Below are 52,548 nucleotides of genomic sequence, written 5' to 3' on the forward strand. Positions count from 1 at the left end.
CAAGGCCTGCGCTTCGCCATCCGCGAAGGCGGCCGCACCGTCGGCGCCGGCGTCGTGGCCAAGATCGTCGAGTAATCGACCGGTCTTAGCTTCGGCTGAGAAATGCGAAGGCCCCGGAGAGCAATCTCCGGGGCCTTTTGCTTGGGCCAATGTCTGACTTGGGTGGAAAGCCGTCTTTCGATCCGGTCACAGAAATTTGCCCTGAGCGCCGCTCGCCAATCCCCATAGATACAGCGACACGGACGCATTAGATCGATACGGGCGTGGCGGTTTGTCCACGCTCGCCCCTAGTTAATCCAGATTGAAAGCGGAGCGACGAAGTGATCCGCTGTGACGTGAGCCAAGTAAGAATGAGCGATGGCGATGCCCTTAGCCGTCAGTCCACCTTGGGCAAGTCCGCCGTCAGTGAACGCGGTCCTCAAGCGACCGATGTGGGGCATTACTGATTCGAGCTTCGCGTAAATCTCTTCTTCGCTCCAATATCTGGACCTCGCTAGAGCAAGAAGCTTCTCCCTGATCTCCGGATTATCAACGTGCTGCTCAAGCACCGGCTTGAAATCTGCCTCAGACATGCCGACGAACGTGTAGAGCGCGTTTTGTTTCATCGTAGAATATTGAGGCGCGGAAGAAGTGTAGGTGGAGCGGTCTATTTTCAGGCTCGGTACGTCTAGCGGCCTGGCGAGCTTTTCCCAGAGCCGATCACTTTCATCATCTAGTAGTCCAAAAGCATTTATGAATTCTTCCTTCTTGAATCCACTATTGAATACGTAGCCATAATTTCCAATGAACGGCTCGTTGAAAGTCCTATGCATGATGGACTCAGTTTGCATACAGCCGAGTCCAGTCAGATAACTAGCGGTAGATGCCCCCGGTGGGATATGCTCCAGAATGGGATTTAGCATTAGTGCGAGCGCATCAAGTAGTTCGCTGGTGTAATGCTTTTGTATCTTGACTCTGAGGGTGAGAAATGCCGCAGAGAGATAAGAGAGTTCTGGCTTTGATAGCTTTCCAGAGACTTCAATAGCTTCGTCTAGAATGAGAGCGACAATGCCTCGCTCTTGAGTTTTAGAGCGTTGAGCGAGAATGTTGACAAGGGTCTCCCCAACATCGGGTTCGCCAGATTTCGCAAAAGCCTTCTGGGCATCGTGAACCGCGAATTGAAACGCAGGCTCCTTAAAAGCCTCAGAATCTGCGTCCTTGTTCTCTGCAAACCTATTGAGAATTCGCTCCTCGAATTCCTTAAGCCTCTCGTCAACCGTCTCGCGTGCGCGGAAGCTATATTGCTCGACCACTTGGGCTTGTCGGGCAAGTATCTCTGCAATCTCTATTGCAGACACGCCCTGGTAGATAATGACGTTGTTGCCTGCCTGGATGGCTTGACCACCCTCACCGACGCGCTGGTCCTGACGATCGCCGCTCATTTCTTGATCTTTGTATCTCGCCCGCTCTGGATAGCGATGCCGCCCTTACCGACGACTTGCTTCTGAGATCGGCTCTTATTGATGCGCTTTGCAGCGAATACTAGCCCGGTAACACCAAAGACCACACCTATGACGATGCCGACCAGCCCAAGCCCTGTTCCCACGTCCATCAGGCGGCTCCCCCTATGATTGAGCCGGGTTGGATCGCCTCGGCTTAGTGGTAGGTTAGGTGCCTGAGCATCAATAGCCAAGCTAAAGCGCGGCGATCCGCGCGTTTGGTTCCAGAGCGTTGCCAGCACGAATGCCGTAGCGTGGCCTTACGCTAACCGACGTTGCGAATGTCGCCCATGGGGCGAAGCGGAGTTTCGTAACGTTTGCTGTCGATTGACGGGGATCGCCAACCCCCGTGGATACGCGGGAACTGGGGCGCACGATCCAAGCAAAATCAACACCTTGCCCCCGCCACCCACGAGCCCATCCAAAATCGACGCATCGCCCTGAAAACCTCCCCCATACTTCTCCTCGCCCCGTCGCGGGGGAGGGCGTTCAGCTGGCGACCGAAGGCGCGGCGGGGGTGGTCGAGCGGGAAGCGCTGGTCTTGGCCTTCGGGCCGCCTTCGCGACGGATCCGGACGGGCTCCCTGAAACATCGGGACGAAAGCCGGGCGGCGAAGGGGATCGGCGCGGCAGGCGCGGGCTGAAATCGCTCGCGTGGTCCGGAGGGAACGCATCTTCCTCCGCCCGTCCTGGGCCTCTTTCGGAAGCGGGTTAAGACCCCGCGCGTCGAGGGCTCAGGCGCAACGGTCACGCGGAGCGCTCCGGCCTTGGCCGAAACGGTACTCCTCTACACCTCATCCGGGCCCTGCCCGGACGCTCCGCCACCTCCCCAAACCCGCCGGCCCTCGCCGGCGGAAGGGCGCCGCCGTGCGCGTCCCCAAACGCTTCCTGCACGCGTCCCTTTCGCTTCGTCCGGAAAAGATGGCAGGAGAAGGCCATGGCGATGATCACCGATCCCGATGACTTCTTCACCCTGGGCTGCGGCCGCTGTGATCGGTTCGCGACGCCGGACTGCTCGACCCGGCCGTGGATCGACGGCCTGAACGCCCTGCGCCGGATCTGCCTGGACGTCGGGCTGGAGGAGACGGTGAAGTGGGCCCACCCGTGCTACATGCACGCCGGGCGCAACATCGCGATCTTCGGGGCGTTCCGAGGCGACTTCCGGCTCAGTTTCCTGAACCCTGGCCTGCTGGTCGACAGCGAGGGCGTGCTGGAGCCGCAGGGGCCCAACAGCCAGACGCCGGGCATGATCCGCTTCACCGCCAATGCGCAGGTCGCCGCGCTGGAGCCGGTGATCCGGGCCTATCTGCGCCAGCTGATGGATCACGCCGAGGCGGGAACCAAGCCCGCCAGGACCGAGCGCGAGATCGACGTGCCCGACGAGCTGACCGAGGCGCTGGACGCCGATCCGGAGCTGGCCGAGGCCTTCCACGCGCTGACGCCGGGACGCCAGAAGAGCTATCTGTTCGCGCTGAACCAGGCCAAGCAGTCAGCGACGCGCGTGGCGCGGATCGAGAAGTTCCGAGACAAGATCATCGCGGGCAAGGGCGCGCTCGAGCGCTAGCCTAGCCCTGAACGAAGCGCGGGATCGGCCCGACCTGTGGCGTCTGGTCGGGCAGCTCGACGAATTCCTCGTCGACGAAGCACCAGCCCCAGCCCTCGGGCGGGTCATAGCCCTCGATGATCGGGTGCCTGGTCGCGCGGAAGTGGGCGGTGGCGTGCTTGGACGGGCTGTCGTCGCAGCAGCCGACATGGCCGCAGGTCCGGCACAGGCGCAGGTGCACCCACCAGCCGCCGGCCTTCAGGCACTCCTCGCAGCCCTTCGTGCCGGGCGTGACCATGCGGATCGAGTCGCCGTGCGAGCAGGTCATGGTTCAGGCCTCCGCCAGGTAGGCGTGGATGGCGGCGACAGCCTGGGCGCCTTCGCCGATGGCGGCGCCGACGCGCTTGACCGAACCGGCCCGCACGTCGCCGATCGCGAACACGCCCTTGCGGCTGGTCTGCAGCAGCGGGTGGCCGGGCGCGAGATCCGTCCCGGTGCGGACGAAGCCGTGATTGTCCAGCTCGACATGGCAGTGGGTCAGCCAGGACGTGTTGGGCGCGGCGCCGATGAACAGGAAGAGGTGGCTGATGGCCTGGACGGTCTCGACGCCGCTGGGGCCGCGCCAGCGCACGGCCGACAGCTTGCCCTCGTCGCCTTCCAGGTCGACGATCCGGCTCTCGACCACGACCTCGATATTGGGCGTGCTCTCGATGCGGTCGATCAGGTAGCGCGACATGGTCGCCGCCAGGCTTTCGCCGCGCACGATCATCCAGACCTTCTTGACCTGGCTGGCCAGGTAGACGGCCGCCTGGCCCGCCGAGTTGCCGGCGCCCACCAGCGCGATCTCCTGGCCGGCGCACAGCTTGGCCTCCAGCGGCGAGGCCCAGTAGTGGACACAGGCGCCTTCGAAATTGTCGAGGTTGTCGACGTCCAGCCGGCGGTAACGAGCGCCGCTGGCGATGACCACGGTCTTGGCTTGCGCGGTCTCGCCGCTGGCGAGGGCCAGGCGGTATCGGTGCCGGCCGTCGTCCTCGCAGACCAACGAGGCGACCTCGTCGGGAATGGCCAGCTCGGCCCCGAACTTCTGCGCCTGGCCATAGGCGCGGCCCATCAGGGCCATGCCGGTGATGCCGGTGGGGAAGCCCAGATAGTTCTCGATCCGGGCCGAGGCCCCGGCCTGGCCGCCGAAGGCGCGGGTGTCCAGCACCAGCACCGACAGGCCCTCGGACGCGGCGTAGACGGCGGTGGCCAGGCCGGCCGGTCCCGCGCCGACGATGGCGACGTCATAGAGCTTGTCGGCGTCGATCGGACCGACCAGGCCGATGCAGCGGCCCAGCTGATGGTTGGTCGGCTGGCGCAGGATCTCGCCGTTCGGGCACAGCACGATCGGCAGTTCGCTGTCGTCGACCTGGAAGCGCTGAATCAGCACCTTGGCGCAGTCCATCTGGTCGGGGTCGAGGTTCTGATAGGGGTGGCCGTTGCGGGCCAGGAAGCCCGACAGGCGGATGACCTGGGCGTCGCTTTCGCGGCCGATGATGATCGGGCCGCCGGCGCCGGTCTCGATCAGGCTGACACGGCGCAGGATCAGGGCGCGCATGATCCGCTCGCCCAGCTCGGCCTCGGCGACCAGCACGGCGCGCAGGCGTTCGGGCTCGATCAGCAGGGCCTCGACAGCGGTGATGGCGGTGACGTCGACCAGCGAGGGGCGGCCCGACAGCTGGGCGATCTCGCCGACGAACTGGCCGGCGGCGTGCTCGACGATCGGCTGGCTCTCGTCGTGAGCGTCGCGGCGGCTGATGGCCACGCGGCCGGCCAGCACCACGAACAGGCCGGGCGAGGCGACGCCGGCCGTGGCCAAGGCCGAGCCGGCCTCGGCATGAATCACGCGACCGAAGCGGCGCAGGCGATCGATCTCGTCCGGCTCCAGCCGGGGAAACATCTGGGCGCGTCGGGTGTCGAAGGTAGAGCCTGCCATGGGCTTATGTTTGCTCCAGGATCGGCGTTCGGTCACGCGCCGAACGATGACGGTTTTGAACAAACCCGTCGTGACGTCATCGACTGTACCGCTGGGCGCCTGCGGAGTAGGCTCCGGGGCATGTCGCGTTCCCCATCCTCCCGCCGGCCCGGCGCGCAATGGCGTCCCGGAAAGGCCCTCGAGCCGCTCGCGCGGGTTCTGCCGCAAGAGACCGCCGTCGGCCTGTCGTTCGACGGTCGTCCGCACACGGTGCTGATGGCCACGCCCGAGCAGGTCGAGGAACTGGCCCTGGGCTTCGTGGTCACCGAGGCGATCGCCCGGGCCGAGGACGTGCTCGAGATCATCGCCAAGGAAGAAGAGCAGGGGATCCTGGTCGACGTCCGCCTGGCGCCCGGCGCGCTGATCAAGAAGGCGCGGCCGCGCAACCTGGAGGGCCGTTCCAGCTGCGGGCTGTGCGGTGTGCAGCGCTTGGCCGATGCGGTGCGGCCGCTGCCGGTGCTGGGGCAGGGGGTCGCCATCCGCCACGAGGCGATCCCGCGCGCCCTGGCGGCGCTGGAAGAGCAGCAGGCCCTGGGCCGTTTGACCCGAGCCACCCACGCCGCCGCCTTCTTCGACGTTGACGGTGCGCTGGTTCTGGTCCGCGAGGATGTCGGCCGCCACAACGCCTTGGACAAGCTGGCGGGGGCCATGGCGCGCGGCGGCGTCGATGCGGCGGCAGGCTTCGTGGTCGTCACCAGCCGCTGCTCGTTCGAGATGGTCGAGAAGGTCGCGCGGATCGGTTGCCCGATCCTGGTCGCGGTCTCGGCTCCGACCGAGCTGGCGATCGCCAAGGCCGAGGAGGCCAACCTGACCCTGGTCGCCCTGGCCCGCGCCGACGGCCACGCGGTTTTCGCCGGCGGCGAGCGCCTCCTTGAATCCGAGCTGGAGCCGGCCTGATGTCCGACAAGAAGGTCGATGGCGTCCGCCCGTACCGCCAGCCCGCTGGCGGCTGGGGCGCGCTGAAGGCGGTGGCCGGAGCGCTGGCCGGCCAGGAGACGATCGTCGAGGGTGGCAAGACCCTGATGCGGGCCAACCAGCCCGAGGGTTTCGACTGCCCCGGCTGCGCCTGGCCCGATCCCAAGCACACCTCGTCCTTCGAGTTCTGCGAGAACGGCGCCAAGGCCGTGGCCTGGGAGGCGACGTCCAAGCGGGCCACACCGGAGGTCTTCGCCCAGCACACGGTCAGCGAGCTGCTGACCTGGACCGACCACGCGATCGAGGACCTGGGCCGGCTGACCGAGCCGATGGCCTACGATCCGGCCGACGACCGCTACAAGCCGATCACCTGGGAGGCCGCCTTCGCCCGCACCGCCGAGGGGCTGAAGGCGCTGAAGGATCCGAACGAGGCCGAGTTCTACGCCTCGGGCCGGGCCAGCAACGAGGCGGCGTTCCTGTACCAGCTGATGGTCCGGCGGTTCGGGACCAACAATTTCCCCGACTGCTCGAACATGTGCCACGAGCCGACCAGCGTCGGCCTGCCGGACTCGATCGGCCTGGGCAAGGGCTCGGTGACGCTGGAGGACTTCGACCACGCCGACCTGATCCTGTGCTTTGGCCACAATCCCGGCACCAACCATCCGCGGATGATGACGACCCTGCGCGATGCCAGCCGGCGCGGGGCGACGATCCTGGCCTTCAACCCGCTGAAGGAACGGTCGCTGGAGAAGTTCGCCTCGCCGCAGGATCCGGTCGAGATGGCGACGCTGAGTTCGACCCCGATCGCCTCGGCCTATTTCCAGCTGCAGATCGGCGGCGACGCCTTGCTGGTGCAGGGCATGATGAAGGCGCTGCTGGCCATGGAGGCGCGCGACGGCGGCGTCCTGGATCACGACTTTATAATGGAACACACCGCCGGCTACGAAGCGCTCGTTGCCTCGGTTGAGGCTCAGGACTGGGCGACCATCGAGGCCGGCAGCGGCCTATCGCGCGCTCGAATCGAAGAGGCGGCGGCGATCTACGCCAGGGCGAAGGCGACCATCCTTTGCTACGGCATGGGCCTGACCCAGCACCGCGACAGCTCCGGCACGGTGCAGCAACTGGTCAACCTGCTGCTGCTGAAGGGCAATATCGGACGGGAAGGGGCGGGGATCTGTCCGCTTCGCGGCCACTCCAACGTCCAGGGCAATCGCACGGTCGGTATCTGGGAAAAGCCGTCGGCGGCGTTCTCGGACGCGATCCGCGACGTCTTCGGTTTCGAGCCGCCGCGCGAGCACGGCCACACCGTCGTGGAGTCAATCGAAGCCATCGAGCGCGGCGAGAGCAAGGTCTTCATCGGCCTGGGCGGCAACTTCGCGGTCGCCGCGCCCGATCCGGTGCGAACCTTCGCGGCCATGCGCAAGCTGGACCTGGCCGTTCACGTCGCCACCAAGCCCAACCGCACGCACCTGTTGATCGGCAAGGAGGCGATCCTGTTGCCGTGCTTGGGCCGCACCGAGCTGGATGTGCGGGCCGGCGTGCGCCAGTCGGTGACGGTCGAGGACTCGATGTCGATGGTCCACGCCTCGCGCGGTCTGAACCCGCCGGCGTCCGAGCACCTGATGTCGGAGCCAGCCATCGTCTGCGGCTTCGCGACGGCGCTGTTCGGCGAGGACCCGCTGGTCGACTGGCCGGGCCTGGCCGACGATTACGACGCCGTCCGCGACCTGATCGCCCGCGTCTTCCCGGCGGCGTTCGAGGACTATAACGACAAGGTCCGTATTCCCGGCGGCTTCCGTCTGCCGGTCGGGCCGTCGAACCGGGTGTGGAAGACGGCGACGGGCAAGGCCAACTTCATGGTCCACGATCCCAAGGGCGGCGATCCGCGCCGGGGCGATCCGGACGTGATGATCCTGACCACCCTGCGCAGCCATGACCAGTACAACACGACGATCTACGGCTATGACGACCGCTATCGCGGGGTGTTCGGCCGACGCGACGTGATCTTCGCCAATCCCGACGACATGGCGCGGCTAGGCCTGGCGCAAGGCGACCTGGTCGACCTGGGCGCGGCTTTCGACGAGACCGGCGAGCGGATCGTGCGGGCCTTCACCGTGGTGGCGCGCGAGATCCCGGCCGGCTGCCTGGCGGCCTATTATCCCGAGACCAATGTCGTGGTGTCGCTGGACGATCACGACCAGCGCTCGGGCACGCCAGCCTACAAGTCCGCGCCGGTCCGCTTGCGCAAACACCAGGCGCCGTGGCCGGCAGACACACTTCGCAACTAAAGCGATTGTTAGGAGCCTTTAGGCTTAATGCCCCAACCCGGACGGGAGTGGGGTTGCGTCGTGCGAGAGGGGATCGTCGTAGAGGCTGTCGAAGCCTCGCAGCTGGGAGCGGCCGAGCTTGAGCTCTGGCGCGCCTTCCGCGCGGCTGACCAGACCCTGGCCAGCCCCTATTTCGATCCCCGTTTCGTCCAGGTCGCCGCCCAGATCGCGCCCGGCGCGCGGGTCGCCGTGATCCGCGAAGGCGGGACGGTGCGGGGCTTCCTGCCGTTCCAGCAGCGGGGCGGGCTGATCCAGCCTCTGGCCGCGCCGCTCAGTGACTTCCATGGCCTGGTCGCCGAGCCCGGCTTCGACATCGCCCATCTGCTGCCCCAGTTGGAAGGCGTGCACCGCGCCCGCTTCAGCGGCCTGGTCGCGGCGGGGGAGGCGGATCGTCCGGACCTGACGCCGCGCCGGACCATGGCGGCCGATCTCTCCCAAGGCTTCGACGCCTATCTGGCTGGCCGCGATGCGCGGTTCCTGAAGGACAAGCGCCGCCGTCGCCGCGCGCTGGAGCGGGATCACGGCGCACTGACCTTCACCTTCGAGCGCCCGACCTTGGCGCAGGTCGACTACGTCATCGACCACAAGCGGGCTCAGATCGTTCGCACCCATCAGTACGATGTGTTCGCCTGCGGCTGGACGGTCGAGCTGATCCGCAAGCTGGCGGAGATCGACGCGCCGGACTTCGGGCTGCGCCTGGCCGTGCTGAAGGCTGGCGACAAGCTGGTCGCCGCCGAGCTGGGCCTGACCTCGGGCGCGCGGCATCACCTGTGGTTCCCGATCTACGACCCCGCCTACGCCAAGTACTCGCCGGGCGGGCTGATGACGCTGGACACGCTGGAGACCGCCGCGGCGCGCGGCATCACTCGTGTGGACTTCGGTGTCGACGCCGACGCCTACAAGCACGACTTCGCCGATCCGGCCGAGGTGGTGTTCGAGGGCCTGATCGAGCGCCGGCTGGGCGCGCGCGGCCATTCCATGCGGATCGCCGGCGCCTCGCGCCTGGCCCGCCGCTTCGACCGCATCGTCGCCTGCGAGCCCAGCCTGGTCGGGCAGCTGCGAGGCGGAGCCAGCTTCATGGCCGCCATGAACCGCCGCCATCCCAAGCTGGGCGCGGGGGTCGGCGTCGGTCTTGGCCTAGGTCTGGGCCTGGTCGCCCTGATGGTCGACTAGCCGACCCGCGTTTTATGACTTCGAGGTCATGACCTCGATTTAAGTCGAAGCGGTGACAAACCCTCGTTAGCTTCCCCTCATCGAATTCAACGCATCCGAGGGGAATGACCGATGCGCGCTCTGACGACCCTGGCCGTACTGGCCGCCGCTGTTTCCGCTGCTGGCGTGGCCCAGGCCCAGCCCTCCATCAAGATCAAGGACGCCGTCGCCCGCGTCGTGGTGATCCCCGAGAACCGCACGGACGTGAAGGTCGAGTTCCTGACCACCAACGCCGCCCTACCGCTGGAAGTCAGCAAGAACGGCGACGAGGTGGTCGTCGACGGCAACCTGCGCATGAACCGGATCAACGGCTGCAACAGCCGCGACGGCAAGGTCTGGGTGAAGGTGCGCGGCGTCGGCCAGGTGTCCTACGACAACTTCCCGCAGATCGCCGTCCGCGTGCCGATGAACGTCAAGGTCCGGGCCGGTGGCGCGGTGTTCGGCAGCATCGGCCGCTCGGACAGCGTCGAGCTGGGCAACGCCGGCTGCGGTGACTGGACGATCGCCAACACCAAGGGCGAACTGAAGCTGGACCAGGCCGGCTCGGGTGACGCCAAGGCCGGTACGGCCAGCTCGGTCGAGATCAACCTGGCGGGTTCGGGCGACATCAGCACCCAGGCCATCGGCGGCGATCTCGAGGTCAACATCGCCGGCTCGGGCAATGTCAGCAGCGCCAGCATCGCCGGCAAGCTGGACGGCAACATCATGGGCTCGGGCAACATCACGGTCGCCGGCGGCCGCGCGCGCTCGGTGGACGTCAATGTCGCCGGCTCGGGCGATGTGGACTTCCGGGGCGAGGCCGACACGGTCGACGTCTCGGTGGCCGGCTCGGGCGACGTGCGCATCGCCAAGGTCAACGGCCCAGTCAAGAAGCACGTGGCCGGTTCGGGCGATGTGATCATCGGGCAATAAGCTGCCCCAAAAACTTTAGAGCACCACACTCTATATATAGCGAAGGCCCCGGGATCGCTCCCGGGGCCTTCTTCATGCACGGTGTGCGGTGTCCTTAGCGGACGCCGAAGCCGAACAGATCGCCAGCCGTGGCCAGGTCGGCGCCGGCGCGGTCACGATCCTTCAGGCTGCCGCCGAAGGTGTAGCGGAAGCCGAACTTGACGGCGTCCGAGTTCAGCTTGGCCAGGTCCTTCGATTCCGCGTGGGTGTACTTGGCGAAGGTCGACCAGCCGGTGTTGGCGAACTTGTATTCGCCGCCGGCATTCACGTCCCACAGGTCGGCGTTGACGTTGGTGTCGATGCGCGACCAGCCAGCGCCCGCGTTCAGACGGAAGTTGTCCGAGACGAAGTAACGGGCTTCACCGCGGACGGTGTACAGGTCGGCGTCCAGGTCGTTCGATTGACCGTAGGCGACCAGGCCCGTCAGCGTGACGTTGTTCAGGTACTTCTGGGCTTCGGCGCCGACGGCCCACAGGGTGTCGTTCGACGGACGCGACAGGGCGGTGAAGCCGCCGACGCGGACGGTGTCGCCCAGCTTGGTGGTCAAGTGCACGGCGCCCGAGGCGACGGTTTCGTCCGACAGGTCGTTGTCCGAGATCGAGACGTCGCCGTTGGCGGTCACGGTCCAGGCGCCTTGCAGCGGGATGGCGACCGAACCGTCGATGACGACCGAGGTGCCGTCATTGCCGCCGAGGCGGGTGTTCAGGTCCGTGTAGTTCACGGCGGCGCCGACCGAGCCGACGTTTTGAGCGAAGGCCGGGGCCGAGACGGCGGCGGCGATCAGGGCGGCGGTGGCGAAAAGCTTCGTATTCATAGTGGGGTATCCCCTTACACAAGAGTGGCTCCCCGACTGGCTGGACGGTCGTTGTTGGGGGGAGGGCCGCCCAGTCCGTCGAGGAGGGCCGGCATCTATGGAGGTTCGGACTCCGCCTCAAGACCACCGGCGGCGCTTGAGGGCCGAATAATGCATTTTTGTGACACTTGCGGAGGTGACCATTTCGCCTACGCGCGAGCGGGCGCACGTTCTTGCTGCCTAGGCCGCTGAAAGCGTTAAATGCGGACCGATGTTATGTTTTCGAGGGGCTTGCGCGGGCAGGGCAGGGCGCCTATCCAGAACCCGCCCGACGACTCGAGTCCTTATCGGACGAGACGAACCGGACAGAGCGCTTGACGAAACCGATTCCGGAACGTACAAGCGCGCCTCTGTTGGACCGGCTGTGAACTTTCGAGTTCAAACGCGGTTCGCGAGACGCCCGGACATAGCGCCCTACAAGGCGCAATTTCGGTCATCACCCCCGGCAGGTAACTGTTGGGGATATTTGTTTTGCGGACGCTGCGTACGGACTCCCATCTGGGGGTTCGGGTTGGTCTTTGAAATGGTTCGAGACGCGGGCGCAGCCCACTAGGAAACCGAGCGATATGGATCGTCAGAACATCCGCATCCGGCTCAAGGCCTTCGATCACCGCGTGTTGGATCATTCCACGCGCGAGATCGTCAATACGGCCAAGCGCACGGGTGCGACGGTGCGGGGCCCCATCCCCCTGCCCACGCTTATCGAGAAATTCACCGTCAACCGTTCGCCGCACGTCGACAAGAAGTCGCGCGAGCAGTTCGAGATCCGTACGCACAAGCGCGTTCTCGATATCGTTGACCCGACTCCGCAGACCGTGGACGCGCTGATGAAGCTCGACCTGTCGGCCGGCGTTGACGTCGAAATCAAGCTGTAAGGAGGGCCGATCCATGACTCTCCCCACCCAACGCACTGGCATCATCGCCAAGAAGCTCGGCATGACCCGCTTCTTCGATGAAGCTGGTCAGCACGTGCCGGTCACCGTCCTGTCGCTCGACGGTTGCCAGGTCACGGGCCAGCGCACGGTTGAGAAGGACGGTTACACCGCCCTGCAACTCGGCGCCGGCGCTAAGAAAGCCAAGAACACCTCGAAGGCCCTGCGCGGCCACTTCGCCAAGGCGGCCGTTGAGCCGAAGCGCGTCGTCGCGGAATTCCGCGTCGAAGAAAGCGCCCTGATCGAAGTTGGCGCCGAGCTGACCGCTGACCACTTCGTTGCCGGCCAGAAGGTCGACATCCAAGGCGTCACCGTCGGTAAGGGTTTCGCCGGCGCCATGAAGCGCTGGAACTTCGGTGGTCTGCGCGCCACCCACGGTGTTTCGGTCTCGCACCGCTCGCACGGTTCGACCGGTAACCGCCAGGACCCGGGTCGTACGTTCCCGGGCAAGAAGATGGCTGGTCACCTGGGTCAAGAAACCGTCACGACGCTGAACGTCACGATCTGGAAGGTCGACGTTGAGCGTGGCCTGCTGCTGGTCAAGGGCGCTGTCCCGGGCCACGAAGGCAGCTACGTGAAGGTTCGCGATGCCGTGAAGAAGGCCATCCCCGCCGACGCTCCGCGTCCGGGCGCCTTCCGCAAGGCTGGTGAGGCTGCTCCGGTGGCCGCTGAAACCCCCGCTGAGGAAGCCCCCGCGGCGACGACCGAAGAGGGCGAAGGCTAATGAAACTCGACGTCATCAAACTGGACGGCGGCAAGGCCGGTTCCGTTGATCTCGACGACGCCATCTTCGGCATCGACGACATCCGCGGCGACATCCTGCAGCGCGTCGTGACCTGGCAGCTGGCCAAGCGCCGCTCGGGTAACCACAAGATTCAGGTTCGTAACGAGGTCTCTCGTACGAGCAAGAAGATGTACAAGCAAAAGGGCACCGGCGGCGCTCGTCACGGCTCGCGTCGTGCGGCTCAGTTCGTCGGCGGCGCCAAGGCTCACGGCCCTGTCGTCCGCAGCCACGCTTTCGACCTGCCGAAGAAGATCCGGGCCCTGGCTCTGCGCCACGCCCTGTCCTCGAAGGCCAAGGCCGGTTCGCTGGTCGTGGTGGACAGTGTCGCTCTGACCGAAGCGAAGACGGCCGCCCTGCGCGCCACCTTCGACAAGATCGGTCTGAAGAACGCCCTGGTCATCGCCGGTCCGGAAGTGGACGCGAACTTCAAGCTCGCCGCCCGCAACATCCCGAACGTGGATGTCCTGCCGAACGCCGGCCTGAACGTCTACGACGTGCTGCGTCGCCAAACCCTCGTCCTGACCAAGGACGCGGTCGAAGCGATCTCGGCCCGTTTCGCTGAGAAGGAAGCCGCCTAATGGCCGCCACCGCTCGCCACTACGACACGATCCTGTCGCCGGTGATCACCGAAAAGACGACCCTGCTCTCGGAGCAGAACAAGGTTGTCTTCAAGGTGGCCAACGATGCGTCGAAGGACGAAATCGCCGCCGCCGTTGAAGAGCTGTTCAAGGTCAAGGTCACGAAGGTCAACACCATCGTCACCAAGGGCAAGACCAAGCGCTTCCGTGGCATCGTCGGGCGTCGCAACGACGTCAAAAAAGCGATCGTGACCCTGGCCGAAGGCCAGTCGATCGACATCACGACGGGGCTCTAAGACATGGCCTTGAAGAAATTTAATCCGACCAGCCCCGGCCAGCGCGGCCTGGTGCTGATCGACCGCAGCGAACTTCACAAGGGCAAGCCCGAGAAGAAGCTCGTTGAAGGTCTGACGAAGTCGGGCGGTCGTGGCGGCAATGGCCGTATCGCGGTCCGTTTCCGCGGCGGCGGCGCCAAGCGCCTGTACCGTCTGGTCGACTTCAAGCGTCGTAAGCAAGGCACGGCCACGGTCGTTCGTCTTGAGTACGATCCGAACCGCACCGCCTTCATCGCCCTGATCAAGTATCAGGCCGACGGCGAGCTGTCGTACATCCTGGCCCCGCAACGCCTGAAGGTCGGCGACGAAGTCGTCACGGCTGAAAAGGTCGACGTGAAGCCGGGCAACGCCTCGCCGCTGCGCACGCTGCCGATCGGTACGATCATCCACAACATCGAGCTGAAGCCCGCCAAGGGTGGTCAGATCGCCCGTTCGGCTGGCGCCTACGCCCAGCTGGTCGGTCGTGACGCCGGCTACGCCCAGATCCGCCTGAACTCGGGCGAACTGCGCATGGTGCTCGACTCGTGCCTGGCCACCGTCGGCGCCGTTTCGAACCCCGACCATATGAACCAGAACCTCGGCAAGGCCGGTCGTTCGCGTCATATGGGCCGTCGCCCGCACGTCCGCGGCGTCGCCATGAACCCGGTCGACCACCCCCACGGTGGTGGTGAAGGTCGTACCTCGGGCGGCCGCCACCCGGTGACCCCGGCTGGTAAGCCGACCAAGGGCGCCAAGACCCGCGTCAACAAGGCGACGGACAAGTTCATCATCCGTTCGCGCCACAAAGCGAAGAAGGGCCGCTAAGCCATGACCCGCTCCGTCTGGAAAGGCCCGTTTGTCGACGGGTACCTCCTGAAGAAGGCCGACGCCGCACTGTCGTCGGGCCGCAAGGACGTCATCAAGACCTGGTCGCGTCGTTCGACCATCATGCCGCAGTTCGTCGGCCTGGTGTTCGGCGTCCACAACGGCCACAAGCACATCCCGGTCTCCGTGTCGGAAGACATGGTCGGCATGAAGTTCGGTGAATTTGCGCCCACGCGCAGCTTCCCCGGCCACGCTGCCGACAAGAAGGCCAAGAGGAAGTAATCATGGCCAAGCAGAAGCAAGAACGCCGCCTGCCGGCCGCCGAAGCGATGTGCAAGGTGCGCACCCTGCGCACCAGCCCGCGCAAGCTGAACCTGGTCGCTCAGTCCATCCGTGGCCTGAACGTCCAACGCGCTCTCAACGAGCTCGAGTTCAGCCACAAGCGCATCGCCCAGGACGTCCGCAAGGCGCTGTACTCGGCGATTTCGAACGCCGAGAACAACCACAACCTCGACATCGACTCCCTGGTCGTCGCCGAGGCCTATGTGGGCAAGAACCTGATCATGAAGCGTTTCTCGCCCCGCGCTCGCGGTCGCGCGACGCGCGTTGAGAAGCCGTTCTCCGAGATCACGATCGTGGTCCGCGAACTGGGTGAGGCCGCCTAATGGGTCAGAAAGTCAATCCGGTCGGGCTGCGGCTCGGCGTAAACCGCACCTGGGACAGCCGTTGGTTCGCCGACGGCGCCCAGTACGGCAAGATGCTGCACCAGGATCTCGCGATCCGCGCCGCCCTGAAGAAGCGCCTGTACCAAGCTGGTGTGTCGCGCATCATCATCGAGCGTCCGCACAAGAAGTGCCGCATCACGATCTATGCCGCTCGTCCGGGCGTCATCATCGGCAAGAAGGGCGCTGACATCGACAAGCTCCGCAAGGACCTGTCGATCAAGACCGAAGGCGAAGTTCACCTGAACATCGTCGAGATCCGCAAGCCGGAGACCGACGCTCAGCTGGTGGCCGAGTCGATCGCTCAACAACTCGAGCGTCGTATCGCTTTCCGTCGCGCCATGAAGCGTTCGATCCAGTCGGCCGTGCGTCTCGGCGCCAAGGGCATCCGGATCAACGTCTCGGGCCGTCTGGGCGGTGCTGAAATCGCTCGTATGGAGTGGTATCGCGAAGGCCGCGTGCCGCTGCACACCCTCCGTGCGGACATTGACTTCGGTTTCGCCGAAGCCAAGACCACCTACGGCATCATCGGCGTGAAGACCTGGATCTTCAAGGGCGAGGTGCTGGAGCATGATCCGATGGCGCTCGACAAGCGTCTCGCCACTGAGTCCGGCCCGGCCGGCGAAGGTGGTGGCCGTGAGCGCGGCGACCGTCCCGACCGGGGCGACCGTCGTGACCGTCGCGATCGCGCCTAAGGATTAGATCGCCATGCTGTCTCCGAAAAAGACCAAATTCCGCAAGCAGTTCAAGGGCCGCATCCACGGCACTTCGAAGGGCGGCACCTTGCTGAACTTCGGTTCGTACGGCCTGAAGGCCGTCGAGCCGGAGCGCATCACGGCCCGTCAGATCGAAGCCGCCCGTCGCGCCATCACCCGCCAGATGAAGCGTCAAGGCCGCGTCTGGATCCGTATCTTCCCGGACGTGCCGGTCACCGGCAAGCCGGCGGAAGTCCGGATGGGTAAGGGTAAGGGCGCCGTGGATTACTGGGCCGCTCGCGTGGCTCCGGGCCGCATCATGTTCGAAATCGACGGCGTGCCGGACGATGTCGCGCGTGAAGCTCTCCGCCTGGGCGCCGCCAAGCTGCCGATCCGCACCCGTGTTGTCACCCGCATCGATGCGGGCGTGGCTCAGGAAGCATGATCATGAAAATCGCTGACATCCGGGGCCTGACCCCCGACCAGCTGGCCGACACCCTGATCAGCCTGAAGAAAGAGCAGTTCAACCTGCGCTTCCAGGCCGCCACGGGCCAGGTCGAGAAGACCCACCGCGTCAACGAGATCCGCAAGGATATCGCGCGGATCAAGACCGTGCTGCGCGCCAAGGCCGCGGCTTAAGGAGAACGATATGCCCAAGCGTATCCTCGAAGGGGTCGTCGTCTCCGACAAGGGCGATAAGACCGTCGTGGTGAAGGTTGAACGTACCATCGTTCACCCGATCCTGAAGAAGATCGTGCGTCAGTCGAAGAAGTACCACGCGCACGACGAATCCAACGCGTACAAGGCCGGCGAAGCAATTCGCATCGTCGAATGCGCTCCGAAGTCCAAGCTGAAGACCTGGGAAGCACTTCCCAAGGCTTCCGCTTAATCTGGAAGGTTTAGACCATGATCCAGATGCAAACTAACCTGGAAGTCGCCGACAACTCTGGCGCTCGCCGGGTCATGTGCATCAAGGTGTTGGGCGGCGCAGGCCGTCGCTACGCCAGCGTTGGCGACGTTATTGTCGTCTCCGTGAAGGAAGCCATCCCGCGTGGTCGCGTGAAGAAGGGTGACGTGCTTCGCGCCGTCGTCGTTCGCGTGAACCAAAACCTGAAGCGCAAGGATGGCTCGGTCATCCGCTTCGACAAGAACGCCGCGGTGATCGTGAACAAAGCCAGCGAGCCGGTCGGCACGCGGATCTTCGGCCCGGTTCCTCGTGAACTGCGCGCCAAGAACCACATGAAGATCATCTCCCTCGCTCCGGAGGTGCTGTAATGGCCGCTAAGATCAAGAAGGGCGACCGCGTCGTCGTTCTGGCCGGCAAGGACAAGGGCAAGCAAGGCGCTGTGACCCAAGTCCTTCCGAAGGACAACCGCGTTGTCGTGGAAGGCGTGAACATGGTTTCGCGTCACACCAAGGCCACGCAAGCCGACCCGCAAGGCGGCATCAAGCACAAGGAAGCCGCGCTGCACGTCTCGAACGTCGCCATCGTGGACTCCAACGGCAAGCCCACCCGCGTCGGCTTCAAGATCGAAGGCGACAAGAAGGTGCGCGTCGCCAAGACGACCGGCGAGGTGATCAATGGCTGATCAAGCTTACGAGCCCCGGCTGAAGACCGTTTATCGCGAGCGCATCCGCGCCGCGCTGAAGGAACAGTTCGGCTACACCAACGAGATGCAGATCCCCAAGCTGGACAAGATCGTCCTGAACATGGGTATCGGCGAGGCCGTGGCCGACTCCAAGAAGGCCCAGACCGCTCTGAAGGACCTGCAGGCGATCGCCGGCCAAAAGCCCGTCGCCACCAAGGCCCGCAAGTCGATCGCCGGCTTCAAGCTGCGCGAAGGCATGGTGGTCGGTGGTAAGGTCACCCTGCGCAAGGACCGGATGTACGAATTCCTGGACCGCCTGGTCACGATCGCGCTGCCGCGCGTGAAGGACTTCCGTGGTCTGAACGGCAAGAGCTTCGACGGCCGTGGCAACTACGCCATGGGCCTGAAGGAGCACCTGGTGTTCCCGGAAATCAACTATGACCAGATCGAGCAGATCTGGGGCATGGACATCATCGTCTGCACCACTGCGAATACCGATCAGGAAGCCAAGGCTCTCCTGAAGGAATTCCAGTTCCCGTTCACGAATTAAGAGCGGGCAGGGAAAAGAACCATGGCAAAGAAAAGCGCCGTCAACCGCAACGAGGCCGTCAAGGCCCTCGTCAAGAAGTTCGCCGAGAAGCGCGCGTCGCTGAAGGCGATCGCCAACGACGAAAGCCTGCCGCTCGAGGAGCGTTTCGACGCCCGCCTCAAGCTCGCCAAGCTGCCGCGTAACAGCGCCGCGATCCGCATCCGCAATCGCTGCGAAGTCACGGGCCGTCCGCGCGCCTACTACCGCAAGCTGAAGATGAGCCGGATTGCGCTCCGCGAACTGGGTTCGCAGGGTCAGATCCCCGGCCTCGTCAAGTCGAGCTGGTAAGGACGATCAGATGTCGATGAACGATCCCCTGAGCGACCTGATCGCTCGCATCAAGAACGCCGCCACGCGCAAGCGCAACAAGGTCTCGACGCCGGCTTCCAAGCTGCGCGCCCGCGTCCTCGACGTGCTGGCCGATGAAGGCTACATCCGTGGCTACTCGCTGATCGAGAAGCCCGGTGCGTTCCCCGAATTCGAGATCGAGCTCAAGTACTTTGACGGTGAGCCCGTGATCGCCGAAATCAGCCGCGTGTCCAAGCCTGGCCGTCGCGTCTATTCGTCGATCAAGGACCTGAAGCCGATCAAGAACGGCCTGGGCATCTCGATCCTTTCGACGCCGAAGGGCGTCATGTCGGACACCGCTGCACGCGACGCTAACGTCGGCGGCGAAGTCCTCTGCCGCGTCTACTAGGCGCGGGAGGGAAAGAGCATGTCACGTATCGGTAAGAAAGCCGTCGCAATCCCCTCGGGCGTGCAAGTCACGCTCGCGGGTCAGACGGTCACGGTGAAGGGCCCCAAGGGTCAGTTGTCGTGGACCATCGCCGACGAAGTCGAAGTCAAGCAAGAGGGCGCTGAGCTCCTTCTGACTCCGCGCGTCGACACGAAGCGCGCCAAGGGCATGTGGGGCCTGTCCCGCACGCTGGTGGCCAACATGGTGCACGGTGTCACCGCCGGGTTCGAGGAAAGCCTCGAACTGGTCGGCGTTGGTTACCGCGCGGCCCTGAAGGGCACCGCCCTGAGCCTCCAGCTCGGTTTCAGCCACGATGTGGACGTTGAGGCTCCGGCCGGCGTCACCTTCGCTGTGCCGAAGCAGACCGAAATCAAGATCGCCGGCATTGATAAGCAGGTGGTCGGCGAGATTGCCGCGAAGATCCGCCGCATTCGTCCGCCCGAGCCGTACAAAGGCAAGGGTGTGCGTTATGCTGGCGAGAAGGTTCGCCGCAAGGAAGGCAAGAAGAAGTAAGCCATGGCGCTCTCTCCTCGTGAATCCGCGGCCAAGCGCGCGCAACGCACGCGTACCCGCCTCAAGAGCCTCGCCAATGGGCGTCCGCGCCTGTCGGTCTTCCGCTCGTCCAAGAACATCTACGCCCAGGTCATCGATGATGAACGCGGCGTGACCCTGGCGTCGGCTTCCACTCTGGAAGCCGAAGGCAAGGGCGCGGACAAGGATGCCGCTGCCGCTGTCGGCAAGCTCGTCGCCGAGCGCGCCATCGAAAAGGGCGTCAAGGACGTCGTCTTCGATCGTGGTGGTTACATCTTCCACGGCCGGGTGAAAGCCCTGGCCGACGCCGCGCGCGAAGCCGGCCTGAACTTCTAAGGGAACAGAAATGGCTCGTGGTGAACAACAGCGCGGTGAAGGCGGTCAACGCCGTGACCGTCGCGACCGCAACGCCCCCGAAGAGCGGGTCGACAGCGACATCGTCGAAAAGCTCGTCCACATCAACCGCGTCGCCGCCACCGTGAAGGGTGGCCGTCGCTTCAGCTTCGCTGCTCTGATGGTCGTTGGCGACCAAAAGGGCCGCGTCGGCTTCGGTCATGGCAAGGCGCGTGAAGTGCCGGAAGCCATCCGCAAGGCGACCGAAGAAGCCAAGAAGACGATGATCCGCGTCCCGCTGCGTGAATCCCGCACCCTGCACCACGACGGCGCTGGCCGTTGGGGCGCTGGCAAGGTGATGATGCGCGCGGCGCCTCCCGGCACCGGCGTCATCGCCGGCGGTCCGATGCGCGCGGTTCTCGAAACCCTGGGCGTCCAGGACGTCGTGGCCAAGTCGACGGGTTCCTCGAACCCGTACAACATGGTTCGCGCCACGTTCGAGGCCCTGAAGGTCCAGTCGTCGCCCCGCCAGATCGCCGCCAAGCGCGGCAAGAAGGTTGGCGACATCCTCGGCCGTCGCGCCGACGGCGCTTCGTCGCCGGAAGCCATCGAGGGCTAAGTCATGGCTGAAGCTAAGCAAGTCACGGTCCGCCAAACGGGCAGCCCGATCCGTCGTGAAAAGGACCAGCGCGCCACGCTCGCCGGTCTGGGTCTCAACAAGCTGGGCCGTACGTCCACGCTGGAAGACACCCCGTCGGTCCGCGGCATGATCCGCAAGGTCGCGCACCTGCTGGAAATCGTCGAGTAGTCCTTCTACACGACGACGAAGTACGCCACCCCGGAGCAATCCGGGGTGGTTTTCGTTTGAAATCCCCCGATCGCTCGCTTTCGCCATTGAATTCCGAGCGGTTTTAGGGTTTTAAGCGCGCTCTGATTTTTTCAAGCCGAGTCCGGCCGCTGGCCGGGCGCAGATCTCCAAGGAGAGGCACATATGACCAAGCTGAACGAACTGGCCCCGCAGGAAGGCTCGACCAAGAACCGCATGCGCGTTGGCCGCGGTCCGGGTTCGGGCAAGGGCAAGACCGCCGGTCGCGGTGTGAAGGGCCAGAAGGCGCGCTCGGGCGTCGCCATCGCCGGCTTCGAAGGCGGCCAGATGCCGCTGCACATGCGTATGCCGAAGCGCGGCTTCAACAACCCCTTCCGCCTGGAGTTCGCCGAAGTGAACCTGTGGCGCCTGGAACAAGCCGTCGCCGCTGGCAAGTTCAAGGCCGGCGCCGAGCTGGGCGCTGCCGAACTGATCGCCGCTGGCGTGCTGCGTCGTGAACTGGACGGCGTGAAGCTGCTGGGCAAGGGCGAGATCAAGACCGCCCTGAAGCTGACCGTCTATTCGGCCACCGAAGCCGCCATCAAGGCCGTCGAGGCCGCTGGTGGTTCGGTCACCGTGACCAAGAAGGCCAAGGCGCAAGCCGAAGCCTAAGACCATATGTCATCTCGGTGAGCGCCAGGCGCTCGGCCGGGACTTTGTTTCGACCGGGATGACAGAAATAGGGGGCTCGCCGTGACAACACGGCGGGCCTCACCTATTTGTGGCGCTCTCCTCGGATCAGTCTGGTCCGAGAATCCAATTTCAGAGCGTGGTCGCCGCTTGAAAGCGGTTATCCATTTCCGGCAATCGCGCTCCTGAGTCGTGGGGATCTGAATGGCCTCGGCCGCCGAACAACTCGCAGCCAATATGAATTTCGCGTCGTTCCAAAAGGCGACCGAACTTCACAAGCGTATCTGGTTCACGATCATCGCGCTGGTGGTCTACCGCCTGGGTTCCTACGTCCCGATTCCGGGCGTCGACGTGAATGCGTTCTCGCGCCTGTTCAGCAACAATTCCGAGGGCATCCTCGGCATGTTCAACATGTTCTCGGGCGGCGCCGTCTCGCGGATGGCGATCTTCTCGCTGAACGTGATGCCGTACATCAGCGCCTCGATCATCGTGCAGCTGATGGGCTCGGTGTATCCGCCGTGGGAAAAGCTGAAGAAGGAAGGCGGGGAGGCGGGTCGCAAGACCCTCAACCAATACACCCGCTACCTGGCCGTGGTTCTGGCCATCGTGCAGTCGGCGTCGATCGCCATGGGCCTGCAGGCCCAGCCCGGCGTGGTCGCCGGCGGCATCAGCCCGGCCTTCTTTGTCGTCTCGACGGTCGTTGTCCTGACGGGCGGCACCCTGTTCGTGATGTGGCTGGGTGAGCAGATCACCAGCCGCGGCGTTGGCAACGGCGTCAGCCTCATCATCTTTGCCGGTATCGTCGCTCACTTGCCGATCGCCATCGGCCAGCTGCTGGTCCAGTCGCAGACCTCGGGCAACTACACCCCGCTGTTCCTGATCCTGGTCGGCTGTATCGCCGCGATCCTGGCCATCGTGTTCATGGAGCGCTCGCAGCGCCGCCTGCTGGTCCACTATCCCAAGCGCCAGCAGGGTAACCGCATGATCGGCGGCGAAAGCTCGTTCATGCCGCTGAAGATCAATACCGCGGGCGTCATCCCGCCGATCTTCGCCTCGTCGCTGCTGCTGCTGCCGACGACCGCTCTGCAGTTCATCAACACCGCGACGCTGCCGCAGTGGGCCTCGTGGGTGCCCGGCGTGGCCGGCACGCTGCAGCACGGCCACCCGATGTTCCTGGTGTTCTACGCCCTGCTGATCATCTTCTTCTCGTTCTTCTACACCTCGGTCGTGTTCAACCCCGAGGAGACGGCCGAGAACCTGCGCAAGTACGGCGGCTTCCTGCCGGGCATCCGTCCGGGCAAGCGCACCGCCGAGTACCTGGACTACGTGCTGACCCGCCTGACCGTGATCGGCGCGGGCTACATCACCGCCGTCTGTATCGCGCCGGAATTCGTGATGATGGCGATCAAGTCGAACCAGTTCGCCCTGGGCGGCACCTCGATCCTGATCGTCGTGACGGTGACCATGGACACCGTGGCGCAGATCCAGTCGCACCTGCTGGCTCACCAGTACGAGGGCCTGATCAAGAAGTCGAAGCTGCGCGGCGGTCGTAACCGCTAAGCGGGACTTCAATTTAATTAGAAGCGTCGGAAGCCGGTTTGTCACAAAACCGGCTTCCGTTTTCTTTCCCGGGGCTCTAGGTCTGCTTCGGGAGATCAGCCGGGCGTAGACCCGGCAGACGCGCGAAGGGGCTTAAATGAACTTGATCCTGTTCGGTCCGCCGGCGGCGGGGAAGGGCACCCAGGCCAAGCGCCTGGTCACCGAACGCGGCATGGTCCAGCTGTCGACCGGCGACATGCTGCGGGCCGCCATTGCCTCGGGCTCGGAGCTTGGCCAACGCGTCAAGGGCGTGCTGGACCGCGGCGAGCTGGTCACCGACGAGATTGTCATCGCTCTGATCGAAGAGCGCCTGCCTGAAGCCGAAGCGGCTGGCGGCGCGATCTTCGATGGTTTCCCGCGCACGGTCGCTCAGGCCGAAGCTCTGGATAAGATGTTGGCGGCCCGTGGACAGAAGATCGACTCTGTTCTCCGACTCAAGGTAGACGAGCCAGCCCTGATTGAGCGGATCAAGAAGCGATTCGAAGAACAGGGGCGGCCGGACGACAATCCCGAAGTCTTCGTGACTCGCCTGGCCCAGTACAATGCCCAGACCGCGCCGCTGCTGCCTTACTATGAAGGGCAGGGGAAGCTTACGGAGCTGGACGGAATGGGTTCGGTCGAAGCCGTCGCCAGTTCCATCGACGAGGCCTTGAGCGTCGTCGCTTAAAGAAGCCCTGATTTACCGGATGTCCGGTGGATTCAGTTGTTGACGGAAGCGAAACGATCCCTATAACGGGGCGCTTCCGCGAAAGGGCGCGATCCGTGCGCGCCGGTTTGGTTCTCTGAACCTGGCCGGGCGCGCCGTTCGCGTCTTTAGTGCGTGACTAGGAGAACATTAGACGTGGCCCGTATCGCAGGCGTCAACATCCCGACGAACAAGCGCGTTCTGATCGCGCTTCAGTACATTCACGGCATCGGCCAACGGTCGGCCCGTGAAATCATCACCAAGGTGGGCATCGAGGATGCGCGTCGGGTCAATCAACTGACCGACGCCGAAGTCCTGCAGATCCGCGAAACGATCGACCGCGACTATACCGTCGAGGGCGACCTGCGCCGCGAGAACTCGATGAACATCAAGCGTCTGATGGACCTGGCCTGCTATCGCGGTCTGCGTCACCGTAAGGGCCTGCCGGTCCGCGGTCAGCGCACCCACACGAACGCTCGTACCCGCAAGGGTCCGGCCAAGCCGATCGCCGGCAAGAAGAAATAAGGTAGCCTGACGATGGCCAAGGAACCGGGTCGCGTTAAAAAGCGCGAACGCAAGAACATCACCTCGGGCGTGGCGCACGTGAACGCCTCGTTCAACAACACCATGATCACCATCACCGACGCCCAGGGCAACACGATCTCGTGGTCCTCGGCCGGCATGATGGGCTTCAAGGGTTCGCGCAAGTCGACCCCGTACGCCGCTCAGATGGCTGCGGAAGACGCGGGCAAGAAGGCTGCTGAGCACGGCGTGAAGACCCTCGAGGTCAACGTGTCGGGTCCGGGTTCGGGCCGTGAATCGGCTCTGCGCGCGCTGCAAGCCGCGGGCATGACCATCACGACCATCCGCGACGTCACGCCGATCCCGCACAACGGCTGCCGTCCGCCCAAGCGTCGTCGCGTCTAGTACTTTTTAGACCACTAATCTCTTCGCCGGCTGCGCAAAAACGCGGCCGGCGAGCCGCGTTCAAGGGACCCGACCACGTGATCGAAAGAAACTGGAACGAACTGATCCGTCCTGAGAAGCCGCAAATCGAAACCGGCGCCGATGCGACCCGCAAGGCCCGTATCGTCGCTGAACCGCTCGAACGCGGTTTCGGCGTGACGCTGGGCAACGCCCTGCGCCGCGTTCTCCTCTCGTCGCTGCAAGGCGCCGCCGTCACCGCCATCCAGATCGATGGCGTGGTGCACGAATTCTCTTCGCTCGAAGGCGTTCGTGAGGACGTCGTCGACATCGTTCTGAACATCAAGCAACTGGCCGTGCGCATGCACGCCGAAGGTCCGAAGCGCATGACCCTGCGCGCCACGGGCCCCGGCCCGGTGACGGCTGGTCAGATCGAGACCCCGGCCGACATCGAAATCCTGAACCCCGACCACGTGCTCTGCACGCTGGACGACGGCGCTTCGGTGCGCATGGAGTTCACGGTCAACACCGGCAAGGGCTACGTCCCGGCCGACCGCAACCGTCCGGAAGACGCGCCGATCGGCCTCATCGCCGTCGACGCCCTGTACTCACCGGTCAAGCGCGTCGCCTATCGCGTCGAGCCGACCCGTCAGGGCCAGTCGCTGGACTACGACAAGCTGATCCTGGAAGTGGAAACCAACGGCGCCGTCACTCCGGTGGACGCCGTGGCCTACGCCGCCCGGATCCTGCAGGACCAACTGCAGATCTTCATCACCTTCGAGGAACCGAAGGCCAAGTCGGCCGACGAGTCCAAGCCGGAACTGCCGTTCAACCCGGCCCTGCTGAAGAAGGTCGACGAGCTGGAACTGTCGGTCCGTTCGGCCAACTGCCTGAAGAACGACAACATCGTCTACATCGGCGACCTGATCCAGAAGACCGAAGCCGAGATGCTCCGCACCCCGAACTTCGGCCGCAAGTCGCTGAACGAGATCAAGGAAGTTCTCGCCGGCATGGGCCTGCACCTCGGCATGGACGTGCCGAACTGGCCGCCGGAGAACATCGAAGACCTGGCCAAGAAGTTCGAAGACCAAATCTAAGACTTCTTCGCTACCGCGCTTAATCCGGGCCGCTTCTTTTACGGAAGCGGCCTGGGCCTTTTGAAGCCGCATCCGCGGTGGAGGGCCCCGGCGCTTCGCTCTGACCCGGTCGGGAAAGACCAGGATTGGTGACAATCAGGCGCTCCTTGTCAGGACGCCGCTCGGGCAGATGCCCAGGAGATAGAAAATGCGTCACGGTAAGGCTCACCGTAAACTCGGCCGCACCTCGGCTCACCGCACCGCCATGTTCGCCAACATGTCGGCCTCGCTGATCAAGCACGAGCAGATCGTCACCACCCTGCCGAAGGCCAAGGAACTGCGTCCGATCGTCGAAAAGCTGGTCACCCTGGCCAAGCGCGGCGACCTGCACGCTCGTCGTCAGGCCATCAGCTCGGTTCGCGACGTTGAACAAGTCGGCAAGCTCTTCGCGGTCCTCGGCCCGCGCTACAAGGACCGTCAGGGCGGCTACATCCGCGTCCTGAAGGCCGGCTTCCGCTACGGCGACAACGCCCCGCTGGCCGTCATCGAGTTCGTCGAGCGCGACGTCTCGGAAAAGGGCAAGGACTCGGGTCCGGTCTTCACGAACGACGCCGAAGACTAAGATTTTTCAGGTTCGCCTGAACGCAGAGGCCCCGGAGAAATCCGGGGCCTTTTTCGTTGCGTCGAGCCCGATGAGAAGTCCTTGGGCCAGGAGCCCGACCAGGACACCCATCACGATCAGGGTCGAGACCTCCAGGACGCCCGGGGCGACCTGCTTGAGCGTGAGATCCTGGGGCAGCCGCTGGATCGTGCGCGCCATGTGGAAGCTGTTCATGCCGCCCATCAGCAGACCCAGCAGCGGTCCAGCCAGGCGCAGCTCAGCCAGCACTCGGCGCCGCGCGAGGACCGCCAGGACAGGGGCCAGCAGCAGGGCCGCGGCCAGGACGATGAAGACACATTTCTGGGGCGTCGCCGCGCTGGCGAATACCGACTGGAGCACTGGGATCAAGTTTCATCCTCCGCCTGGGAGGTGAAACTACGCGCGTAATCTTAATGGTCAAGCGCCTCGGACGTCTAAGGCCGCTTGCACGCCCGTGTGGAAATCGACGCGACATAGTCGGCCGCAGGCTGCAGGCCCATGGACGCGCGGCGCTGGTCCAGGTTGGCGGGGTCCTCGGTCTCGAAAGCCGTCCAGACATTCCCGCCGTTGCAGCTTCCCTGGCTGCCGTAGCGCTGCGGGCGCTTCTGACCGACGGCGACGCGGTCGTAGAGCATGGCGTAGCCTGCTGGTCGCGTCTCGCCCTTCAGGGCCAGCGTCTCCAGCAGCGGCAGGACCTCGGCCTGGAAGTCGGGATCGCGGTCGGCGTGCTGCACCAACAGGAACGCGGCGCTGTCAGCTTCCTTGCCGTACTCGCTGATGGTGAACCAGCCGTGCGTCTTGAGCCGCGCCTTCAGCCAGGCGGTGTTGCCTTCATCCACCCCGCAGCCGTCCCGCAAAACCACCACATAGGCATAGTTCAGGGCGAGGTCGGACAGACCCGTCGCCCAGTCCTTGCCGGTCATGCGAGCGATGCCTTGATAGCGGATCAGCTGATCCTTGGCGACGCGCCGGTAAAGCTCCGCCACGTCCGGCGACGAAGCCTGGCTGGCCAACCTGGCCAAGCGCGAAGGCCCGTCATACGGCGCGGGAACTTCGCGGCCGGCCAGCGTGTCGTCGCGCGTCTTGGCGGCTAAAGCGATCGCCGCCTGGGCCGCCGCGAGGTCGGCATCCGGTGTGGCCGAGGACTGCTTGAGCTTGAGCAACGCATTCTCGCGCAGTTCGGCGCCACAGGGATCGAACCGTGTCACGCCTTGGGCGTGGGCCGACGTTGCACCGAGGACGCAGGCGAACGCAGCGGCGGCGAAGAGCAATGGCGAAGCTTTCATGCCGCCAAGCTTGTCCGCTTTTACGGCGAAGTTGTGTTCCTGGAGGCCTGGAGCCTGAGGTGGAGTATTGGCCTTTCGCACCCGGTGCAGCCACACTTGCTAACATTTGCGTATGTCACGAAAGCGCTGCGAGAACGTCGTTCTTCCGTGGCTGGATGCGGACCTCTTCCACGAGCCGGGACGGGGGAAACGTGCTCCAGTTTGGAAAGAAGGCGGCCAAGGCCGCGCCGCTGCCAGCGTTCGTCGCGGACGCTCCCGAGCCGGATCAGGCGCTTTGGCGGCTGATCGAGGGCAATGCGGCCTTCGTCGAGGGGCGCGGCGCGCCCGTCAATACCCGCGATCATCTGAAGAAGCTGGCCGAGGCGCAGCACCCGTTCGCGATCATCGTGGGCTGCGCCGACAGCCGGGTTTCGGCGCAACTGCTGTTCAATCAGCGGCTGGGTGAACTGTTCGTGGTGCGGCTGGCGGGCAACACCGTGGACCGCGTGGCCCTGGGCTCGATCGCCTACGGGGCCTCGGTCCTGGGGTGCAGCTTGATCGTCGTGCTGGGTCACGCCAAGTGCGGGGCGGTCACCGCGGCGGTCGAGATGGTCGAACGCGGCGCCAACTATTCCGGCGCCATCGCCGAGATGGTCTTGCCGATCGTGCCGGCCGTGATCGCCGCCAAGACCACCAAGCCCCGTGACCTGATCGACGCCTCGGTGCGCGAGAACGTCCGGCGGGTCGCCGACGGCCTGCGCCGGTCCGACCTCGCCATCGTCGAGGCGCTGGAGGAGGGGCGGCTCAAGATCGTCGGCGCCCATTACGAGCTGACGACGGGCGAGGTGGAGTTCTTCGCCTAACCCTTGGGAACGACCGGCCGCGCGGGATTGCCGACGACCGTGACCCCCGGCGCCACATCGCGGGTGACGACCGCGCCGGCGCCGATCACCGCGTCGTCGCCAATCGTCACGCCGGGCAGGATGATCGCCCCACCGCCGATCCAGACATTGGCGCCGATGTGGATTGGCTTGCCCGACTCCTGGCCCGTGCGGCGCAGGGCCGGATCACGCGGGTGGTCGGCGGTCAGGATCTGGACGCCCGGACCGATGGCCGTGGCCTCGCCGATCGTGACCTCGGCGACGTCCAGGATCACGCAGTTGAAGTTCATGAACACGCGGTCGCCGAGCCGGATATTGTAGCCGTAGTCGACGAAGAACGGCGCGCGGACGGCGACGTTCTCGCCCACCGCGCCCAGGCCCTGGGCCAGCAGCAGCGGGCGCTCGTCCAGGCCCGAGGCGTTGTAGCGGTCCATCCAGGTCTGGGCCACGCGCTGGTCGGCCTGCAGCTCGGCGTCGACGACATAGAGTTCGCCGGCCAGCATCCGTTGCTTCTGGGTCTTCACGCGACAACTACTCCTTGGTCAGGTCCTGGCGGCGGAACAGGAACACCGCCGCCGCGGCCAGGGCTATGGTCCATGCGACCAGGGCCGCCAGGGCCGCGCCGGCCGAGCCGCTGGCGGCGCCCAGCTGGGTGGGGTCCAGCAGGCTGGCGCGCAGCAGGTCGGCGTCGAACACCGGCAGGGTCAAAAGCTTCCAGCTGGGCTGGCCCTGTTCCATCAGGCGCAGGGTGCTGGCCAGGATGGTCTGGATGAACCGCGCGCCCAGGCAGACGATGACCACGCCCATGGTCGAGCGCGAGATCACGCCGACCAGGGCCGCCAGGGCCGCCAGCGTCATGGCCTCCAGCCAGGTGATGGCCAGCACGCCCAGCACGTCGAAGCCGTTGGCCCCAAACATCGAGCCGGTGAAGGTCTTGCCGTTGATGGCCGCGCCGATCACGGCGGCGAAGACCGACAGGATGGCGGTCAGGACGAGGCTCCAGAACACCGCCTCGCCGACGACCAGCAGCTTGGCCAGCAGCAGGTTCTGGCGGGTGTTGCGTGGGGTCAGCAGCCGCCAGGTCTCCCAGCGATAGTCGCCGGCCAGCACGGCCGCCGCGCCGATCATCAGGAACAGGGCGTCAAAGGTGCCCGCGCCGCTGGACAGCGCCTTGATCACTTGGTCGACCAGGCCGATCCCCAAGCCTGGCATCGGCTTCTTGATCATGAAGCGCAGGAAGAGGTCGCCCCCCACGCTCATCATGAAGCCCACGATGGGGGCGAAACAGAAGCCCCAGAACAGGGCCGAGCGGTCGCGCAGCAGGCGGAAGCGTTCGGCGGCGATGGCGTCGGTGAGCATCAGGCAGCCCCTTCCGTCTCAAGAGTCCGGAGGTAGACGCCCTCGAGGTCGGCGTCGCGCCAGCGGGCCTCGGTGATCTCGACCCCGGCCTCGACCAGGGCGCGGATCAGGGCGGGGGTTTCCTCGCGGCGGATGTCGGCCAGGGCCGCGTCGGCGCCGTCGGCCACGCCCTTGGCGCCCAGAAGGCTGAGAACCTGGGCGATCGGCGAGGCGGTCGTGATGCGCAGGCGGGCCTCGCCGGCGGTGAGGTCGGCCACGGCCCCTTCGGCCACGACCTTGCCCTTGGAGAGGATGGCGACCCGGTCGCAGACGCGGCGCACCTCGTCCAGCTGGTGGCTGGCCAGGATGACCGTGACGCCCTCGCGCTGGGCCAGGTCGACGATCAGGGCGCGGATCTCCTGGATGCCGGCCGGGTCCATGCCGCTGGTCGGCTCGTCCAGGATGACCAGCTCGGGCTTGGTGAAGAAGGCCGCGGCGAGGCCCAGGCGCTGCTTCATGCCGACTGAGTAGCCGCTGGTCGAGCGGTCGGCGGCGTGGGCGATGCCGACCCGCTCCAGCCAGCCGTCGATGTTGGGGTCCTTGAGGCCGCTTTCCAGCGCCAGCATCTTCAGGGTGTCACGGCCGGTCAGATAGGCCGGGTAACGCGGCGTCTCGATCATCGAGCCGACCTTGCGCAGGGCGGTGATGTCGCCGGGGGCGGCGCCGGACAGGCGCACCGCGCCGCTGGTCGGACGTACCAGGCCCAGAGCGATGCGGAAGAGGGTGCTCTTGCCCGCGCCATTGGGGCCCAGCACCCCGAACACGCCGCCGGCGGGAATGGCCAGGGAGAACTCGTCGAGGGCGCGCACCGCCCCGTAGGTCTTGGTGAGGCGGTCGGCCTCAAGGGCGATCGACATGCGGGATTCCCGTGCGCCGAACGAGTCGGCTCGACGCGGGGACTATGGCGGCCCAGCGGGAATGCGCCAAGTTAAGAGCCGGTCATGCTCTAGCTGAACGCTGGTCGTCATATGGCTGCAACGTTGGACGCCGATCAGGGGTGAAATTCTGGTTTCCGCGAGTGCATCGATGTTCGTCCGCCGCGTCCTGTCCCTGGTTCTGGCCGCTGGCCTGGCGCTATCGGCGGGTATCGCCCAGGCGCGGGAGAAAGCTCCGCACCTGACCATCCTGCTGTCGATGGACGGTTTCCGCGCCGATTATCTGGATCGCGGCGTGACGCCGAACCTGAAGGCCCTGGCCGACAATGGCGCGCGCGGCGCCATGCGGCCCTCGTTCCCGACCCTGACCTATCCGAACCACTACACCCTGGTGACCGGCAAGCGCCCGGACCGCAACGGCGTCGTTGGCAATGTGATGGAGGACGCCGTCATCGGCGGCCCCAAGTTCACGATGAACGCGCCGACGGCCAGCGATCCGCGCTGGTGGAACCAGGCCAAGCCGTTCTGGTGGTCGGTCGAGCGCCAGGGCAAGACGTCCGCCGCCATGTTCTGGCCGGGCTCGGAAATCGCCATCGACGGCGTCCGTCCGACCCACTGGCTGAAGTACGACCACAAGCTGGCCTATGACGCCCGCGTCGATCAGGTCTTTGCCTGGATGGACAGCGGCGATGGTCCGCCGCTGGCCTTCGCGACCCTCTATTTCGACGCCGCCGACACCGAGGGCCATCACTACGGCCCGAACTCGCCGGAACTGAACGCCGCCTTGGTCGACCTGGATCGCAATATCGGCCGCCTGGTCGAGGGGCTGAAGGCGCGGGGCCGGTTCGAGAACACCGACCTGGTCATCGTCGCCGATCACGGCATGGCTCCGCTGCCGGCGGCCAACCGCATCGTGATGGACGACCTGATCGACGTCTCCAAGATCCACTTGGTGACCACGGGCGCGGTGACCAGCTTCTCGCCCGAGCCGGGCCAGGCCAAGGCGGTCGAGGCGGTGTTCCTGGGCAAGGCCCCGCCCCACATGACCTGCTGGAAGAAGGCCAAGATCCCGGCCCGCTATCACTACGGCCGCAATCCGCGCGTGCCGGCCATCGTCTGCCTGTCGGAGACCGGTTGGTACACGACCACCGCCGAGGCCCGGAAAAAGCCCGGCAAGTGGGACGGTCTGGACGGCGGCGCGCACGGCTTCGACCCTTACGACCCGGTCATGCGCGCGGTGTTCGTGGCCCACGGCCCGTCGTTCAAGCCGGGCATCGTGCTGCCGGCCTTCGACAATGTTGACGTCTACCCGCTGCTGGCCAAGATCACCGGCGTGAAGCCCGAGAAGGGCGACGGCTCGCTGAAGGTCGTGGGCCAGGCGCTGCGCTAGCTGGCCCGCGTCTCGTAGATCGAGATCGAGCCGCTGGGCGTGGCGATCCGGTCGCGCTCGGACACCGCCGACAGGCCGCTGGAGCGCATCAGGCCGGGCAGGGCGCCGACGGCGTTGAACTCGGTGCGCTCGAAGCCGTCGACGGCCTGCACGAAGCGGAACAGGAGCCGCATCAGGCCGCGCTGACGGCCGTAGTCGGCGATCAGCACCCGGCCGCCGGGACGCACGGTGCGCGCCATGGCCTGCAGGATCGCGCCCTTCACCGGCACATCGCACTGGTGCAGCACCAGGCTGGAGATCACCGCGTCGGCGACCTGTCGGCCCACCAGCGCGTCGGCCTGGTCGCCCAGCCCCTGACGCCACTCGATCTCGACCCCGGCTCGCAAGGCCTTGGCGCGGGCGATGGCCAGCACGGTCGGGTCCGGATCGATCCCCACCATCCGCACGCCGGGCCGCGCGCGCTTGATGGCGATGGCCTGCGAGCCGGTGCCGCAGCCGATATCGACGATCAACTCGCCGTCGCGTGGGTCCAGGGCCTTCAGCAGCGCCTTGCGCCAACGCCCCTCGCGACTGACGAGCGCCAGGACGAGATCGTAGGCGCGTGTTAGTTCGGGGCGTCCCAGGGCAGGGACGTAGTGGGCTTGTTCGGTCATCGAGATCCTCCTGGCCGCCAAGATGGCGGATCGCGCCGGAGGGTCTTGGACCGAACGCTTGGAGGACTTGGGTGGCTGGAAACGCCGGATGGTCCGGGAAGATCTGGATCGGCAGGGACTGGTGGTGCTTCGAGGGCGCGAGCGGCGACTCGAGGGCCCATGGCCACCTCTGCGCACAGGTCGTGGTCGGACTAGACGGCCCTGCGCGGGTCGAGGGCGAGGCGGGCGTCGTCGAGGCGCCGGTGGTGCTCATCCCGCCGGGCGCACGTCACCGGCTGCTCGGCGGTCCGATCCGGGCGATCTATCCGCGACCACTGGGGCGATTGGCGAGGCGCTGGGATGTCGCGCAGTGGTCAGCCGTGGCGGCCGCGCCGGCTGACTGGGTGTCTATGGATAGCGACCTGGTCGAGACCCTGAACGCCGAGGCGGCCTTGGGCGAGGCCACGGCGATCGATCCGCGCCTGAAGCTGGCCCTGCACGCGTTGGACGGCGAACTCAGCCTGGCGGACCTCGCCGCGCGGGCAGGCCTGTCGGCGCCACGTCTGAGGGCCTTGGCCCAGGCCGAGCTGGGCGCGCCGCTAGCTCATTGGCGGCTGTGGCTGCGGCTGGAGACGGCGCTGCTGCGCTTGCGAGCCGGGGAGGGCCTGGCGATCGCCGCCGCGGAGGCAGGTTTCGCGGACCAGTCGCACCTGAACCGCGCCATGAGCCGGTTCTTCGGCATCACACCGCTGACGGTGGCGCGCCTACTTGCCTAGATAGTTGCGATATGTGTTAAATATTCTCGTTGATCGAAAGGATATGCGCCATGTCGACTTCGCCGCGAAACCTGGTCCCCGCCCTGATCTACCGTGACCCCAAGGCCGCCACGGCCTGGTTGGAGAAGGCCTTCGGCTTCGAGCCGACCTTCCTAATCGAGGACGACAAGGGTGGTCCGGCGCATATCCAGATGAGCTACGGCCCGGCCAGCATCATGATCGGCCACGAGTGGAGCGAGAACCACGCCAGCCCGGCGTCGGTAGGCGGCAAGAACACGCAAGCGATCCACATCTTCATCGATGGCGAGGTCGACGCCCACTGCGAGCGCGCTCGCGCCGTCGGGGCCGAGATCCTGGAGGAGCCGGCCACTCAGTTCTACGGCGACCGCACCTATCGCTGCCGCGATCCGGAAGGCCACATCTGGACCATCGCCGCCAAGGTCGAGACCGTGTCGATCGCCGACATGGAGGCCCGCAGCGGCCTGAAGATCGCGGTGGCGAAAGAATGATCTCTCAGGAGGACTTCCGCCGCCTGGCCCTGTCGATGCCGCAGGCGATCGAGAGCTCGCACATGGGCACGGTCGACTTCCGGTGCGGCAGGATCTTCGCAACCCTGGGCAATCCCGACGCCGATTGGGCGATGGTCAAGCTGACGCCGGACCAGCAGGAGATGCGTGTCGCGGCCGAGCCGGAGGTCTTCGTCCCCGTGCCGGGCGGCTGGGGCAAGGGCGGGGCGACCCGTCTGCGCCTGGCCGCCTGTGACGAGGCCACCGCGCGCGGCGCGCTGCTGGACGCCTGGCGCAACGTCGCGCCGAAGAAGCTGCTGTGAGCGAGGCCCTGGACCGCACCCTCGCCGCGCTCGCCGACCCGCACCGGCGGCGCGCGGTCGACCTGCTGCGCGAGCGGCCGCGCCGGGCGGGCGAGCTGGCCGAGAGCCTGGGCCTGACGCCGCCGGCCATGAGCCGGCACCTGCGCGCCTTGCGCCAGTCGGGCCTGGTCGAGGAGAGCCACCCGGAGTTCGACGCCCGCGTCCGCGTCTACCGCCTGCGGCCCGAGCCGATGGCGCAGCTGAAGGCCTGGTTGGAAGCGGCCGAGGATCACTGGGTCGACCAGCTGTCGGCCCTGAAGGCGCATGTGGAGGCCAAGGCCCAAGGGGAAGGCGAGTGAGTTCCAAGATCCTGGTCGCTTTGCGCATCGCCGCACCGCCCGAGGTGGTGTTCGACGCCTTCACCGACGACATCGCCCTGTGGTGGCGGCCCAACACGCTGTTCTCGTTCACCCCGCGCTCGCCGGGCGTCATGGCGTTCGAGGATGGCCGGCTGGTCGAGCGCCTGGCCTCGGGCAAGGTGTTCGAGGTCGGCAAGGTCAGCGTCTGGGAACGCGGCGCGCGGCTGGTGTTCGGCTGGCGTCAGGCCAGTTTCGAGCCCGGCATGGACACCGAGGTCGAGGTCCGCTTCGACCCGGTCGATGACGGCACCCGCGTGACCGTCGAGCATCGCGGCTGGGACACCATCCCAGCCGAAAACGTCGCGCGCCACACCTTCCCGAACGCGATCTTCCTGCAACGGCATGGAGAGTGGTGGCGCGTGCTGCTGGCGGGGCTTGCGAGCCGGGCGAACAGCGTCCAACTAGGGGCCGCCGGGGAGGGCGACCAATGAACCAACCGATCACGGGCGTGAAACGACAGGCCGCCCTGGGCTTCATCTTCGTCACCGCGACCCTGGACGTCCTGTCCCTGGGCGTGATGATCCCCGTCCTGCCCAATCTGGTGAAGTCGTTCGGCGGCGGCGACACCGCCGTGGCCGCCGACTGGACGGTGCTGTTCGCCACCACCTGGGGCGTGATGCAGTTCTTCTGTTCGCCGATCCTGGGCCTGATGTCCGACCGCTGGGGCCGTCGCCCGGTGATCCTGACCTCGATCTTCGGTCTGGGGATCGACTTCCTGTTCATGGCCTTCGCGCCGACCCTGTGGTGGCTGTTCGTCGGCCGGATCCTGAACGGCATGACGGCGGCCAGCTTCTCGACCGCCGGGGCCTATGTCGCCGACGTCACCACGCCCGAGAACCGCGCCAAGGGTTTTGGCCTCATGGGCGCGGCGTTCGGCGTCGGCTTCACCTTCGGCCCGGCCCTGGGCGGCTGGCTGTGGAAGTTCGACCACCACGCGCCGTTCCTGGTCTGCGCGGGCCTGGCCTTGCTGAACTGGCTGTACGGCTTCTTTGTCCTGCCAGAGTCCCTGCCGCCCGAGCGTCGCCAGCCGCGCTTCGACTGGAAAAAGGCCAATCCGGTCGGCTCGCTGCGGCTGCTGCGCGGCCATCCGGGCCTGCTGGGCCTGGCCGGTGTCGGCTTCCTGTTCCAGCTGGCTCACAACGTGCTGCCCAGCGTCTTCGTGCTGTATATGGGCTTCCGCTATGGCTGGAGCCCGGACGTCATCGGCCTGACGCTGATGGCCAGTGGCATCTCCGGGATCGTGGTCCAGGCGCTGATCGTCGGCCGGGTGGTCAAGGCGGTGGGCGAGCGTGGCGCGCTGCTGATCGGCCTGTTCTCGGGCTTTGCCGGCTTCATGATCTACGGCCTGGCGCCGACCGGCTTCCTCTATCTGTGCGGCCTGCCGCTGTTTGCGCTGACCGGCCTGATCCAGCCCGGCCTGATGGGCCTGATGACGCGCCGCGTGCTGCCCAACGAACAGGGCCAGCTGCAGGGCGCCAACTCGGCCATGATGGGCATCGCCTCGATCATCGGCCCGCCGCTGTTCCTGCTGCCGTTCGCCTTCGCCATCCGCCACGACGCCACCCTGCACCTGCCGGGCTTGCCCGTGCTGATCGCCGCGGCGCTGATGCTGGCCTCGACGCTCTTGGCCTACGCCAAGGCCCGTCCGGCGCCGGCAGCGGAACCGCAAGCGGCCTGACGCCTTAGAGTCGCCCGAAAGCTCGGCTGAGGTCGCGGACAAGATTTAGGAGCTATTCTTGAAGACCACCCTTCGCGCCCTGCTGCCCGTCGTCGTCCTGCTGGCCGCCTGCTCCAACCCGACCGGCCAGACCCAGGCCCAGTCGGTCTCCGGGGCGATCCCCGACATGCCCGCGCCGACCAAGCGCGCACCGGCCGATTCCGCGTCGATGAAGCTGTCGTTCTCGCCGGTGGTGAAGCGGGCCGCGCCGGCCGTCGTCAACGTCGCCAGCCGCCGGGTGGTGCGCCAGCGCGTCGATCCGTTCTGGGACTTCTTCATGGGCGGTGGCGCGCCGCGCGAGCAGGTGCAAGGGTCTCTGGGTTCCGGAGCCATCGTCCGCGCCGACGGGGTGATCATCACCAACCACCACAACATCGAAGGCATCGTCGAGGGCAAGGGCGACATCACTGTCCAGCTGGCCGACCGTCGCGAGTTTCCGGCCACCGTGCTGCTGGACGACCCGCGCGCCGACCTGGCCGTGCTGAAGATCGACACCAAAGGCGAGAAGCTGCCCGTCATGGCCATCGACGACCAGGAACAGTTGGAGGTCGGCGACCTGGTTTTGGCCATGGGCAACCCGTTCGGCGTTGGCCAGACCGTGACCAACGGCATCATCTCGGCCCTGGCCCGGACGGACGTCGGCGCGGCGGACTTCGGCAGCTACATCCAGACCGACGCGGCCATCAATCCGGGCAATTCGGGCGGTCCGCTGGTCGACATGGACGGCGACTTGGTCGGCATCAACACCTTCATCATCTCGCGCTCGGGCTCGTCCTCGGGCGTCGGTTTCGCCATTCCGGCCAATGTCGTGCGGCAGGTGGTTGGCGCGGCCCTGGGCGGCGCCCATGTGGTCGTGCGGCCCTGGCTGGGCGTGAAGGGCCAGCCGGTGACCGGCGACATCGCCCGCAGCCTGGGCATGACCGCCCCGCGCGGCGTGCTGATCGCCCAGGTCTATCCCGGCTCGTCGGCCGATGGCGCCGGCCTGAAAGAAGGCGACGTCATCCTGTCGATCGACGGCCGTCCGGTGAACGACGAGGGCGGCGGCGCCTTCGCCATCGGGGCCCACAAGGTCGGCGACCGCGTGCCGATGCAGATCCAGCGCAACGACAAGGAGCAGACCATCACGGTCCGCGCCGACGCCGCGCCCGAGACCCCGGCCAAGGACGAGCGCGCCATCAAGGGCAATAACCCGTTCAGCGGCGCGACCCTGGTCAACCTGTCGCCCGCCGTGGCCCAGGAGCTGGGCGTCGATCCGTTCCTCGGTCGCGGGGTGCTGATCACCCAGATCGGCCAGGGCTACGCCATGAGCGCGGGCCTGCGTCCGGGCGACTTCGTGCGCGAGATCAACGGGCGGCCGATCAACACGGTGGCCGACGTGGCCGCCGCGACGACGGGGCAGGGGCGCAACTGGACTGTGACGATCGAGCGTCAGGGCCAGCGGATCACCGCGCGTCTGACGGTCTGACGTCCCAGGCCGCGCGGGCCAGCACGGCGAACATGGCGGCCAGCACGATCGGCCCCAGCGGGATCGCCTTGAAGGTCTCGGAGAAGATGATCAGCGGCAGGCAATAGGCGGCCAGGGCGATGACACGCTCGCCCGGCCGCCAGGTCTGGCCCGGCGCCATGCGCGCCATGGCCAGGGTGACGGCGGCGGCCGACACCATCGGCATGTCGTAGATGAAGGCGTAGGGGCTGGTCAGGAACAGGCCCACCTGCAGCGCTGCGGCGTCAAGGGCGGTGGGCGCGGGCTTGTTCCGGCTGCGGTGGAACAGCGCCAGCAGCACGGCGACGACGACGGCCGCCACAATCAGCTGTACGGCGCTGAAGACCGGCGCGCTGACGCCCGCGCCGCGCAGGCTGGCGGTCACAGTCGGCATCAGCCAGCCCAGCGCGTCCCAGTTGCTCTCGAGCGCTCGCGAGAACCGGGGCAGGGTCTTCAACCAGGTCAGCCAGGCCTCGAAGCCGAAGACCAACACGCTGATCACCGTCAGGGCCAGGACCGTCAGCACGGTGGCCGCCAACGGACGCCAGCGCCGTCCCACCAGCAGCACCAGCGGCACGAGGACGAAGATCTGCGGCTTGCAGGACAACAGGCCCAGCAGCACGCCGGCCAGCCAGGGGCGCTTTTCCATCAGGCGGAAACCGCCGATCAGCAGGGCCGCGGTGATCAGGCCGTTCTGGCCGAAGATGATGGTCAGGATCGTGGTCGGCGCCAGCACCGCCAGCCAGGGCAAGCGCGCGCCACGCTCGGTCGCGCCGACCGCCAGGGCGAAACCGACCAGCCCCACGGCCGTCCAGACGGCGAAGGCGGGCATGTAGCCCAGCAGGCTCAAGGGCCCGAGGAACAGCAGCAGCGTCGGCGGGTAGATGCACGGATAGAACTTGTTGAAACCCGGCAGCAGCGCGTGCTGGACGCTCTCCAGCAGCTTGAAGTCGTAGATCTGGTCGGCCGGATGGGCGTGCAGGAAGCGGCCGAAGCTCCAGAAGGCGTAGAAGTCCGCGAACAGCGGATCGCCGTCGGCCTGGTGCGTGGTCACGTATCGGAAGATGGCCAGTGCCTGGTAGAGCACCAGGGCTGCCGCGACGATCGTCAGCATCAGGCCGCCGCGGCGCGTTCCCTGCTTGTCGACCTGATCGTCCATGTCCGTCCTCATCGTTAACGCGGGCACTTTGAGGGCAAGGTGATAATGGGACTTGAACGGGCGGGCCTGCTAGAAGAGGGCATGTCCGATCTCTTCCAGGCCGCCGGCCTGACGCCTCACGCTCCGGCCCCGCTGGCCGACCGGTTGCGCCCCCAGAGCCTCGACGAGGTGGTGGGCCAGCAGCATCTCCTGGGTCCCGAAGGGCCCATCGGCCGCATGGCGGCGGCCCACCGCCTGGCCTCGATGATCCTGTGGGGGCCGCCCGGCACCGGCAAGACCACCATCGCCCGCCTGCTGGCCAAGGCCGGCGGCTATGAGTTCCACCAGATCTCGGCGGTGTTCTCCGGCGTCGCGGACCTGAAGAAGGCCTTCGAGCAGGCTCGCGCCCGGCGTATGGCCGGCCAGAGCACCTTGTTGTTCGTCGACGAGATCCACCGCTTCAACCGCGCCCAGCAGGACGGTTTCCTGCCGTTCGTGGAGGAGGGGATCGTCACCCTGGTCGGGGCCACGACCGAGAACCCCTCGTTCGAACTGAACGGCGCTCTGCTGTCGCGCTGCCAGGTCTTCGTGCTCAAGCGCCTGGGCGAGGACTCGCTGGACCAACTGCTGCAACGCGCCGAGGCCGCCGAGAACCGGCCGCTGCCGATCGACGCCGACGCGCGCTCGGTGCTGGTGTCGATGGCCGACGGCGATGGCCGCTACCTGCTGACCCTGGCCGAGACCCTGTTCTCGATCGGGACCGACAGCCCGCTGAACCCGACCCAGCTGGGCCAGTTCCTGCAGAAGCGCCGCCCGGCCTACGACAAGGACCGCGAGGAGCACTACAACCTCATCTCGGCCCTGCATAAGTCGGTGCGCGGCTCCGACCCGGATGCGGCCCTGTACTGGCTGGCGCGGATGCTGGAGGGCGGCGAGGACCCGCTGTTCATCGCTCGTCGCCTGGTGCGCATGGCGTCCGAGGACATCGGCGCGGCCGATCCGCTGAGCCTGCTGCTGACCACGGCCGCCAAGGACGCCTACGATTTCCTGGGATCGCCCGAGGGCGAACTGGCCCTGGCCCAAGCCGTGGTCCACATGGCGTCGGCCCCCAAGTCCAACGCCGTCTACAACGCCTACAAGGCCGCCCGCCGCGCCGCCAAGGAGACCGGCAGCCTGATGCCGCCGTCGCACATCCTCAACGCCCCGACCAAGCTGATGAAGTCACTCGGCTATGGCGATGGCTACGCCTACGACCACGATGTCGAAGGCGGGGTGTCGGGCCAGAACTACTTCCCGGACGGCATGGAACGCAGGCGGTTCTATGAACCCAAGCCGGTCGGGGCCGAGGCCAAGGTACGAGAGCGCTTGGAAGCCTGGGGCAAGGTGCGGAAGGATGGGAAGTGAAGGTGTTGCGGAGCCGTTATCTGTCGGCTGGAGCCTTGCTTCTCACACTCTTCGTCTTCGCCGCTCAAGGGGGCGTGGTTGGATCTCCGCCCGGTGACGTGAAGGCGTTGCTGTTGCCTCTGATCCTCTTGTCGGTGGCGACGAGCATTCTGGTGACCGCCCAGGCCTTCCCGGGACGGCCCGTATCCGCGGCGGCGATTTCGGGCTCGGCCACTGGCGGCTTCCTCTATGGCGAGATGTTCTTCAGCACGGCGCTGGACGTCATGTTCACGGGGCCGATGCCTTGGTGGAGCGAGGATGTTGTGGGCTCGCTACTGGTGTTCATGCTGCCATCGGCGCTCATCGCGGCGATCGGCGCTTTCATTTTGTCCCGCCAGTTCGGTAAGGGGACGTCATGAGCAGTCCGAAATTCCGCCGCCCGCCCGGTGTCGCCAAGCCCAAGGCCATCGAGTGCCCCATCACCCTGACACAAGAGGAGATCGACGCGGCCAAGTCGTGGGTGCTGTACGAGGACGAGGCGATCATCGTGCTGGACAAGCCGGCGGGCCTCTCGAGCCAGGGCGGCCGGATCAAGGCCCATACGCTGGATGATCTGCTGTGGGCCTTCGCCAAGCCGGGCAAGGCGCGGCCGCGTCTGATCCACCGCCTGGACCGTGACACTTCGGGCGTGATCCTGACGGCCAAGACCAAGCCGGGCGCGGCCTTCCTGGGCGAGGCCATGATGGCCAAGCGCTTCCGCAAGAGCTACCTGGCCATCGTCGCGCCGGGCGCGCCGGAGCCCAAGGGCGGCATGATCGACAGCCCGCTGCGCCGCGAGTCGATCGGCCGCGAGGCCTATATGCGGGTCTGCGAGCCGGACCATCCGGACGCCGAGACCGCCCGCAGCCGTTATCGCACCCTGGCCAGCAACGGCGTGGCCGCGCTGGTCGAGCTGTCGCCGGACACCGGCCGCATGCACCAGCTGCGGGTCCATATGGGCTCGATCGGCCGGCCGCTGGCGGGCGACAGCCGTTATGGCGGCGCGCTGATGCTGGGGGGCGTGGCCGTGCCGCGCCTGATGCTGCACGCCGCGCGCCTGACCTTCCCGCATCCGCTGGGGGGCGAGCGCAAGATCACGGCCCCGCTTCCGTCCGATTTCACGGCCATGCTTGCGGCCCTCGAACTGTCAGTCCCGGAACAGCCAGGTTCCGAGGCCGTTGATCAGGTCTGAAGAGGCACGAACGCCATGAAGATCGCCAAACCGCTTATTGCCGCCGCTCTGTCGGGCTTCTTGCTCGCCGCCTGCGCCAGCGTCCCGACCGTCTATCGCGCCCAGGCCGGCGCGCCCAACGACGTCGGCTATTCCGAATATCGGCTGGAGGCTGGTCGCTACCGCGTCACCTTCCAGGGCGGCCCCGGCGCGCCCGAGGCCCAGATCGCCGACTACGCCCTGCTGCGCGCGGCCGAACTGGCCCTGCGCGACGGTTATGACTGGTTCCGGATCGCCGACCGCTCGACCACGTCCAGCGGCTATGATCGCGGACCCCGGATGTCGGTCGGCGGCGGCTCGGCCAGCTTCGGGCGCCGTTCCAGCGTCGGCATCGGCTTGGGCACCAGCTTCGACCTGGGGCCGGGCCCGGCTTTCTCGCGTTCGATCGAGGTGGTGTTCGGCAAGGGTGCTGTCCCGAAGGACCGCGACGCCTATGACGCGCGCGACGTCGTCAAGAACGTCGGCTACGGCCGTCAGCGGACCTGATTAGGCCGCGGCCTGTTTGGCCAGCGGATAGTTGGCGCGCAGCGAGGCGTGCGTGAGGCCGGCCGTGTCGGCGGCGGCGAAATAGCCTTCCTGCGGCAGGCCCTGCAGGATGGTCATCGGCGCCAGGCCGCGTGAGTCACGACCGAAGGCCATGATGTCCATGGCGATCTTGGCCGCTTCGCCTGACAGGTCCGAGCCGTCCAAAGCCAGCCCGGCCAGGCGGGCGTCGCGCAGGACGCGTAGAGCTTCCTTGTCCGGCGGTACGCGGGCGATGACGCCGCGGGTCAGGGCGCGCAGCAGGCCGACCACTTCCAGCAGGCGACCGGCGGGCGTGCCGCGCGTGACGTCGACCAGCTCGATCTGGACGCCGCCGCGCAGCAGGGCCAGCGACAGACCAGCGGTGCCGGTCAGCAGGTCGCGGCCGCGCTGGGTGCCCAGCGTGCGGAACGAGGCCGGCAGGATCAGTTCGGGCGTATTGGGGCCTTGGGCCGAGCGGGCGAAGACGGCCGCGTATTTCAGCGTCGACTCGTCGATGAAGGCGACGTCGCGGTCCGACAGCTTGGTCAGGGCGCGGGCCGAGGCCTGCCGGCCGCTGGCCAGATGGGTGACCATCGGCTCGATGCGCACGGCGGTGGTGACGTTGCGGCGCAGGCTGACCACGTGTTCCAGCGTGAAGTCGACCCGCAGTGCCGCGCCGCCGGCGGTGGTGAAAGCCACCGGAGTGCGGCGGGACTCGTCGGCGGGATCCACGGCCACGCGGACCGGCGAACGGGCGCTGTCGCGGCGAGCGCGGGCGGCCAGGACGACCGAGGCGTCGATCGGCTTGCAGACCGCTTCGCCGCCTTCGATGCCGATGACCGAGCGGATGCCCAGGTCCATCGGCGAGGCGGCGCCCAGCAGATGGGTCAGCACGTCCTCGAGGATCTTCACGCTGGTCGCCTGGGCGGCCAGGCCCTGGTCGTGGTTCATGGCGATCAGGAATTCGCTGTCCGAGATGCGCGCACGCATGTCCTGGCGATCCAGGTGCTCGTTCAGCTTCAGCTCGACATAGGTCCAGACGTCGCCACGCTTCTGGCTCCACCACTCGCCAGCCCACTGGCGGATGGCCTTGATGCTGATGACGTTGACGGAGCCGCGCGACACCAGGTCATTGCCCGTCAGGCGCTGAAGCACCGGGCCCGGCAAGGCCACGCGTTCGGTCGCGTCTGAAGGAGGGGGGGTGTCGAAGGGCATGGGTCTGGCGCTGTTTAAGACACGTGCAGAGTGCGGTCCCGCGCTTAACCGTGGGTTTTGAAAGAGGGTTTACAACCGCGTTTACCTTGAAAGAAATCGGGGAAAAACAAGGGAACTGCGGTGGGTGCTTGGCGTTCACGCCCGCTCGGCGCATAAGGCGTTCATGAACAAGCTGCTTCTGGTGGCCGCTGGCGGAGCCGTCGGTTCGGTCGCGCGCTATCTGGTCGGCGTCGGGGCCATGCGGGTCATGGGACCCGGTTGGCCGTATGGCACCTTCACCGTCAATGTCGTAGGCGGCTTCCTGATGGGATGCCTGGCCTCGTGGCTGGCGCATCGCGGCAGTTCGTCGAGCGAACAGTGGCGCGTGCTGCTGGGCGTGGGCGCCCTGGGCGGCTTCACGACCTTTTCGTCCTTCTCCCTGGAAACCGCGCTGATGATCCAGAAGCGCGCGTATGGCCAGGCTTTCTCCTATACGGCCGCGAGCGTCCTGCTTTCGATCGCCGCCCTGTTCGCGGGCCTTCTGGTCGCCCGCAAGGTTTTCGCATGAGCACTAAAGAAGTCCGCACCCTGTACGTCGACGCCGGCGAGGACGGGGTCCGCCTGGATCGCTGGTTCAAGCGCCGCTGGCCGCACCTGAACCATATCCAACTGAACAAGCTGTTCCGCTCGGGCCAAGTCCGGGTCGACGGCTCGCGGGCCAAGGCCGACACCAAGCTGGCGGCCGGCAGTCAGATCCGCGTGCCGCCGCTGCCCGACGCGCCCGATCCGACCGACAAGAACAAGCTGTCGGCCCGCGACATCGCCTACGCCAAGTCGCTGGTGCTGTACGAGGACGAGGAAGTCCTGGCCCTGAACAAGCCCGCCGGCCTGGCCGTGCAGGGCGGCACCAAGACCACCAAGCACGTCGACAAGCTGCTCAGCGCCTGGGGCGAGGGCGTCGATCGCCCGCGTCTGGTTCACCGCCTGGACCGCGACACCTCGGGCGTGCTGCTGCTGGGCAAGACCCCGGCCGCGGCCGCGCGCCTGTCGGGGGCCTTCGCCAAGCGCAAGGCGCAGAAGACCTACTGGGCCATCGTCGCCGGCAATCCGCACCCGACCGAGGGCGTGATGGAGCTGCACCTGGCCAAGCGTGGCGTCGGTGATCGTGAACTGGTCGTGCCCGCCCAGCCCAAGGATCCGGACGCCCAGCCGGCCGAGACCGAATTCGTCACCATCAGCCGCGCCGGTCCGCGCGTGACCTGGATGGCGTTGCGTCCGCACACCGGCCGTACGCACCAGTTGCGCGCCCACATGAAGGCCATGGGCCATCCGATCCTGGGCGATCCCAAGTACGGCGACGAGAAGTCCGATCCGCTGTCGGAAGGGCTGAAGCTGCAGCTGCACGCCCGCTCGATCATGCTGCCGCACCCGTCGGCCGGCATGCTGCATCTCGAGGCTCCGCTGAGCCCCGAGATGAAGGAAGGCTTCCGCAAGTTCGGCTTCTCGGAAGACGAGGCGGACGCCGAGCCCTTCGGCCGGCGCAGCGCCAAGATTCGTCGATAGGCCTAGACGAGACCGGTCACCGGTTTGGCGGCCGCGCTGTCGGGGAACACCTTGCTCTCCAGGACCGCGAGGTCGACGCCAATGTGGTCGGCCAGCACGCCCTTGAACAGGCCGCGCATGTCGAGGGTCGGGGCGGTGTCGCGGTTCTCGAACAGGGCGTTTTGCGCCAGGCCGGGCCAGTCCCCGACGATGCCGCCCTTCTTCAACGCGCCGCCCAGGATCAGGCCGGTCGAGGCCGTGCCGTGGTCGGTGCCGCCGGTGCCATTGACGCGGGCGGTGCGGCCGAACTCGGTGACCGCGATGACCACGGTGTTCTTCCACTCCACGCCCAGCCCCGTGTGCAGGCCGTCCAACACCGCGTCCATGTAGGACAGGCGCGTGGCGATCTGGCCCAGCTGGCCGGCGTGGGTGTCGAAGCCGTCCAGCGAGATGGCGGCGATCTGCGGGCCGCCGGCTTGCGTCATGAAGCCGCCCAGGGTCGAACCCAGCTTGCGCGCGGCCTCGCTGCCGGCGCGGTTCTGGCGGTCGTTGGCCATGGTCGGGGACATGGACGCGGGCTGCAGCATGCTCGGCGTCGAGGCGGCCGCGACGTTCATGGCGGGGGTGGCGGCGAGGGCGGTCATGGCCTGCTGGGCCATGGTCTCGGTCTCCAGGCCCCGCGCGAAGGCTGGGCCCAGCATCGGGTCGTTGCGATAGAGGTCCTGCAGCAGCGTCGGCAGGCGCGCGGTCTCGTCGACGCCCTTACCCGGCGACCAGCTGGCCGCCTGGACCTTGCCGCGCAGGATCAGCGGGGCGGTGGTCCCGACCGACAGCCCCTCGACCTTGCGGGCCGGCGCCAGGGCTTCCAGCGTGCGGTTCAGCCAGCCGGTCTCGGTCCCGTAGACATGGGCGGCGCCGGTCTCCAGCACGTCCTGGGCCTCGAAGTGCGAGCGGGCGCGGTCAGGGCTGGCGATGGATGGGGCGATGCGGGCCTGGCCAGCTTGCGCCAAGGCGTGGACGGACTTCAGGGCAGGGTGCAGGCCGAAGGTCTCGTCCAGCTTCAGCACCTGGTCGGGCTTCAGGGCGATCGAGCCGCGCAGGGCCGCGTAGTTGGCGTCGCCCACCGGCGGTGAGACCGACAGGCCGTCCATGCCGCCGCGACAGATGACGACGACCAGCTTCTTCTTGGCCAGATCGCCCTCGGAGGCGGCGAAGGCCTGGGAGCCTAGGAAGCTGACGGAGATGCCAAGGCCCAGCAGGGCGCGGCGGTTCAGGTGAGCGGTCATCGGCGTTGGAACTCCGGGCTCATCACGAGAAGGGCGAAGGCTTCGCGGCGGGTCTCGGCCCGCGACACGGCCTTGGCGACGGGGGGCGTCAGGCGTTCGCCCAGGGCCGAGACGGCCAGGGCGTTGGGATCGGTGCGGTCGGCGACGACGGCGGCGAAACCTTGCGCCCACTGCATCCGCTTGATCAGCCCGTCGGGCGAGGCCCAGGTCTGGGCGTCCTCGGCCCAGCCCTTGGGGGAGGGGGCGGAGAAGGGCTTTTGGCCGAGACCGGTGAGGATCGGCGCCAGGCGCTCGATCGCCGACGGCTGGGCCCCGATCAGCCGCCAGGTCGACAGGGTGTATTCGTAGGGCGTCTTGAACTTGGTCGGGGTCGGATCCCAGGCCTCGGGGCTCTCGACCAGGGCCTTGGCGACGGCCGCCAGGTCACCGCCCGTGTCCATCCAGCGCCTCTCCAGCCGGTCGGTCAGCGACTTGGGCGGCGTGTCCGAGACGAAGTGACGGGCGATCTTGCCGCAGACATGGTGGGCGGTGCGCGGATCGGCGGACAGATCCTTCAGCACCGCCAGGCCCTGCTTGATGTCGGCCTGGCCGTAGTGGCGGGCCAGGATCGTGCGGGCGCCGGGCTCGTGGGCGTTGTCACGGAACACGAACTGGCCGGCACGGTCCTCGTTGTCGCGGCCGACCGAGAATCCGGTCAGGGCGCGGGCGAACTCGGTCACGTCGGCCTGCTTGTAGCCGGCGTCGACGCCGACCGTGTGCAGCTCCAGGATTTCACGCGCCAGGTTCTCGTTCAGCCCCGCCTTGCCGCCCCGGCGTCCGGCCGCGCGGCTGTTGGGGCCGATCGACTGGGCCTGGTCCAGATAGGTCAGCATGGCCGGATGGGTGGACGAGGCGACCAGCAGGTTCTCGAAGCTGTTGAACACGTAGGGCCGGATCGCCTCACGCTCGAACGGGCCGATCAGCACCGAGGTGATCTGCTTGGTGGCCGAGACCGTGAAATGGTTGGCCCAGAACAGCGCCCAGCGTTCGCGGAAGCTGGCCGGCGTGCTGGCCCCCAGCTGCGCGCGGGCCAGGAAGTCGGCGCCGACCTTCTCGCGCAGGTCCCGCTGGGCGTCCTTGAAGTTCTGGGCGTTGGCGGCGGTCTTGTCCTCGCCGTCCTTCTGCTGACGCTCCATGCGGCGCTGCTGCTGGTAGTCGCGCATCTGCTCGAAGCGGACCGAGGCGCTTTCGCCGCCATCCTGCGGGATGTCGGCGCCCTCGCGGCGGATCTGGGCGGTGAGGTAGCCTTGCGGGTCGGCCTTGGCCGCGTCGATCTCGCCGGGACGGGCGCCGAGCCCGAAGCGGGTGACGGCGATGGCGGCCATCATGTCCTTGGACGGTAAGCTCAAGCGGCGCTCTCCCTTGCGCTGACACGCGATCTTGCTCATTCAACGCGGGAGTTTCGCCGTTCCGTCGCGAACGGCCCGAAAAATGAGATCGCCTGTGTCCGACAAGTCCGAGCTGCTGCTGAAACCCAAGCGCTTCTACAAGGCCGCCGCCGCGGCCCCGGTCGAGGGCGGCTTCGCGATCCAGCTGGACGGCCGCACGCCCAAGTCGCCGGCTCGCAAGCCGCTGGTCGCACCGACCAAGCTGTTGGCCGACACGATCGCCGCCGAGTGGGAAGCCCAGGTCGAATATATCGACAACAGCCTGATGCCGGCCACGCGCCTGGCCTTCACGGCCATCGATCGCATCGCCGAGACCCGCGCCGAGGTGGCCCGCGAGATCACCGCCTACGCGTCTTCCGATCACCTGTGCTACCGCGCCGAACATCCCACGCCCCTGGTCGAGCGCCAGGACCGGGAGTGGGGCGCGATCCTGGACTGGGCCAAGGCCGAGTTCGGTTTCGTCTTCACGCCCGTGGCCGGGATCATCCACCAGCCGCAGCCGCCGGCCACCCTGGCCGCCGTCGAGGCCTTGGCCCTGACGCTGGACGACTTCGCCCTGGCGGGCGTGGCCTTCGCCTCGGGCCTGTTCGGCTCGACCGTGCTGGCCCTGGCCGTGCGCGCTGGCCGCCTGACGGGCCGCAAGGCGCTGGACCTGTCGCGGCTGGAAGAGGTGTTCCAGGCCGAGCAGTGGGGCCAGGACGCCGAGGCCACCGCCCGCGCTGAGTTCCTGGCCGTCGAGGCCGACATGATCGACCGCTGGTTCGCGGCGCTGCGCTGATGCTCAAGACCGGCGCCGTCTACGCCTTGGCGGCGCTGGCCGAAATCGGCGGGTGCTTCGCCTTCTGGGCCTGGCTGCGGCTGGGCAAGACGCCGTGGTGGGCCGGAGCGGGGACGCTGTCGCTGATCGTCTTCGCCTTGCTGCTGACGCGGATCGACGCCAGCATCGCGGGTCGCGCGTTCGCGGCCTATGGCGGCGTCTACATCATCGCCTCGATCGCCTGGATGCGCTTCGTCGAGAACGCCCGACCCGATCGCTGGGACCTGATCGGCGGGGCGGTCTGCCTGGTCGGGGCGGGGATCATCCTGTTCGGTCCCCGTACGAACTAACTGGCGAACTAATCTGCCCCGTGCTGCGCTGCCGCAAGGTCCGCCTTGCCTGCGCCTTCTGGCGTCGCTAGGGCTGGCTGCCTAAGGTGGGCGAACCGCCAGCATAACTATCCGGGCAGGGGAGTACGCGCGTGCAGCACATTCTCGAGGAACTCGACCGTCGTCGCGAGCAGGCCAAGGCCGGCGGTGGCGAGGCGCGCGTCGCCGCCCAGCACGCCAAGGGCAAGCTGACCGCCCGCGAGCGCATCGACCTGCTGCTGGACGAGGGCTCGTTCGAAGAGTTCGACATGTTCGTCGAGCACCGCTGCGCCGACTTTGGCATGGAAAACCAGAAGATCCCCGGCGACGGCGTCGTTACCGGCTGGGGCACGATCAACGGCAAGGTCATCTACGTCTTCTCCAAGGATTTCACGGTGTTCGGCGGCAGCCTGTCGAACGCCCACGCCCAGAAGATCATCAAGGTCCAGCGCCAGGCCATGAAGGTCGGCGCGCCGATCATCGGCCTGTTTGACGCCGGCGGCGCCCGCATCCAGGAAGGCGTCGACAGCCTGGCCGGCTATGCCGACATCTTCCTCGAAAACACCCTGGCCAGCGGCGTCATCCCGCAGATCAGCGTGATCATGGGCCCCTGCGCCGGCGGCGACGTCTATTCGCCGGCGATCACCGACTTCATCTTCATGGTCAAGGACACGAGCTACATGTTCGTGACCGGCCCGGACGTCGTGAAGACCGTCACCAACGAGGTCGTCACCGCCGAGGAACTGGGCGGAGCCCGCGTCCACGCCGCCAAGTCGGGCGTGGCCGAAGGCGCGTTCGAGAACGACCTGGAGGCCCTGACCCAGGTGCGCCGCCTGGTCGACTTCCTGCCGTCGTCCAACCGGGAGCCGGCCCCCGAGCGGGAGAGCTTCGACGAGCCCTATCGCGAGGAGATGAGCCTGGACACCCTGGTCCCGGCCGATCCGACCAAACCCTATGACATCAAGGAACTGATCCTGAAGATGGTCGACGAGGCCGACTTCTTCGAGATCAGCAGCGAGTGGGCCAAGAACATCGTCTGCGGCTTCGCCCGCATGGATGGCGAAACGGTCGGCATCGTCGCCAACCAGCCGCAGGTGCTGGCCGGGGTGCTGGACATCGACAGCTCGCGGAAAGCGGCCCGCTTCGTGCGCTTCTGCGACGCCTTCAACATCCCGATCATCACCCTGGTCGACGTCCCGGGCTTCATGCCGGGGACCAAGCAGGAGTACGGCGGCCTGATCAAGCACGGCGCCAAGCTCTTGTTCGCCTATGCCGAGGCCACGGTGCCGAAGATCACGGTCATCACCCGCAAGGCCTATGGCGGCGCCTATGACGTGATGAGCTCCAAGCACCTGCGCGGCGACCTGAACTACGCCTGGCCGACCGCCGAGATCGCGGTGATGGGCGCCAAGGGGGCGGTGGAGATCATCTTCCGCCAGGAGGCCAAGGACCCCGAGGTGCTTGCCGTGCGCGAGGCCGAGTACAAGGACCGCTTCGCCAACCCGTTCGTGGCGGCGCAGCGGGGCTATGTGGACGACGTGATCATGCCGCACGGCACGCGGCGGCGGATCGTGCGGGGGCTGAAGAGCCTGAAGGGGAAAGAACTGTCCAACCCCTGGAAGAAGCACGACAACATTCCGCTGTAGCCCAACGAACGTCATCCCGCGCTTTATGCGCGGGATCCATTTGTCCGCCGCAAGCGCAATGCGGGCTCACGCTCTCACGTGGAAGTTGAACCATGGGTCCCGCGCATAAAGCGCGGGATGACGGCTTCTGTTGTTCCGTGGGCCCGACCCTTCTATATGCGGACGCTTCTGCACTCCCCGTGACTCCCCGAAAGGCCGCGCCCGCATGGCTCGCATCCTGATCACCTCGGCTCTGCCGTACATCAACGGCATCAAGCACCTGGGCAACTTGGCGGGGTCGATGCTGCCGGCGGACGTCTATGCGCGTTTCAAGCGGGCCCAGGGTCACGAGACGTTGTACATCTGCGCTACCGACGAGCACGGCACGCCCGCCGAGCTGGCCGCCGCCGCCGCGAACCAGGACGTCGCCACCTACTGCGCCGAGCAGCACATCCTCCAGCACGATGTCGGCCGCGCCTTCGGCCTGTCGTGGGACCATTTCGGCCGCTCGTCCTCGCCGCAGAACCATCGCCTGACCCAGCACTTCTGCCAGGCCCTGGAAGACCACGGCCTGATCGAGGAACGCGTCGACCAGATGGTCTATTCGGTCGACGACAAGCGCTTCCTGCCGGACCGCTATGTCGAGGGGACCTGCCCGCACTGCGGCTTCGAGAAGGCGCGCGGCGACCAGTGCGACAACTGCGGCAACCTGCTGGACCCGACCGACCTGAAGGATCCGTACTCGGTGATCTCGGGCTCGCGGAACATCGAGGTGCGCGACACCCGTCACCTGTACCTGCTGCAGACCAAGATGCAGGACAAGATCCGCGCCTGGGTCGACAGCCACGGCGACTGGCCGCAGCTGGCCCGCTCGATCGCCTACAAGCACCTGGACGAGGGGCTGATCGATCGCGGCATCACCCGCGACCTGGCCTGGGGCATCCCGGTGGCCAAGGACGGCGTGCCGCGCCCGGGCTTCGAGGACAAGGTCTTCTACGTCTGGTTCGACGCCCCGATCGAGTACATCGCGGCCACGCAAGAGTGGGCCGAGGGCTCACCCGACCGTGACTGGAAGCGCTGGTGGCGCACCGACGAGGGCGCGGAAGACGTCCGATACGTCCAGTTCATGGGCAAGGACAATGTGGCGTTCCACACGGTCAGCTTCCCGGCGACCATCCTCGGCTCGGAAGAGCCGTGGAAGAGCGTCGACATGCTCAAGGCCTTCAACTGGCTGAACTGGTACGGCGGCAAGTTCTCGACCTCGTCCAAGCGCGGCGTGTTCATGGACGCGGCCCTGGAGATCCTGCCCCCCGACCTGTGGCGCTGGTACCTGACGGCCAATTCGCCCGAGAGCAGCGACACCGCCTTCACCTGGGAGCAGTTCGCCAGCGCCGTGAACCGCGACCTGGCCGACGTGCTGGGCAACTTCGTCAACCGCATCCTGAAGTTCAACGAGAGCAAGTTCGAGGGCGTCGTGCCCGAGGGCGGCGAGCCCGGCCCGCTGGAAGAGAAGCTGTTCGCCGACGTCTCGGCGCGTCTGGCCGACCTCTCCGAACAGATGGACGCCATCGAGATCCGCAAGAGCGCCCAGGCGCTGCGGGCTCTGTGGGTGGTCGGCAACGAGTACCTGCAGGAGGCCGCGCCGTGGACCGCGATCAAGACCGATCGTGATCGGGCCGCCGTCATCGTCCGCACGGCCCTGAACCTGGTCGCTTTGTACGCCAAGCTCTCGGCCCCGTTCATCCCGTTTGCGGCCGAGACGATCGGCGACGCCTTCGGCCTGGAATTCCCGGCCCAGTGGCCTTCGAACGACGCCAAGGCCGAGTTGGACAAGCTGGCGGTGGGGACGAAGGTGACCGTGCCGGACGTGCTGTTCAAGAAGATCGAGGACGAGCAGATCGCCGAATGGACGGCCCGCTTCGGCGGCGCCGAGTAACGTGATCCCGGGGGCGGACAAGTCGGAAGAGCGAGGGCTCCCGACGCTTGTCCGCCTCTGCCTGTTCTACGCCGCGATCTATCTGAGCTCGGGCGTCAGCCTGCCGTATATCGGCACCTACCTGCGCTCGCGCGG

At 66.6% G+C, this 52,548-nt stretch carries 68 protein-coding genes and 1 pseudogene (1 of these 69 only partly in view); 54 read left to right on the forward strand and 15 right to left on the reverse strand.

Translation table 11 applies throughout. The features are described 5' to 3' along the window. A partial coding sequence (locus AC1RRR_RS00005) for an EF-Tu C-terminal domain-related protein (protein ID WP_425991018.1) occupies positions 1-75 on the forward strand: 75 nt, incomplete at its 5' end. A 212-nt stretch (positions 76-287) separates the two neighbouring features. Here AC1RRR_RS00005 and AC1RRR_RS00010 read toward each other — a convergent pair. Both AC1RRR_RS00010 and AC1RRR_RS00015 read right to left on the reverse strand, forming a co-directional pair. After that, positions 288-1,421, reverse strand: a complete 1,134-nt coding sequence (locus tag AC1RRR_RS00010) for an LPO_1073/Vpar_1526 family protein (RefSeq protein WP_492809508.1) — start codon at positions 1,419-1,421, stop codon at positions 288-290. Next, positions 1,418-1,591 carry a hypothetical protein gene (locus tag AC1RRR_RS00015; protein ID WP_492809510.1) on the reverse strand — a complete coding sequence of 58 codons (174 nt, stop codon included), beginning with the start codon at positions 1,589-1,591 and terminating at the stop codon, positions 1,418-1,420. Before AC1RRR_RS00015 ends, AC1RRR_RS00010 begins: the two co-directional genes overlap by 4 nt. An 823-nt stretch (positions 1,592-2,414) precedes the next feature. Here AC1RRR_RS00015 and AC1RRR_RS00020 point away from each other — a divergent pair. Then, positions 2,415-3,041 carry a YdeI/OmpD-associated family protein gene (locus AC1RRR_RS00020; RefSeq protein WP_492809512.1) on the forward strand — a complete coding sequence of 209 codons (627 nt, stop codon included), beginning with the start codon at positions 2,415-2,417 and terminating at the stop codon, positions 3,039-3,041. A 1-nt stretch (position 3,042) separates the two neighbouring features. On the opposite strand, the gene AC1RRR_RS00025 is transcribed toward AC1RRR_RS00020, so the two are convergent. Continuing rightward, positions 3,043-3,348 carry a UBP-type zinc finger domain-containing protein gene (locus tag AC1RRR_RS00025; RefSeq protein WP_492809514.1) on the reverse strand — a complete coding sequence of 102 codons (306 nt, stop codon included), beginning with the start codon at positions 3,346-3,348 and terminating at the stop codon, positions 3,043-3,045. Between the two features lie 3 nt (positions 3,349-3,351). Next, a complete protein-coding gene (locus AC1RRR_RS00030; RefSeq protein ID WP_492809516.1) occupies positions 3,352-4,995 on the reverse strand; it encodes an FAD-dependent oxidoreductase in 1,644 nt (547 codons plus the stop codon). A gap of 120 nt (positions 4,996-5,115) precedes the next feature. On the opposite strand from AC1RRR_RS00030, the gene fdhD reads away from it, so the two are divergent. From fdhD to AC1RRR_RS00050, 4 genes are all read left to right on the forward strand, one after another. Beyond that, positions 5,116-5,931, forward strand: a complete 816-nt coding sequence (gene fdhD / locus AC1RRR_RS00035; protein ID WP_492809518.1) for a formate dehydrogenase accessory sulfurtransferase FdhD — start codon at positions 5,116-5,118, stop codon at positions 5,929-5,931. Beyond that, positions 5,931-8,237 (forward strand): FdhF/YdeP family oxidoreductase, encoded by a 2,307-nt coding sequence (locus AC1RRR_RS00040; RefSeq protein WP_492809520.1) that lies wholly within the window; start codon positions 5,931-5,933, stop codon positions 8,235-8,237. Before fdhD ends, AC1RRR_RS00040 begins: the two co-directional genes overlap by 1 nt. A gap of 60 nt (positions 8,238-8,297) precedes the next feature. Beyond that, entirely contained in the window at positions 8,298-9,449 is a 1,152-nt protein-coding gene (locus AC1RRR_RS00045; protein WP_492809522.1) for a GNAT family N-acetyltransferase, read from the forward strand. A gap of 111 nt (positions 9,450-9,560) precedes the next feature. Further along, the gene (locus AC1RRR_RS00050; RefSeq protein WP_492809524.1) at positions 9,561-10,400 is read left to right on the forward strand and encodes a GIN domain-containing protein; all 840 of its coding nucleotides are present in this window, start codon (positions 9,561-9,563) and stop codon (positions 10,398-10,400) included. Between the two features lie 94 nt (positions 10,401-10,494). On the opposite strand, the gene AC1RRR_RS00055 is transcribed toward AC1RRR_RS00050, so the two are convergent. Beyond that, entirely contained in the window at positions 10,495-11,253 is a 759-nt protein-coding gene (locus AC1RRR_RS00055; RefSeq protein WP_492809526.1) for an outer membrane protein, read from the reverse strand. Positions 11,254-11,656: 403 nt separating this feature from the next. Between AC1RRR_RS00055 and AC1RRR_RS00060 the strand changes: the two are divergent. The 28 genes and pseudogenes from AC1RRR_RS00060 (at position 11,657) to rplQ (ending at position 26,321) form a co-directional block, all read left to right on the forward strand. Beyond that, positions 11,657-11,845: pseudogene (locus AC1RRR_RS00060) on the forward strand (hypothetical protein). A gap of 13 nt (positions 11,846-11,858) precedes the next feature. Next, complete coding sequence (rpsJ, locus tag AC1RRR_RS00065; protein WP_004616952.1) at positions 11,859-12,167, forward strand: 30S ribosomal protein S10; 309 nt, start codon at positions 11,859-11,861, stop codon at positions 12,165-12,167. A gap of 13 nt (positions 12,168-12,180) precedes the next feature. Continuing rightward, positions 12,181-12,948: a 50S ribosomal protein L3 gene (gene rplC / locus AC1RRR_RS00070; RefSeq protein WP_492809528.1), complete on the forward strand. Its 768-nt coding sequence runs from the start codon at positions 12,181-12,183 to the stop codon at positions 12,946-12,948. Continuing rightward, positions 12,948-13,586, forward strand: a complete 639-nt coding sequence (rplD, locus tag AC1RRR_RS00075; protein ID WP_492809530.1) for a 50S ribosomal protein L4 — start codon at positions 12,948-12,950, stop codon at positions 13,584-13,586. The genes rplC and rplD overlap by 1 nt, the downstream gene beginning before the upstream one ends. Beyond that, positions 13,586-13,882, forward strand: a complete 297-nt coding sequence (locus AC1RRR_RS00080) for a 50S ribosomal protein L23 (protein ID WP_172265586.1) — start codon at positions 13,586-13,588, stop codon at positions 13,880-13,882. Before rplD ends, AC1RRR_RS00080 begins: the two co-directional genes overlap by 1 nt. 3 nt (positions 13,883-13,885) lie before the next feature. Continuing rightward, complete coding sequence (gene rplB, locus AC1RRR_RS00085; protein ID WP_492809533.1) at positions 13,886-14,725, forward strand: 50S ribosomal protein L2; 840 nt, start codon at positions 13,886-13,888, stop codon at positions 14,723-14,725. A gap of 3 nt (positions 14,726-14,728) precedes the next feature. Continuing rightward, the gene (gene rpsS / locus AC1RRR_RS00090) at positions 14,729-15,007 is read left to right on the forward strand and encodes a 30S ribosomal protein S19 (protein ID WP_252634387.1); all 279 of its coding nucleotides are present in this window, start codon (positions 14,729-14,731) and stop codon (positions 15,005-15,007) included. A 2-nt stretch (positions 15,008-15,009) separates the two neighbouring features. Continuing rightward, positions 15,010-15,390 (forward strand): 50S ribosomal protein L22, encoded by a 381-nt coding sequence (gene rplV, locus AC1RRR_RS00095; RefSeq protein ID WP_010919132.1) that lies wholly within the window; start codon positions 15,010-15,012, stop codon positions 15,388-15,390. Next, on the forward strand, positions 15,390-16,142 hold the full coding sequence (gene rpsC / locus AC1RRR_RS00100) for a 30S ribosomal protein S3 (RefSeq protein WP_223394543.1): 753 nt from the start codon (positions 15,390-15,392) through the stop codon (positions 16,140-16,142). The genes rplV and rpsC overlap by 1 nt, the downstream gene beginning before the upstream one ends. Positions 16,143-16,155: 13 nt before the next feature. Further along, positions 16,156-16,587: a 50S ribosomal protein L16 gene (gene rplP, locus AC1RRR_RS00105; protein WP_172265579.1), complete on the forward strand. Its 432-nt coding sequence runs from the start codon at positions 16,156-16,158 to the stop codon at positions 16,585-16,587. A 2-nt stretch (positions 16,588-16,589) separates the two neighbouring features. Continuing rightward, positions 16,590-16,781 (forward strand): 50S ribosomal protein L29, encoded by a 192-nt coding sequence (gene rpmC, locus AC1RRR_RS00110; RefSeq protein WP_047413099.1) that lies wholly within the window; start codon positions 16,590-16,592, stop codon positions 16,779-16,781. 10 nt (positions 16,782-16,791) lie between these two features. Beyond that, the gene (gene rpsQ, locus AC1RRR_RS00115; RefSeq protein ID WP_354073205.1) at positions 16,792-17,031 is read left to right on the forward strand and encodes a 30S ribosomal protein S17; all 240 of its coding nucleotides are present in this window, start codon (positions 16,792-16,794) and stop codon (positions 17,029-17,031) included. A gap of 17 nt (positions 17,032-17,048) precedes the next feature. Beyond that, on the forward strand, positions 17,049-17,417 hold the full coding sequence (rplN, locus tag AC1RRR_RS00120) for a 50S ribosomal protein L14 (RefSeq protein ID WP_125159663.1): 369 nt from the start codon (positions 17,049-17,051) through the stop codon (positions 17,415-17,417). Then, on the forward strand, positions 17,417-17,731 hold the full coding sequence (gene rplX / locus AC1RRR_RS00125) for a 50S ribosomal protein L24 (RefSeq protein WP_492809538.1): 315 nt from the start codon (positions 17,417-17,419) through the stop codon (positions 17,729-17,731). Before rplN ends, rplX begins: the two co-directional genes overlap by 1 nt. Then, positions 17,724-18,281 (forward strand): 50S ribosomal protein L5, encoded by a 558-nt coding sequence (rplE, locus tag AC1RRR_RS00130; protein WP_492809540.1) that lies wholly within the window; start codon positions 17,724-17,726, stop codon positions 18,279-18,281. The genes rplX and rplE overlap by 8 nt, the downstream gene beginning before the upstream one ends. 21 nt (positions 18,282-18,302) lie before the next feature. Further along, positions 18,303-18,608, forward strand: a complete 306-nt coding sequence (gene rpsN, locus AC1RRR_RS00135; RefSeq protein ID WP_454715308.1) for a 30S ribosomal protein S14 — start codon at positions 18,303-18,305, stop codon at positions 18,606-18,608. Between the two features lie 10 nt (positions 18,609-18,618). Further along, positions 18,619-19,017 (forward strand): 30S ribosomal protein S8, encoded by a 399-nt coding sequence (gene rpsH / locus AC1RRR_RS00140; protein ID WP_099579526.1) that lies wholly within the window; start codon positions 18,619-18,621, stop codon positions 19,015-19,017. Between the two features lie 18 nt (positions 19,018-19,035). Then, on the forward strand, positions 19,036-19,569 hold the full coding sequence (gene rplF, locus AC1RRR_RS00145; RefSeq protein ID WP_454715310.1) for a 50S ribosomal protein L6: 534 nt from the start codon (positions 19,036-19,038) through the stop codon (positions 19,567-19,569). 3 nt (positions 19,570-19,572) lie between these two features. Then, positions 19,573-19,923 carry a 50S ribosomal protein L18 gene (gene rplR / locus AC1RRR_RS00150; protein WP_172265558.1) on the forward strand — a complete coding sequence of 117 codons (351 nt, stop codon included), beginning with the start codon at positions 19,573-19,575 and terminating at the stop codon, positions 19,921-19,923. 10 nt (positions 19,924-19,933) lie between these two features. Further along, on the forward strand, positions 19,934-20,539 hold the full coding sequence (gene rpsE / locus AC1RRR_RS00155; RefSeq protein WP_096051657.1) for a 30S ribosomal protein S5: 606 nt from the start codon (positions 19,934-19,936) through the stop codon (positions 20,537-20,539). Between the two features lie 3 nt (positions 20,540-20,542). Further along, complete coding sequence (rpmD, locus tag AC1RRR_RS00160; RefSeq protein WP_099579521.1) at positions 20,543-20,728, forward strand: 50S ribosomal protein L30; 186 nt, start codon at positions 20,543-20,545, stop codon at positions 20,726-20,728. A gap of 183 nt (positions 20,729-20,911) precedes the next feature. Beyond that, positions 20,912-21,397 (forward strand): 50S ribosomal protein L15, encoded by a 486-nt coding sequence (rplO, locus tag AC1RRR_RS00165; RefSeq protein WP_492809544.1) that lies wholly within the window; start codon positions 20,912-20,914, stop codon positions 21,395-21,397. A gap of 222 nt (positions 21,398-21,619) precedes the next feature. Beyond that, positions 21,620-22,975, forward strand: a complete 1,356-nt coding sequence (gene secY / locus AC1RRR_RS00170) for a preprotein translocase subunit SecY (protein WP_492809546.1) — start codon at positions 21,620-21,622, stop codon at positions 22,973-22,975. 136 nt (positions 22,976-23,111) lie between these two features. Continuing rightward, the gene (locus AC1RRR_RS00175) at positions 23,112-23,681 is read left to right on the forward strand and encodes an adenylate kinase (protein ID WP_492809548.1); all 570 of its coding nucleotides are present in this window, start codon (positions 23,112-23,114) and stop codon (positions 23,679-23,681) included. A 174-nt stretch (positions 23,682-23,855) separates the two neighbouring features. Further along, positions 23,856-24,224, forward strand: a complete 369-nt coding sequence (rpsM, locus tag AC1RRR_RS00180) for a 30S ribosomal protein S13 (protein WP_252634399.1) — start codon at positions 23,856-23,858, stop codon at positions 24,222-24,224. 12 nt (positions 24,225-24,236) lie between these two features. Then, positions 24,237-24,626, forward strand: coding sequence for a 30S ribosomal protein S11 (gene rpsK, locus AC1RRR_RS00185; RefSeq protein WP_004616890.1), 390 nt, complete (start codon positions 24,237-24,239; stop codon positions 24,624-24,626). Positions 24,627-24,703: 77 nt separating this feature from the next. After that, on the forward strand, positions 24,704-25,720 hold the full coding sequence (locus AC1RRR_RS00190) for a DNA-directed RNA polymerase subunit alpha (RefSeq protein WP_184720769.1): 1,017 nt from the start codon (positions 24,704-24,706) through the stop codon (positions 25,718-25,720). 187 nt (positions 25,721-25,907) lie between these two features. Further along, complete coding sequence (gene rplQ, locus AC1RRR_RS00195; protein WP_295106236.1) at positions 25,908-26,321, forward strand: 50S ribosomal protein L17; 414 nt, start codon at positions 25,908-25,910, stop codon at positions 26,319-26,321. 6 nt (positions 26,322-26,327) lie between these two features. Here rplQ and AC1RRR_RS00200 read toward each other — a convergent pair whose 3' ends face one another. Together AC1RRR_RS00200 and AC1RRR_RS00205 are read right to left on the reverse strand one after the other, a co-directional pair. Further along, complete coding sequence (locus AC1RRR_RS00200; RefSeq protein ID WP_492811728.1) at positions 26,328-26,699, reverse strand: hypothetical protein; 372 nt, start codon at positions 26,697-26,699, stop codon at positions 26,328-26,330. A 74-nt stretch (positions 26,700-26,773) separates the two neighbouring features. Continuing rightward, positions 26,774-27,625 (reverse strand): DUF6624 domain-containing protein, encoded by an 852-nt coding sequence (locus AC1RRR_RS00205; protein WP_492809550.1) that lies wholly within the window; start codon positions 27,623-27,625, stop codon positions 26,774-26,776. A 191-nt stretch (positions 27,626-27,816) separates the two neighbouring features. On the opposite strand from AC1RRR_RS00205, the gene AC1RRR_RS00210 reads away from it, so the two are divergent. After that, positions 27,817-28,467 (forward strand): carbonic anhydrase, encoded by a 651-nt coding sequence (locus tag AC1RRR_RS00210; RefSeq protein ID WP_492809552.1) that lies wholly within the window; start codon positions 27,817-27,819, stop codon positions 28,465-28,467. Here the strand turns inward: AC1RRR_RS00210 and AC1RRR_RS00215 are convergent. The 3 genes from AC1RRR_RS00215 to AC1RRR_RS00225 are packed head-to-tail and all read right to left on the reverse strand — an operon-like array spanning position 28,464 to position 30,740. Then, a complete protein-coding gene (locus AC1RRR_RS00215) occupies positions 28,464-29,009 on the reverse strand; it encodes a sugar O-acetyltransferase (protein WP_492809554.1) in 546 nt (181 codons plus the stop codon). The two genes, AC1RRR_RS00210 and AC1RRR_RS00215, sit on opposite strands and share 4 nt — an antisense overlap. A gap of 7 nt (positions 29,010-29,016) precedes the next feature. After that, entirely contained in the window at positions 29,017-29,844 is an 828-nt protein-coding gene (locus AC1RRR_RS00220; protein WP_492809555.1) for a DUF2705 family protein, read from the reverse strand. Then, positions 29,844-30,740, reverse strand: coding sequence for an ABC transporter ATP-binding protein (locus AC1RRR_RS00225; protein ID WP_492809557.1), 897 nt, complete (start codon positions 30,738-30,740; stop codon positions 29,844-29,846). The genes AC1RRR_RS00220 and AC1RRR_RS00225 overlap by 1 nt, the downstream gene beginning before the upstream one ends. Positions 30,741-30,909: 169 nt before the next feature. Between AC1RRR_RS00225 and AC1RRR_RS00230 the strand changes: the two genes are divergently transcribed. Continuing rightward, positions 30,910-32,148: an alkaline phosphatase family protein gene (locus tag AC1RRR_RS00230; RefSeq protein WP_492809559.1), complete on the forward strand. Its 1,239-nt coding sequence runs from the start codon at positions 30,910-30,912 to the stop codon at positions 32,146-32,148. On the opposite strand, the gene AC1RRR_RS00235 is transcribed toward AC1RRR_RS00230, so the two are convergent. Then, the gene (locus tag AC1RRR_RS00235; protein ID WP_492809560.1) at positions 32,145-32,801 is read right to left on the reverse strand and encodes a class I SAM-dependent methyltransferase; all 657 of its coding nucleotides are present in this window, start codon (positions 32,799-32,801) and stop codon (positions 32,145-32,147) included. The two genes, AC1RRR_RS00230 and AC1RRR_RS00235, sit on opposite strands and share 4 nt — an antisense overlap. A gap of 71 nt (positions 32,802-32,872) precedes the next feature. Between AC1RRR_RS00235 and AC1RRR_RS00240 the strand changes: the two genes are divergently transcribed. Genes AC1RRR_RS00240 through AC1RRR_RS00270 form a run of 7 tightly spaced genes read left to right on the forward strand, consistent with a single transcriptional unit; the run spans position 32,873 to position 37,965 of the window. Continuing rightward, positions 32,873-33,556 carry a helix-turn-helix domain-containing protein gene (locus AC1RRR_RS00240; protein ID WP_492809561.1) on the forward strand — a complete coding sequence of 228 codons (684 nt, stop codon included), beginning with the start codon at positions 32,873-32,875 and terminating at the stop codon, positions 33,554-33,556. Between the two features lie 50 nt (positions 33,557-33,606). Next, positions 33,607-34,065, forward strand: a complete 459-nt coding sequence (locus AC1RRR_RS00245; protein WP_492809562.1) for a VOC family protein — start codon at positions 33,607-33,609, stop codon at positions 34,063-34,065. Further along, positions 34,062-34,385, forward strand: a complete 324-nt coding sequence (locus AC1RRR_RS00250; protein WP_492809564.1) for an MmcQ/YjbR family DNA-binding protein — start codon at positions 34,062-34,064, stop codon at positions 34,383-34,385. The genes AC1RRR_RS00245 and AC1RRR_RS00250 overlap by 4 nt, the downstream gene beginning before the upstream one ends. Then, complete coding sequence (locus AC1RRR_RS00255; protein WP_492809566.1) at positions 34,382-34,723, forward strand: ArsR/SmtB family transcription factor; 342 nt, start codon at positions 34,382-34,384, stop codon at positions 34,721-34,723. Before AC1RRR_RS00250 ends, AC1RRR_RS00255 begins: the two co-directional genes overlap by 4 nt. Continuing rightward, positions 34,720-35,214, forward strand: a complete 495-nt coding sequence (locus AC1RRR_RS00260) for an SRPBCC domain-containing protein (RefSeq protein WP_492809568.1) — start codon at positions 34,720-34,722, stop codon at positions 35,212-35,214. The genes AC1RRR_RS00255 and AC1RRR_RS00260 overlap by 4 nt, the downstream gene beginning before the upstream one ends. Next, complete coding sequence (locus AC1RRR_RS00265; RefSeq protein WP_492809569.1) at positions 35,211-36,461, forward strand: TCR/Tet family MFS transporter; 1,251 nt, start codon at positions 35,211-35,213, stop codon at positions 36,459-36,461. The genes AC1RRR_RS00260 and AC1RRR_RS00265 overlap by 4 nt, the downstream gene beginning before the upstream one ends. A gap of 58 nt (positions 36,462-36,519) precedes the next feature. Then, positions 36,520-37,965 (forward strand): Do family serine endopeptidase, encoded by a 1,446-nt coding sequence (locus AC1RRR_RS00270; protein ID WP_492809570.1) that lies wholly within the window; start codon positions 36,520-36,522, stop codon positions 37,963-37,965. On the opposite strand, the gene AC1RRR_RS00275 is transcribed toward AC1RRR_RS00270, so the two are convergent. Beyond that, positions 37,943-39,142 carry a glycosyltransferase family 87 protein gene (locus AC1RRR_RS00275; protein WP_492809572.1) on the reverse strand — a complete coding sequence of 400 codons (1,200 nt, stop codon included), beginning with the start codon at positions 39,140-39,142 and terminating at the stop codon, positions 37,943-37,945. The genes AC1RRR_RS00270 and AC1RRR_RS00275 overlap by 23 nt on opposite strands. Positions 39,143-39,223: 81 nt before the next feature. Here AC1RRR_RS00275 and AC1RRR_RS00280 point away from each other — a divergent pair, with 81 nt between their 5' ends. The 4 genes from AC1RRR_RS00280 to AC1RRR_RS00295 are packed head-to-tail and all read left to right on the forward strand — an operon-like array spanning position 39,224 to position 42,260. Then, a complete protein-coding gene (locus AC1RRR_RS00280) occupies positions 39,224-40,525 on the forward strand; it encodes a replication-associated recombination protein A (protein WP_492809573.1) in 1,302 nt (433 codons plus the stop codon). Next, positions 40,522-40,923, forward strand: coding sequence for a hypothetical protein (locus tag AC1RRR_RS00285; protein WP_492809575.1), 402 nt, complete (start codon positions 40,522-40,524; stop codon positions 40,921-40,923). Before AC1RRR_RS00280 ends, AC1RRR_RS00285 begins: the two co-directional genes overlap by 4 nt. After that, positions 40,920-41,735 carry an RluA family pseudouridine synthase gene (locus AC1RRR_RS00290; protein WP_492809577.1) on the forward strand — a complete coding sequence of 272 codons (816 nt, stop codon included), beginning with the start codon at positions 40,920-40,922 and terminating at the stop codon, positions 41,733-41,735. Before AC1RRR_RS00285 ends, AC1RRR_RS00290 begins: the two co-directional genes overlap by 4 nt. Before the next feature lie 15 nt (positions 41,736-41,750). Further along, positions 41,751-42,260, forward strand: a complete 510-nt coding sequence (locus AC1RRR_RS00295; RefSeq protein WP_492809579.1) for a CC0125/CC1285 family lipoprotein — start codon at positions 41,751-41,753, stop codon at positions 42,258-42,260. On the opposite strand, the gene AC1RRR_RS00300 is transcribed toward AC1RRR_RS00295, so the two are convergent. Next, complete coding sequence (locus tag AC1RRR_RS00300; RefSeq protein ID WP_492809581.1) at positions 42,261-43,493, reverse strand: hypothetical protein; 1,233 nt, start codon at positions 43,491-43,493, stop codon at positions 42,261-42,263. It abuts the gene before it with no gap. A gap of 163 nt (positions 43,494-43,656) precedes the next feature. Here AC1RRR_RS00300 and crcB point away from each other — a divergent pair, with 163 nt between their 5' ends. Together crcB and AC1RRR_RS00310 are read left to right on the forward strand one after the other, a co-directional pair. After that, positions 43,657-44,040, forward strand: coding sequence for a fluoride efflux transporter CrcB (crcB, locus tag AC1RRR_RS00305; RefSeq protein ID WP_291875291.1), 384 nt, complete (start codon positions 43,657-43,659; stop codon positions 44,038-44,040). Further along, entirely contained in the window at positions 44,037-45,035 is a 999-nt protein-coding gene (locus tag AC1RRR_RS00310; RefSeq protein ID WP_492809583.1) for an RluA family pseudouridine synthase, read from the forward strand. The genes crcB and AC1RRR_RS00310 overlap by 4 nt, the downstream gene beginning before the upstream one ends. A gap of 2 nt (positions 45,036-45,037) precedes the next feature. Here AC1RRR_RS00310 and AC1RRR_RS00315 read toward each other — a convergent pair whose 3' ends face one another. Together AC1RRR_RS00315 and AC1RRR_RS00320 are read right to left on the reverse strand one after the other, a co-directional pair. After that, on the reverse strand, positions 45,038-46,300 hold the full coding sequence (locus AC1RRR_RS00315; protein WP_492809585.1) for a DUF1501 domain-containing protein: 1,263 nt from the start codon (positions 46,298-46,300) through the stop codon (positions 45,038-45,040). Further along, positions 46,297-47,727: a DUF1800 domain-containing protein gene (locus AC1RRR_RS00320; RefSeq protein WP_492809586.1), complete on the reverse strand. Its 1,431-nt coding sequence runs from the start codon at positions 47,725-47,727 to the stop codon at positions 46,297-46,299. Before AC1RRR_RS00320 ends, AC1RRR_RS00315 begins: the two co-directional genes overlap by 4 nt. A gap of 55 nt (positions 47,728-47,782) precedes the next feature. Between AC1RRR_RS00320 and AC1RRR_RS00325 the strand changes: the two genes are divergently transcribed. The 5 genes from AC1RRR_RS00325 to AC1RRR_RS00345 form a co-directional block, all read left to right on the forward strand. Next, positions 47,783-48,505, forward strand: coding sequence for an ATP12 family chaperone protein (locus AC1RRR_RS00325; protein ID WP_492809588.1), 723 nt, complete (start codon positions 47,783-47,785; stop codon positions 48,503-48,505). Beyond that, entirely contained in the window at positions 48,505-48,834 is a 330-nt protein-coding gene (locus AC1RRR_RS00330) for a YnfA family protein (protein WP_492809590.1), read from the forward strand. Before AC1RRR_RS00325 ends, AC1RRR_RS00330 begins: the two co-directional genes overlap by 1 nt. A gap of 131 nt (positions 48,835-48,965) precedes the next feature. Next, positions 48,966-50,498 carry an acyl-CoA carboxylase subunit beta gene (locus tag AC1RRR_RS00335; protein ID WP_492809592.1) on the forward strand — a complete coding sequence of 511 codons (1,533 nt, stop codon included), beginning with the start codon at positions 48,966-48,968 and terminating at the stop codon, positions 50,496-50,498. Positions 50,499-50,703: 205 nt separating this feature from the next. Further along, complete coding sequence (gene metG / locus AC1RRR_RS00340) at positions 50,704-52,413, forward strand: methionine--tRNA ligase (protein WP_492809594.1); 1,710 nt, start codon at positions 50,704-50,706, stop codon at positions 52,411-52,413. A 1-nt stretch (position 52,414) separates the two neighbouring features. Then, positions 52,415-52,548: the 5' end (the start) of an MFS transporter gene (locus AC1RRR_RS00345; RefSeq protein WP_492809596.1), read on the forward strand. It continues 1,066 nt past the right edge of the window; the window shows 134 of its 1,200 coding nt (coding positions 1-134); it begins with the start codon at positions 52,415-52,417; the stop codon falls past the right edge of the window.

The organism is Caulobacter sp. GW821-FHT12D05, assembly GCF_058807295.1.

Excerpts from the sequence above, each read along its gene's own strand:
- AC1RRR_RS00175 (WP_492809548.1), top strand. The coding sequence starts at position 23,112 with ATGAACTTGATCCTGTTCGGTCCGCCGGCGGCGGGGAAGGGCACCCAG.
- rpsH (WP_099579526.1), top strand. The coding sequence starts at position 18,619 with ATGTCGATGAACGATCCCCTGAGCGACCTGATCGCTCGCATCAAGAAC.
- rplN (WP_125159663.1), top strand. The coding sequence starts at position 17,049 with ATGATCCAGATGCAAACTAACCTGGAAGTCGCCGACAACTCTGGCGCT.
- AC1RRR_RS00205 (WP_492809550.1), bottom strand. The coding sequence starts at position 27,625 with ATGAAAGCTTCGCCATTGCTCTTCGCCGCCGCTGCGTTCGCCTGCGTC.
- AC1RRR_RS00050 (WP_492809524.1), top strand. The coding sequence starts at position 9,561 with ATGCGCGCTCTGACGACCCTGGCCGTACTGGCCGCCGCTGTTTCCGCT.
- rplD (WP_492809530.1), top strand. The coding sequence starts at position 12,948 with ATGAAACTCGACGTCATCAAACTGGACGGCGGCAAGGCCGGTTCCGTT.
- rplF (WP_454715310.1), top strand. The coding sequence starts at position 19,036 with ATGTCACGTATCGGTAAGAAAGCCGTCGCAATCCCCTCGGGCGTGCAA.
- rpsS (WP_252634387.1), top strand. The coding sequence starts at position 14,729 with ATGACCCGCTCCGTCTGGAAAGGCCCGTTTGTCGACGGGTACCTCCTG.
- AC1RRR_RS00265 (WP_492809569.1), top strand. The coding sequence starts at position 35,211 with ATGAACCAACCGATCACGGGCGTGAAACGACAGGCCGCCCTGGGCTTC.
- rplQ (WP_295106236.1), top strand. The coding sequence starts at position 25,908 with ATGCGTCACGGTAAGGCTCACCGTAAACTCGGCCGCACCTCGGCTCAC.
- AC1RRR_RS00230 (WP_492809559.1), top strand. The coding sequence starts at position 30,910 with ATGTTCGTCCGCCGCGTCCTGTCCCTGGTTCTGGCCGCTGGCCTGGCG.
- AC1RRR_RS00040 (WP_492809520.1), top strand. The coding sequence starts at position 5,931 with ATGTCCGACAAGAAGGTCGATGGCGTCCGCCCGTACCGCCAGCCCGCT.
- rpmD (WP_099579521.1), top strand. The coding sequence starts at position 20,543 with ATGGCTGAAGCTAAGCAAGTCACGGTCCGCCAAACGGGCAGCCCGATC.
- rplP (WP_172265579.1), top strand. The coding sequence starts at position 16,156 with ATGCTGTCTCCGAAAAAGACCAAATTCCGCAAGCAGTTCAAGGGCCGC.
- rpsN (WP_454715308.1), top strand. The coding sequence starts at position 18,303 with ATGGCAAAGAAAAGCGCCGTCAACCGCAACGAGGCCGTCAAGGCCCTC.
- AC1RRR_RS00320 (WP_492809586.1), bottom strand. The coding sequence starts at position 47,727 with ATGAGCAAGATCGCGTGTCAGCGCAAGGGAGAGCGCCGCTTGAGCTTA.
- AC1RRR_RS00030 (WP_492809516.1), bottom strand. The coding sequence starts at position 4,995 with ATGGCAGGCTCTACCTTCGACACCCGACGCGCCCAGATGTTTCCCCGG.
- fdhD (WP_492809518.1), top strand. The coding sequence starts at position 5,116 with ATGTCGCGTTCCCCATCCTCCCGCCGGCCCGGCGCGCAATGGCGTCCC.
- rplV (WP_010919132.1), top strand. The coding sequence starts at position 15,010 with ATGGCCAAGCAGAAGCAAGAACGCCGCCTGCCGGCCGCCGAAGCGATG.
- AC1RRR_RS00010 (WP_492809508.1), bottom strand. The coding sequence starts at position 1,421 with ATGAGCGGCGATCGTCAGGACCAGCGCGTCGGTGAGGGTGGTCAAGCC.
- AC1RRR_RS00235 (WP_492809560.1), bottom strand. The coding sequence starts at position 32,801 with ATGACCGAACAAGCCCACTACGTCCCTGCCCTGGGACGCCCCGAACTA.
- AC1RRR_RS00310 (WP_492809583.1), top strand. The coding sequence starts at position 44,037 with ATGAGCACTAAAGAAGTCCGCACCCTGTACGTCGACGCCGGCGAGGAC.
- rplO (WP_492809544.1), top strand. The coding sequence starts at position 20,912 with ATGACCAAGCTGAACGAACTGGCCCCGCAGGAAGGCTCGACCAAGAAC.
- AC1RRR_RS00315 (WP_492809585.1), bottom strand. The coding sequence starts at position 46,300 with ATGACCGCTCACCTGAACCGCCGCGCCCTGCTGGGCCTTGGCATCTCC.
- rpsK (WP_004616890.1), top strand. The coding sequence starts at position 24,237 with ATGGCCAAGGAACCGGGTCGCGTTAAAAAGCGCGAACGCAAGAACATC.
- AC1RRR_RS00025 (WP_492809514.1), bottom strand. The coding sequence starts at position 3,348 with ATGACCTGCTCGCACGGCGACTCGATCCGCATGGTCACGCCCGGCACG.
- rplC (WP_492809528.1), top strand. The coding sequence starts at position 12,181 with ATGACTCTCCCCACCCAACGCACTGGCATCATCGCCAAGAAGCTCGGC.
- AC1RRR_RS00220 (WP_492809555.1), bottom strand. The coding sequence starts at position 29,844 with ATGCTCACCGACGCCATCGCCGCCGAACGCTTCCGCCTGCTGCGCGAC.
- AC1RRR_RS00020 (WP_492809512.1), top strand. The coding sequence starts at position 2,415 with ATGGCGATGATCACCGATCCCGATGACTTCTTCACCCTGGGCTGCGGC.
- AC1RRR_RS00330 (WP_492809590.1), top strand. The coding sequence starts at position 48,505 with ATGCTCAAGACCGGCGCCGTCTACGCCTTGGCGGCGCTGGCCGAAATC.
- metG (WP_492809594.1), top strand. The coding sequence starts at position 50,704 with ATGGCTCGCATCCTGATCACCTCGGCTCTGCCGTACATCAACGGCATC.
- AC1RRR_RS00295 (WP_492809579.1), top strand. The coding sequence starts at position 41,751 with ATGAAGATCGCCAAACCGCTTATTGCCGCCGCTCTGTCGGGCTTCTTG.
- AC1RRR_RS00280 (WP_492809573.1), top strand. The coding sequence starts at position 39,224 with ATGTCCGATCTCTTCCAGGCCGCCGGCCTGACGCCTCACGCTCCGGCC.
- rplE (WP_492809540.1), top strand. The coding sequence starts at position 17,724 with ATGGCTGATCAAGCTTACGAGCCCCGGCTGAAGACCGTTTATCGCGAG.
- secY (WP_492809546.1), top strand. The coding sequence starts at position 21,620 with ATGGCCTCGGCCGCCGAACAACTCGCAGCCAATATGAATTTCGCGTCG.
- AC1RRR_RS00055 (WP_492809526.1), bottom strand. The coding sequence starts at position 11,253 with ATGAATACGAAGCTTTTCGCCACCGCCGCCCTGATCGCCGCCGCCGTC.
- rplB (WP_492809533.1), top strand. The coding sequence starts at position 13,886 with ATGGCCTTGAAGAAATTTAATCCGACCAGCCCCGGCCAGCGCGGCCTG.
- AC1RRR_RS00245 (WP_492809562.1), top strand. The coding sequence starts at position 33,607 with ATGTCGACTTCGCCGCGAAACCTGGTCCCCGCCCTGATCTACCGTGAC.
- rpsE (WP_096051657.1), top strand. The coding sequence starts at position 19,934 with ATGGCTCGTGGTGAACAACAGCGCGGTGAAGGCGGTCAACGCCGTGAC.
- rpsC (WP_223394543.1), top strand. The coding sequence starts at position 15,390 with ATGGGTCAGAAAGTCAATCCGGTCGGGCTGCGGCTCGGCGTAAACCGC.
- rpsQ (WP_354073205.1), top strand. The coding sequence starts at position 16,792 with ATGCCCAAGCGTATCCTCGAAGGGGTCGTCGTCTCCGACAAGGGCGAT.
- AC1RRR_RS00080 (WP_172265586.1), top strand. The coding sequence starts at position 13,586 with ATGGCCGCCACCGCTCGCCACTACGACACGATCCTGTCGCCGGTGATC.
- rpmC (WP_047413099.1), top strand. The coding sequence starts at position 16,590 with ATGAAAATCGCTGACATCCGGGGCCTGACCCCCGACCAGCTGGCCGAC.
- crcB (WP_291875291.1), top strand. The coding sequence starts at position 43,657 with ATGAACAAGCTGCTTCTGGTGGCCGCTGGCGGAGCCGTCGGTTCGGTC.
- rpsJ (WP_004616952.1), top strand. The coding sequence starts at position 11,859 with ATGGATCGTCAGAACATCCGCATCCGGCTCAAGGCCTTCGATCACCGC.
- AC1RRR_RS00275 (WP_492809572.1), bottom strand. The coding sequence starts at position 39,142 with ATGGACGATCAGGTCGACAAGCAGGGAACGCGCCGCGGCGGCCTGATG.
- AC1RRR_RS00290 (WP_492809577.1), top strand. The coding sequence starts at position 40,920 with ATGAGCAGTCCGAAATTCCGCCGCCCGCCCGGTGTCGCCAAGCCCAAG.
- AC1RRR_RS00300 (WP_492809581.1), bottom strand. The coding sequence starts at position 43,493 with ATGCCCTTCGACACCCCCCCTCCTTCAGACGCGACCGAACGCGTGGCC.
- AC1RRR_RS00250 (WP_492809564.1), top strand. The coding sequence starts at position 34,062 with ATGATCTCTCAGGAGGACTTCCGCCGCCTGGCCCTGTCGATGCCGCAG.
- rplR (WP_172265558.1), top strand. The coding sequence starts at position 19,573 with ATGGCGCTCTCTCCTCGTGAATCCGCGGCCAAGCGCGCGCAACGCACG.
- AC1RRR_RS00225 (WP_492809557.1), bottom strand. The coding sequence starts at position 30,740 with ATGTCGATCGCCCTTGAGGCCGACCGCCTCACCAAGACCTACGGGGCG.
- AC1RRR_RS00015 (WP_492809510.1), bottom strand. The coding sequence starts at position 1,591 with ATGGACGTGGGAACAGGGCTTGGGCTGGTCGGCATCGTCATAGGTGTG.
- rplX (WP_492809538.1), top strand. The coding sequence starts at position 17,417 with ATGGCCGCTAAGATCAAGAAGGGCGACCGCGTCGTCGTTCTGGCCGGC.